The organism is Ancylobacter sp. FA202, from assembly GCF_000380205.1.
Taxonomy (GTDB): domain Bacteria; phylum Pseudomonadota; class Alphaproteobacteria; order Rhizobiales; family Xanthobacteraceae; genus Ancylobacter.
The window spans coordinates 57,263-114,180 of sequence record NZ_KB904819.1 but is presented as its reverse complement, the minus strand read 5'-3'; the positions used below and the strand labels follow the sequence as shown (position 1 = coordinate 114,180).

Here is a 56,918-nt window from a genome sequence, read left to right as displayed (position 1 = left end):
CTCGCGATTCTGGCGTTCCTCGATCTCGGCCCCTACCTCGCCGGCCTGGCTGGACTGCCGCTGCTCGGCCTTTTCCGGAGGCGCGCATGAGTCCTGTCCTGCGCCCGCGCCTGGTTCTCGTCGCCGTGGCCGGGCTCGCCTGCGTCCTCATTGCCGGCCCCGCCGCCTGGGGACGCCTTCTGTTGCAGAGCGGGGCGCCCGGCGCGGCCGCGCGGCTGCTGGACGACGCGGCGGCCCGGGGGCTCGCCCTGTACCGCGCGGGCGATTACGCCGCTGCCGACGCCGCCTTCGCCGAGGCGGGGCGCAGCCAGACCTTCAACCGCGCTCTGACGCTAGCCTCAGTTGGCAGGTACGCCCTCTCGGTCGCCTATTTCGACGCCGTGCTCTTCGCCAGCCCCTCGGACGAGGAGGCGCGCCGGCTGCGCGATCTGGTCGATGCCATGGTGCCAAAGACGACCGGCGCAACCACGGTACCGGGGCGGCTGCCCGGCGAAGGCGGTCTCGGCCCCTCGGCGCGGGCGGAGGGTCCTACCATGGCGGGCACGCCCGACCCCGCCTGGAAGAAGCCGATCGAGGCGCGCGGGTTCGCCGCCTCCGATGCATGGCTGGAAACGCTCGCCGACGATCCCGGCGAATTCCTGCGCCTGCGCTTGCGCAAGGAATATGAACGGCGCGCGGGCCTCGGCCTGCTGCGGCCGGTAGAGGGCGAGAAATGGTGAGATGGATCGGCCTGTTTCTTCTCCTGATCGCGAGTAACGCACGTGCCGACAGCCTGCGGCTGCTGCTGCCGGACGGCGCGCGTCCGGTGGCCGGTGAAATGATCCCGGTAACGCTGAGGGGCGAATATACCAGCCGGATCGCACTCGAGACGCTGAGCTTCCCCGGCTCGCAGGATTACGACTGGATGCAACTCGCGCGCGATCAGTGGCGGGACGAGGAGATCGACGGACGCACAGTCCGGGTGCTCGAGCGGCGCCTCGCCGTCTTCCCTCGACGAGCCGGGACCTTATCCCTCGGCCCGGTGACGCATCACCTCACCGTGGTCAACGAGAAGAACCTGCGCGCCCCGCTCGACGTGACGGCGCCGCCGGTCAGCTTTGCCGTTGCTCCCTATCCCGGCGAGGGCACGCCGCTTTCTGCCAGAAGCCTCACGGTCGAGGACACGCTGTCAGCCGCGCCGGGCGCGCTGCGCGACGGCGACACGCTGGTGCGCCGTGTCACGCTGAAGGCGGAGGGCACGCTGCCGCACATGCTGCCGGCGCGCCCGGCCATGCGGGAGCCCTGGCTCATCAGCTTCTCCGCCCCGGAACAGCGCGAGATGCTCCCCACGCCTGCCGGCCCGGTGACGACGCTGGTGTGGGAATGGCATCTGCGTCCCAAGACCGGAGAACCCGGCGTGCTGCCGCCTGTTTCCATCGCGTGGTTCGACACAGTGGCCCGCGCGATGCGGACAGCCGAAATCCCTGCCCTTCCCTTCGGCTACGCCAGCTTCAACGACAATCGCAGCGGCACCGGCCGGCTGTCGGCCGGGCACGTGGGGGCAGGTTTGGCAGCCCTGATCGTGGGGACATTGACCGGGCTCAGCCTGTGCATCACCGGGCTGACGCCGCGCCGTAGGGCGCATCTTCTGCGCACCCTAAGGCGGCTCTCACCTGTCGATCCGACGCGCCGTCGGCTAAAGCGCGCGGCCCGCTCCGGCGACCTTTTCGCGCTCCGCCGCGCGGCGGACGCCTACCTTCGCCGAAGGCGTCAACTGGGCCTGCCGGTGGGCGGAGGTGAAACCGCCGAACTCGACGCAGTCCTCTATGACCGGTCCGTTGAGGCAGGTAAAATCGACTTGGAAGCCAGCGTCAGGGCCATTTTTAGGCACCCGCCGCCCCCGTTGCGCGCCAGGCAGAAACACGCCCTCGGGGGCTCATGACACTCCGGCGTCGTGCCGCCCGCCGAGCGTCGCGGTGCCGGTCCGGCGGGAGCGGGCATTTCCAAGCCTGATGTCGCCCCCCTGCCTCCGGAAAAGGCGGACAGCCGTTTGCTGCAGCGTCAGGACGCGCCTCACCGCCGGCCGGTTCACGTTTTCAAGCCAGACCGCGTCTCAGCACGGCTGACCTAATCCGCCTTCGTTACCACCCCAACAGGGCGAAATGCGGCGTCCACGATGAAGAAGGCATGGACACGGTCGAAGAGGCTGATGGCGAGCGTGTCGAGCGCGGCGGCGGTGGCCGGGGTCATCGCTTCTGCCAGCAAAGCGCCGGAAGCTGCAGGTTCCCGAAGCCTGATCGCCCAGTCATTTGAGATCACCGTCGTCGTCCATCCCGATCCACTCGAGCGGTGCCTCTAGACGGTGATCGGAGCAAACGTGCTTCAGCTCGAGTGACCCGACGCGTAGCGGTCTCCATCACTTACTTTCGACAAGGTTAGGCGCAATAGTTCATTTTAGCTGAGCTATGCAGCAGGATCTCACCCCTATACGAACATCGACGAGCCGCCCGGACACGCGCGATCGAGGTGCGCAGAGACGGAGCATCGGATGTCGACGGCAGGTGACCCCATTCTCGCAACCATCGATGCACGAAGCTGGGCGCGTCGGCTTGGGAGCTACCGCCAGCCCGATCCGCGTCGCAGCGTGGTCGAGCTTGTCATCACCGCCGTTCCCTTTGCCCTTGCCTGGGCGGCGATGCTGACGGCTTTGAAACTGGATCAGTTCTGGCTGTACGCGCTCCTCGTCCTCCCGGCGGCGGGGCTGCTGGTGCGGCTGTTCATGATCCAGCACGATTGCGGACACGGTTCGTTCTTCAGTAACCGGACCGGCAATGACTGGACCGGCCGGGTGATCGGCGTGCTGACGATGACGCCCTATGATCATTGGCGGCGCGCCCATGCGATCCACCACGCCAGCGCCGGCAATCTCGACCGCCGCGGCATTGGCGACATCGACACGCTGACGGTGGACGAATATCTGGCGCGCTCGCGCTGGGGGCGGCTGCGCTATCGTCTGTACCGGCACCCTCTGGTGATGTTCGGCCTCGGTCCTATTTATGTCTTCCTGCTGGAAAGCCGCCTGCCCATCGGCTTCGCCCGCAAGGGCTGGACGCCGTGGGTCAGCACGATGACGACCAATCTGGGCATCGCCGTCGCTGCGGGGCTGCTGATGTGGGCCGTCGGCATCGGGCCGTTCCTGCTGGTCCACCTGCCGATCGTTATTCTGGGCGCGGCCGCGGGGGTCTGGCTGTTCTATGTCCAGCACCAGTTCGAGGGCACGCACTGGGACGACAATGAGAGCTGGGAATTCCACGAGGCGGCGCTGCACGGCTCGTCGCATTACGACCTGCCGGCCGTTCTGCGCTGGTTCAGCGCCAATATCGGCATGCACCATGTGCATCACCTGTGCGCCCGCATTCCCTATTACCGCCTGCCGGAAGTGCTGCGCGACCATCCGGAACTGCGCGATGTCGGGCGGCTGACGCTCTGGGAGAGTTTCGGCTGCGTGCGGCTGACGCTGTGGGACGACCGGCAGCGACGGCTGATCTCCTTCCGGGAAATGCGCGCGCTCTACCGATAACCCCGCCCCTACGGGGCCTTCGCCAGCGAAAGCCGCACGCAGCGGAAAGGCTGTATGCGCGACCTGCGGCCGATCGCAGGCGCCGTCGTCTTCGGCCAGGGTCAACTACGGCTGTCGACGAGAGGAGTACCAGCAGGCGCGCGCATGATCCCACCGGCAAGGCTCGCCGCTTACAAAGTCACGCTCGGCAAAGTCACAGACCTCTCGCGGGACTGCGATCCCGATCTCTGGGCGGCAGAGTGCCGCCATACGGGAGCCCCGCCGATCAGGTGATCACGGCAGGGTTGCGCAGCCTGCTTCTTCCCTCGCTCCGTCATGCCGACGGCACCAATCGGGTGATCTTTCCGGCCAATCTGCTCGCCGACGACAAAGACAAGGTTCACGACCCGAACCACCGGTTGCCGCGTGGTCCGTCCTCGTGGGCGTAGGCCACGCATGAAGAGAGGCCGGCCGCTCAGATCTCGTCGTCACTGGCGATGTCCGCTTCCAGCTCCTCGACTTCCCCGCCCCCTTCCATCATCCCCAGCGGAAACTCCCCCGCCAGCAGCCTGTCCTTGCTGAGCAGGCCGGCGTCCTCGAGCGCCTCCATGTCAGGGAGATCGCGCAGGGTATCGAAGCCGAAATGACCGAGGAATTCCCGTGTCGTCACATAAGTGTGGGGCGCGCCGGGCTGGGGGCTGCGCGGGCCGGCGGCGATAAAGCCCAGGGATCGCAGGTGGCCGATGACGTCGCGGCTGATCTCCTTGCCGAAAAACTGGCCGAGTTCGCCACGGGTGATCGGCTGGAAGTAGCCGATGCACAGCAGCACCAGCGCCTCGGATTGGGAGAGTGGTTTGGGATCCATGGCGCCAAGCCCGGTCGCCAGCTGGATCGCCTCGGCGAAGCTCTTGCGGGTGCGGTGCTGCCAGCCGCCTGCAACCGCCGCCAGCTCATAGGGCCGGCCCCGCAGTTCCGCGCGGATGTCGTCGATGATGAGGTCGAGATTGCAGTCGCGGCCGACCACGCGAGCCAGCACCTCGCGGGTCACCGGTGTAGGGGAGGCGAAGATCACCGCCTCGACCCGTCCCATCCATTCGCGCCAGCGAAGCTCAGGCGGAAGACGTGCCAGCTCGGCATCGAAGCTCACCGGGGTTTTTGCGCGGCGGGCCATGTCAAAGCCCGTACAGCTTGAAACTGGAACGGCCGGTGAGTTCGCGCGCCCCCCCCAGCGCTTCCAGCCGCTCAAACAGGCGCCGCGCGCCCCAGCGCGAGAGGGTCGGTGTCGTCAGCGTGCCCGGCACCGCGTCGTCGTCGAGCAGAAGGGCGATCGCCTCCCCTGCCCCCTTGGCGCGCAGCTTGGGCATTACCGCCTGCAGTCGGGCCGCGCGAGGGGCAATCTCGGCCGCACAGCGCAGGGCCCGCGCCGCTCCCTGCGCCACGGCGAGGCACAGGGCCGTGTCGAAGCCTTCCTGCGCCGGGCGCAACCGCCCTCCCCTGCCGGCCCGGCGAAACGCGGCGCCCTGCGCTTCCGCCATCAGCAGCGGCACCGGCAGTGGCCAGCGCAGGCGCAGCGCCAGGACCTGGTCGGCCAGCCACCAGCCGAGCAACTCGCCGTCCGGCGCGGCTGTGTCGACGGCGCGCAGGATCGCGGCAGCGGCGAAGGGCGCGGGCGTCCCCGCGCGGGTCAGGACATCGACCCGATCCGACAGCGTCGCCAATGCCTCGCTCCAGCGAATCCCCAGCTGCCCGGTGACCAAGCGCAGCGTCTCCACATCGACACTCGGGGAGCGCTCAGCGAGGCGGCGCCAGGCGGCGAGAACACGGCCGGCCGGGCCCGGATCGTCGCCCGGCGGACGCAGGTGCCACGCATCGCGCAGGCCCGCCTCGTCCTCGGCGCGGCCGACGACGGACATGGCGGCAGCGGCGCCTGTCAGGGCGAGGCGCTGGCGCCAGGCTCCAGCCCAGGGTGGATTTGATCGCACCAGATTATCAAGGGAATTCAATGCCGCACCGGCGAGAAAAGCAGCCTCGGCGGAATCCGTTACCGAGCCGCGCGGCAGCGCCCAGCCAGGCACAGTCGGCACCGGGAAGGGCGCGAGGGGGTGGGGAATCAGCGCGACATTCATGGCCGAAGCCTAGCGGGCATGTGCGCTTTAGTCCATCAAAGGCGCAATTAACCGCACGCCCTGTCGAAGAATAATAATATCCGATAATGTTGCATTATCGGTCGTTCTGCTCTTTATATATAGAGAGTGGTGAGCCATCGGTCCGAAGTCTGACCTGAGACCCTGATCCTCGTCCAGATTTAGGTAGCGTCCGTCACTCATGGAGACGGACGATGCGAGCCTCACGGTCCATAGAGGAACAGATCATTGGGATGCTGAAGGAGCAGGAGGCAGGCGCGAAGACCGCTGACGTCGGCCGCAAGCACGGCATCTCCTCGGCGACCCTCTACAAGTTCAAGGCCAAGTACGGCGGCATGGATGTGTCCGATGCCCGCCGGCTGAAGGCGCTTGAGGATGAGAACGCCCGCCTGAAGAAGCTGCTGGCCGAGCAGATGCTCGACAACGCGATCCTGAAGGATGTCAGCGCAAGGTGACGCCCGATGCAAGGCGTAAAGCTGTGTCTCATGCCTGTGCCGCGCACGGGGTGATCCAGCGTCGGGCGTGCCAGTCGCTGGGCGTTGATCGCACCAGCGTGCGCTACCGAAGTGTGCGTCCCGACGATGCCCCCTGAGGGAAGCCATGCCGGCCGTGGCCGCCGAGCGCCGCCGGTTCGGCTATCCCTTGGCCGGCAGGCAATTGCTCGCAATTGCCGTGAGGCGGCGCGTCCGCGTCATGCTGAGGCGCCAGGACATCGTCATGAACCACAAGAAGCTGCGCCGGTTCTACCGGGAGGAGAAGCTCCAGGTGCGCCGGCGTGGGGGACGCAAGCGGGCGCTCGGCACACGGCGGCCCATGCTGGTACCGGATCGGATCAATGTCCGCTGGATGCTCGACTTCGTGTCGGATGCCTTCACGGATGGCCGCCGCTTCCGGGTGCTGGCCGTGGTCGACGACTTCAGTCGGGAGTGCCTGGCGCTGGTCGCCGACACCTCGCTCTCGGGCCAAGCATGTGGTCGCGACCCTGGAAAGGGTCTGCGCCAAGGTGTGCTATCCACGGACGATCCGTGTCGACCAGGGGTCGGAGTTCATCTCCCGTGACCTCGATCTGTGGGCTTATGCGAAGGGGGTGACGCTGGATTTCTCCGGCCCGGCAAGCCCACCGACAATGCCTTCATCAAGGCGTTCAACGGCCGCTTCCGGAGTGAGTGCCTGAACACGCACGGGTTCCTGACGCTTGCGGACGCGACCGAAAAGATCGAGGCTTGGATCAGATACTACCTTGGGTCAGATGCTACAATGAGGACCGGCCGCACGGGGCCATCGGCCACACGCCCCCCGATCTCGCTGCAGAACCCCGGCGGCGTAGCCAGCCTGCCGCCGTGAAGCAGGCCGGAAACTCCAGCTTCCGGCGGTCCAGAAGAGGGTCTCGGATCATCAACCCTCGGCTCTCTCCTAAGCCGGAGGAGAAAAGGCTCCCAGGTCACATGTACTAATGCAGAAGTGCCCACGGAGCCCCAAGGAGAAGCGGCTGGCAGGGGAGTGTCCGTTGGCGCTCAGGCAAGACGAGGGGCAAGTCGAGGAGCAGGACGCGGATATCGTCAGTGACGACGAGATCTGAGCGGCCGAACTTTCATGATGAGCGGCCTACGCCCAAGAGGACGGATCACGCGGCAATCGGTGGTCCGGGTCGTGAACCTCGACTTTGTCATCGGCGAGCATAGTGGCCGGAAAGATCACCCGGTTGGTGCCGCCGGGATGACGAAGCGAGGGAAACAGCAAGGCGCGCGAGCCGGCGGTGATCGCCTGATCGGCGAGCCTCGCCCGGCCGGTTGAACCGGCCGGTCCTCCCCTAGGGAGCAATCGCCGCCATGGTTGCGGCTCTGGGCCGCCTTCCGCGTGCCCCCCGCGCCGGCGACGCGACGCCGCACTAGTTATCGATCTGACACGGAGCGGCGCTAACAGGGCCCGATAGCTTGGTGCAACGAGGGATCCTTCCATGCGCATTCTAGCGGCGGTCCTTGCCGCCACCACCTGCCTCATCGGCGTGGCCAACGCGGCGAACGTCTATCCGATCGACCGCGCCACGATCCTTGCCGGCTCGGCTTTCGACTTCAAGGTCGAGTTCGCCGGTGTCGTGAAGGCGGAAGACGTGTCGATAACCATCAATGGCGAGCCCGCCGCCAAGATCCTCGGCAAGGATGTGGCGTTCATCGCGAAAGAAGAGGGCGTCGACGCCTCGGCGGTGCTGCTGCGCGCGGCCAAAGTGATCACGCCCGGGCTGTACACGGTGGAAGTCAAGGCCGGCAACGACACCCGGACGGTGCATTGGGACGTTTACGGCACCCCGGACACCCCGAAGGCCAAGAACATCATCTTCTTCCTCGGCGACGGCATGTCGGTGGCGCACCGCACCGGCGCCCGCCTGCTGTCCAAGGGCATGACCGAGGGCAAGGCCAATGGCCGCCTCGCCATGGACGATCTCGACCACATGGCCTTCATCGGCACCTCGTCCACCAACGCCATCGCCACCGACAGCGCCAACACCATGTCGGCGCACATGACCGGCCATAAGACGGCGGTGAACGCGCTCGGCGTCTATGCCGACCGCACCAAGGACCCGCTGGACGATCCGCGGGTTGAGAACATCACCGAGGCGCTTGCCCGCACTGGCCGCAAGTCGGTGGGCATCGTCACCACCGCCGAGGTCGAGGACGCGACCCCGGCGGCCGTGGTCGCCCATACCCGCCTGCGCGATCGCAAGGCCGAGATCGTCGAGATGATGTTCGCGCTGAAGCCGGAGGTCGTGCTCGGCGGCGGCTCGGCCTATTTCCTGCCGAAGTCCACCCCCGGCTCGAAGCGCAAGGACGACCAGGACTTCATCAAGGCCTTCACCGAGGCCGGCTACACCCTCGCCACCGACGCCGACGCGCTGCAGGCGGTGGGGCAGGCGAATGCCGGCAAGATCCTCGGCCTGTTCCACACCGGAAACATGGACTCGGTGCTCGACCGCAAGTTCCTGAAGAAGGGCACGGTGGACAAGTTCCCCGACCAGCCCGGCCTGGTGGACATGACCAAGGTGGCGCTGGCCCAGCTCGCCAAAAATCCGGACGGCTTCTTCCTGATGGTGGAAGGCGCCACCATCGACAAGATGTCGCATCCGATGGACTGGGACCGCGCTCTCTACGACACCATCGAGTTCGACCAGGCCCTGCGGGTGGCGATGGACTTCGCCAAGGAACATCCCGACACGCTGGTGGTGGCGACTCCGGACCACACCCATGGCGTCTCCATCATCGGCACCATCGATGACGACAAGCCGGGCGAGGAAATGCGCGAGAAGGTGGGCGTCTACGCCGCCGCCGGCTTCCCCAACTACACCGACGCCGATGGCGACGGCTATCCCGACAAGGTGGACGTGTCGCGCCGCCTCGCCGTGTTCGCCAACAATTTCCCCGACTATTACGAGACCTGGCGGCCGAAGATGAACGGCCCGTTCGACCCGGCGATCAAGAACGAGAAGGGCGAGTACGTGGCCAACGCTGCCTATAAGGACGCGCCGGGCGCGGTGCTGCGCATCGGTAACATTCCGCGCTCCACCGACACCGCTGTACATGCGGTGGATGACGGCATCCTGCAGGCTTCCGGCCCCGGCTCCGAGGCGTTCAAGGGCTACCTGGAAGAGAGCGACGTGTACCGCGTCCTGGTTGAGGTGTTTGCCCTCGCCCCGGCGCAGAAGTGATCCTGAGCCATCCTTCCCGCAACCGACCTGCGGCGGACCCCGCCGGGCCCGCCGCGCCGGCCCGCCGCGCCTTCGTCGTCCATGGCACGCGGCTGCTCCTCGGCGCCGGCTGCGCCGGGCTGGTCGGTTCCCCAGCGACGGCTGCGGCACGGCTCGACTTCGACGAACTCTACGCCAAGGTCACCGTCCTCGGCCTGACCTTCTCGGACAAGGTGAAAAGCCTCGACGGCCAGATCGTGACCATGCGCGGCTTCATGGCGCCGCCGCTGAAGGCCGAGGCCAATTTTTTTGTGCTGACCGAGATTCCCATGTCGATCTGCCCGTTCTGCTCCTCGGATAGCGACTGGCCGGACAACATCGTGGTGATCCATCTCGACCGCGCCCAGACCTTCGTGCAGGCCAACGCGCCGATCGATGCGACCGGGCGGCTGGAAGTCGGCTCCTGGACCGATCCGGCGACCGGCTTCGTCAGCCTGCTGCGCCTTGTCGGTGCCTCCTTCAGTAAGGTCTGATCATGCCGAATTTGGACATCAGGGATCTGGTCGTCCGCTTCACGGGGTTGGAGCGGCCGGCGCTCAACATCCCCGAGCTCGTTCTCCCCGCCGGCGCCCATGTGGCGCTCACCGGCCCGTCCGGCTCCGGCAAGACCACCTTCATCAATATCGTGACCGGTCTCGAACGCACGCCCGCCGGTCGCGTCGCCTGGGGCGGAACGGACATAGGCCGCCTGGGGGAGAGCGCTCGCGACCGCTGGCGCGCGACCCATGTGGGGCTGGTCATGCAGGAGTTTCACCTGTTCCCGGGCTTGTCGGCCCTGGAGAATGTGCTGCTGCCTCAGCGCCTGGCCCGGTTTCGCCTGCCGCCACGGCTGCGGGCCGAGGCGGGCCGGCTGCTGGAGCGGGTAGGGATAGAACGACCCGGCCAGAAGATCGAAACCCTCTCCCGCGGTCAGATGCAGCGCGTCGCGGTGGCGCGTGCTCTCGTCGCCCGCCCTGACATCATCGTGGCCGACGAGCCAACCGCCAGCCTCGACGTCGAAGCGGGCGCGGCGGTGGCGGAACTGCTCCGTGCGCTTGCCGGCGAGGTGGGGGCGACGCTGCTGGTGGCAACGCACGACGCCCGCCTCAGCGCCGGCATGGAGCGCGTGCTGCATCTCGAAGCGGGGCGGTTGGTGCTTGCCACTTCTATGCCGACGGCATGCGCGCCGGGTTCCGCCGCTCCCGCCCCCACCGTCTAGGAAGCGCAGATGTTCCGGTTCATCGCCGCAGATCTCGTTCGGCATCGCTGGGGTGCGCTGGCGGTGGCCGTGCTCATTGCACTTGCGACTGCGCTCGGGGTTGTGGTCACGCTTGAGGAGCGAGCCCTGCGGCTCGGCAGCGCGCGCGCCGCCGCGGCCTTCGATCTGGTGGTGGGCGCCCCAGGCAGTGAGACGCAATTGGTGCTTTCTGCCGTATTCCTGCAGCCGGCGCCGCTCACTTTGCTCCCCGGCAGCGTTCTGGCCGAGCTTTTGGCCGATCCGCGCGTCGCCTATGCGGCGCCGGTCGGCTTCGGCGATTTCTCGGATGACCGCCCCGTGGTGGGCACCACCCAACCGCTCGTTGACGGTTTGGGCGGGATTGCGGAGGGTCATACGTTCATGCGGCTCGGCGAGGCCGTCATTGGCGCCGCCGTTCCCCGCGCCCTCGGTGAGACCTTCCATCCCATGCATGGAATGGCTGAAGCCCATGGCGGCGTTCACACGGCCATAACCTACCGGATCGTCGGGAGGCTGGCGCCGACCGGCACGATGTGGGACCGGGCCATACTGGTGCCGATCGAGGCGGTCTGGCACACCCACGCGCCGGATGATTACGGGCATGAAGGCCATGGCCACGAGCAGGCAGCCGATGCTGGCGCCCACGACGTGGCTGCCACTAGCGCCGCCGCCGCCGAGGCTTCCCCTGACAGGGTGCAGCCGCGGACCATCGCCGACGCCTACAAGCGCCGCCAGGAGAGCGAGGCCGCCGGCTTCGACGCACCGATCATGCCGTCAGCCGTGGCCGATCCCGCAGCGCCAGGCGTGCCTGCCATCGTGGTGAAGCCGCGGACCATCGCCGACGCCTACAGGCTCCGGCAAGCCTATCGAACCGATCACACCCTTGCTGTCTTTCCCGGCGAGGTGCTGACCCGCCTCTATGGCACCCTCGGCGACGCCCGGCAGATCCTCGCCTTCGTGGCGCTGAACGCCCAGATCCTGGTGGCGGCGGCGGTGTTGCTGGTGGTGCTGATCCATGTGCTGGCCCGCCGCCGCCAGATCGGCGCGCTCAGGGCCTTCGGGGCGCCGCGGGCGGTGGTGTTTGCCATGGTCTGGCTGGAGGCGGTGCTGGTGGTGGGCGCGGGGCTCGTGACCGGCTTCCTGCTGGGCTATGGGGTCGCGCTGCTGCTGGCGCGACAGATTTCCGTCCAGACCGGGGTTGTGCTGCCGGTGGGCTTCATTGCAGAGGACGGTGGAGCCTTCCTCCTTCTGTTCGCTGCCTGCGGGCTGGCAGCCCTGCTGCCGGCCGCCCTTGCCTATCGCCAGTCTCCGGCAGCGGCGCTCCGCGATTGAAAGACTGCCCGCACCACATGCGGTGCACTACCGGCCGCCTCGCTTCATATAGATTCGGGCGAGCGCATCGGATCGCCATCGCCCCGCTTCGATGGGCATTTGCGGCGTTGACCGTCGTGAACAGCCCCTATAAAGCTAGACAGCCTAGCTAGGAACGCGCGCCGATGGAATGGCCCCTGCAGGATGCCAAGAACCAGTTCTCCCGCGTGGTGCAGAAAGCACGCTCCGAGGGACCGCAGATCGTCACCCTGCGCGGCGAGCGCGCTGCAGTGGTGCTCTCCGCCGCCGATTATGACGCGCTGCGTGCCGGCCGACCGAGCCTGGTCGATGATCTTCTCTCCGGCCCAGCCTGGGACGCTGACCTCGCCGAGGCCGTTGAGCGGCGCGCCAGCGCTCCGAGCCGCGACGTCGCGCTCTGATGTATCTGGTCGATACCAACGTCATCTCCGAGGCCCGGCGCGGCTCATGGCCGGCGATAGCCTGGCTGCGCGGCGTCGATCCGCTCAGCGTCCATCTCAGCACGCTCACCCTCGGCGAGATCATGCGCGGCATCGCGCTGAAGCAGATGACCGATCCCCGGACGGCCGGGCATCTCGCCGAATGGCTGCGCAAGCTCCGCCACGATCATGCTGACCGCATTCTCCCCGTCACCAATGCGATTTCGGTCGAGTGGGGGCGGATCGCCGCCATTCGGCCACGCGGCGACATTGACGGGCTGATCGCGGCGACCGCCATTGTCCACGATCTCATTCTCGTCACCCGCAATGTGAAGGATGTCGAAGATACCGGCGCCTCCTTCATTAACCCGTGGGACGCCGATTGATGAGCGAAGCTGAGGGACCGTTCACGGAGGCGAAGGATCAGTTGCCCGACCGGCCCCTCCCCTCGCCTGTTGTGCAGCCGTCATCGGCCCTGCCCGCCCATCTCGAACGACTTACCGATCGTGCGCGGGACTATGTCGAGGCGGCGAGCTCGGCAAACACGCGCCGCGCCTATGCCAGCGACTGGGCGCATTTTTCCGGCTGGTGCCGGCGGCAGGGCCTCGACCCACTGCCCCCCTCCCCCCAGATCGTCGGCCTCTACATCACCGCCTGCGCCTCGGGCACGGCGCTCCCCGGCGGCAAGGCCAATTCCGTCGCAACCATCGAGCGGCGGCTCTCGGCCATTGGCTGGAACTACGCCCAGCGCGGCACGCCACTCGACCGCAAGGACCGGCACATCGCCACCGTGCTTGCCGGCATCCGCAACACCCACGCCGCCCCGCCCCGTCAAAAGGAAGCGGTGCTTCCCGAGGACCTGCGCGCCATGCTGGAAACGCTGAACCGCGGGTCCCTCCGCGGCCTGCGCGACCGGGCCATGCTGCTCATCGGTTTCGCCGGCGGCCTGCGCCGCTCGGAAATCGTCGGTCTTGATCTGGGGCGCGAGCAGACGTCGGACGGGCGCGGCTGGGTGGAAGTCCTCGACAAGGGGATGGTCGTCACGCTGCGCGGAAAAACCGGCTGGCGCGAGGTGGAGATCGGGCGCGGCTCCTCGGATGCCACCTGCCCGGTCAGCGCGCTGCAGACCTGGTTGCAGCTGGCGCGGATCGGCCATGGCCCGCTGTTCCGGCGCGTGACGGGAGGTGGCACGACTGTCGGCGCCGAGCGCCTGAACGACCGGGAGGTTGCCCGCCTTGTCAAGCGCGCTGCACTGGCCGCCGGGGTGCGCGGCGATCTCAGCGAGGGCGAGCGGGAGATAAAATTCTCCGGCCATTCGCTGCGCGCGGGCCTCGCCTCATCGGCCGAGGTGGACGAGCGCTATGTGCAAAAGCAGCTCGGCCACGCCTCCGCCGAGATGACCCGCCGCTATCAGCGCCGGCGCGACCGTTTTCGGGTGAACCTGACCAAGGCGGCGGGGCTGTAACGCGAAAGCCCTCCCCTGCCGTATCAGGGCAAGGATGGCAGCTCCTGGAAGGGATCGGCGACGCGAACGCCCAAGGGCCCGAAGTGCCGCACGTTCCGCGTCAGCACCGTAAATCCATGAACCTGAGCCGTGGCGGCGATGGCGATATCCTCAAAGCCCGGCTGGTATGCCCGCGCCCGATCGAGGATAAGCCCGGCCGCGCGTGCGCATCTCAGGTCGAACGGCAGCAGCTTTTCAGCATAGAGGTACTCAAGGCTCTGCCACCACTCCTCCAGCACTCGCGCCTTTGTCGTGGCGCCCTCCCGTTCCGCCTTAGCGATCCCGCTGCCCACCTCGGCAGCCGAGATGACGGACATGAACAGATGTGGACTGGCCTCCTCCAGCCACGCGACGATCTCCGGGACGGCGCCGCGCTTTGAGGGCGCCAACGCGGAGATGACGTTGGTGTCGACCAAAAACATCAGAAGTCGATGACAGAACGGGCAGGCTTTGAGCTTCGCTGCGGGATATCCGCCTCGTCGCCCGGAAAAGAGGCAAGAAGCCTGCCGAAACTCGGAACATTCGCCAGCTTTTCATAGTCCTCGAACGAGAGAACGACGGCCTGCTTGCGGCCGTGCCGCGTAATGACGGCGGGATGGCCCTGTATGGCTTGGTCAATGACTGCAGAAAGGCTCGCCTTCGCGTCCTTGAGCTGGATCTCTCTCATTGCCGCCTCTCAATATGACTACAGTAGTCATATAGCAAGGCCCGCCTCGGGCGACAAGGTACTGGCCGTGATGAAACCCGTCGCCGGGATCGATTCCTGATCCTCCGCAGTGCCTTCCCTAATCCCCCGCTTCCGGCGAGATCAGCGACAGCGAGGGAAAATAGCGCCCATAGCGGCCACTATCGCGCGTGAGCAACGGCAGCTCGCTCACCGCCGCATGCGCGCCGATGAAGAAATCCGGCAGCACACCGGTGCGCGTGCCACCCGCCCTGCGGTACGAGGCAAAGACCTTGCCCGCCAGAAACAGCGAAGCGCGCGGCATAGGCGCAACGGCTATCCCCGTTTCACTCAGAACCGCCTCGATAGCCTCGATCCGTTCATAACGAACCGAAAGTTCGGCATAGACGACATCGTTGATGAGCAACGGACCGCGCAGAGATGCCGCCTCCAGCTGATCGATCGACCATTGCGCCCAATGCGGATCGTCGGTGACAAGATCCAGCAGGACATTGGTATCGATCAGCGTCACGTATCACCGCGCGTCAAGGCCATGATCGCATCCGTCGTCAGCCCCTTACCGGCATGCCCCCGCAGTTTGGCGAAACGACTGGGCGCGCGCTTTTCGTCCGCCCGCGTCAGGACCACACTGCCATCCGGCGCGCGCCGAAAATCGACGCGGCTGCCCGCCACAATACCCAGCAGGTCGCGCACCGACTTGGGAATCGTCACCTGCCCCTTGGACGTCACGGTCGTACTCATCATGCCAATCCCGGTAAGGACACTTGAAGGAGAAGTATTACACGCTGCGCGGCCCTTCAACCCGCGCAGCCCCCTGTCAGGCCCGTCTCTTCTCGCCTTTCCGCTTGCCGATCAGCGCCATGAGCATGGGTCCGATGGAAAAGGCGCCCGCTTCCGCCTTTCGCGTCAGATCGCGGATATAGCCGCCGGCATTGTTGATCGCCGTGCCGCGCTGGAGAATGGCGGCAACGACCACGTCCGCCTGCACCTCGCCCATCGCCGCTTGCGCCTCCTCCCAGGCGCTAGGGCTGATTCCCAACATCGGCCGGACAATGGCGACGGTTGCCATGAAGTCCCGCCAGTTGGAAATTCCACCCCGGGCATAGTCGACGATGTCGGGGCAGGCATCGAGGATCATTCCGAGGGGGTAGGCGCCTTCTGGCTGGCGCGGCAGTTCCGTCTTCAGTTCGGCCCCCGCCCCCCTGCTTTCTCGAAAGCGAGGTTCAAGATCAATAGGGGAGTCTGGATTTGAATTCTGTTTGTGGCGCTCAGTTTGAGACTCATTGGCGCTTGAAACTGACGTTTTCACGTGTGCTTCCAGCAGGGTAAGGATCTCGTCGGCGAGCAGCGCCAGGTCCTCGGCGATCGGCTCCAGTGCCAGTCGGATAGCGTTGCGCGGAATCCGCTCGACAATGGACCGGAAAAGGCCGTGGATCTCCATCCAGTCGGCCGGCCCCTGCCCGCGCCCGCGTGTGGGGACGCCCTCCGCAATGCCTGTGGCGATCATCTTGGCGATGTCCCGCCGGCACAGGGTGATGCGCTCGCGCACCAGCTTGAGCGCCCGCTCTTCCGCCCTCACCTCTTCGGCCCAGGCCTCGAACTCATCGGCGCGCGCCACCAGCGGCGACAGATCGAAGCCGAAGGCCAGCTCGATCTCGCCACCCCGGTCCTTGCGGGCATAGCGCTTGCCGTTGGGGCTGTCGCGCCGCACGATCAGCCCGGCATCCACCAGCACCGCGAGATGCCGGCGCAGCGTTGCCGGCGCCATGCCATGGGCGCGCAGCGACAATTGCTGGTTGGACGGGAATACGATGAGGTCCTCACCGGTCAGCGCGGTCTCCGGGTGGAAGGACAGCAGCGCATCGAGCACCGCCAGGGCCCGCTCGGAGACACCGATACGCGCTTTCGCGGTGCAGATCGCCCGGAACACGTTCCATTTGTGCACCGCCTTGTCGAGCGGGCGCGCCTTTGCCACTGCCTGACTTGCCACATGGGCAAGCGAAAGCGACCGCCGCCCAAAGGGCGTCGTCGTGATATGCGTCTGCATTTTCCTTCACCTTGATCTGGGCAAGGAAAAACGCTCGCCGAAACGGCGCTAAGGCCTCACGAGAGGCTTGACGGTGATTCTAGGAAGTGCGATTCTCAAACTCGCCAAAGATCGAGAAGGGCTTCCGGAATTCGTTTCGGGGGCCTTTTTCTTTGCGGCTACAGCCTGTGGGCCTTTACCGGCTAATCGTCATTCATCAACGCTCCTTTCCTGCGTGTAGAGTTCGTAGAGATCGGGCAGCTTGTGCAGCACAAAGTCAGCGAAAGCCTCGTTCCGCTCCCGATCAATCTGTAGGCGCACGATCCTTTTCGATCGCACCAATGTTGCGAGTTCGGTTCCATCCCGGCTGCGCACCGTCTGTTCCTGCGTTGCGGGCGCCCGCGGAGCCGGCGCCTTGCGCAGGCCGTAGATCGTATCAAACCGTTCGCCGGTCGATTGCGTCCGAAAATCCGGCTGCGCGATAAGCCCCCGCGCCTCTTTCACCAGCGCCGCGTCCTGAAGAAGCTCTGCCAGCGACTGCCAGCGGCCGCGGCCGACCTTGGGTGCCCGCCCGATTGCTGCGACCAGATCGGCCGGGATCGCTTTCGCCACGGCGATGAGCTTGGAGGCTTCGGCCCGATCGATCGTCAAGGCGGACTGCACCACCGTCCGCTGGAAACCGGCATCTTCCAGCTTGAGCGCAAACAGCGCCCGCTCGATGAAGCTGAGATCTTCGCGCGCCGAGTTCTCGATGCCCTGCGAGACGACCAGGTCCTCATCGGTCAGTGGCCGGACATAGGCTTTGACCTGGCCTCCGAGATCGCGAACGGCGCGCACCCGGCGATGCCCATAGGCGCTCTGGTAGCGTCCCGGTGACGAGGGATGGGAGCGAACCAGAATGGGGATTTCCTGCCCGCGCTCGGCGATGGAACGCTTCAGCTCCTCGAAGGACGATTCGTCCTGATCATGGATGCGATCGGCAAAAGGCGAGGGGTCCACGAGAGTGGGGTCGAGATCCACCACGATCGCGCCATTCGACAGCTGCTCGCGCAATGCCTGGTAGTCGCGCTCGACATCGGTGAAGGTTTCCTTCAGCGAACGGACCGCCCCGGCGGTCACGCGGGGTAGGGAGGGCTTGTTGTCAGCTGACAACTCACCATCGCCGCGCCCGGCGAACATCGAGCGAATGGATTGGGTGCGCTTGCTCATCTCGCCTCTCTCGTCGCCACGTGCCCCGACTGCCGGCATATTCTTCGCAACCAATCAGGCCGCATAAGCACTCGATTGCATACGAAGCCCCGGTTGTCCGCAGACAACAAAGGCAGACGAAAAAGCGGTCCGGTCGAGGGCAGGGGAACTCGCTCCGTCACGGCACCCGCCCCCAGACACGCGCAATCTGCTCGATGACCTCTCTGTTCACCGCGTTGACCGATTCCATCGCCCGGTCATAGACCGAGCGTCCCACCGACCCGCGCGACAGCTCGTAAAGCGACTGCTTGGTCAATCCGGCATTGGCGATGGCCGTCGACTTCCAGGCCGTCGCCGCCAGCACGTCGGCACCGAAAATATCGCGCAGCAGCCCGACAATCTCCTGTTCCGGCACATCCCTCGGATCATGCCGAGTGATCAGAAACTTCATGAAGTCGAACTCGAGCGCCCCACCCGCCTCCTCGATGACCGTCAGCAGATCCGAGGTCATGAGCAGGAACTGGCTCATGGACGCGACATCGACCATCTGCGGGTGAACCGTGACGATCATTCCAGTCGCCGCATTCAAAGCACCCATAGTGAGGAAACCGAGCTGGGGAGGGCAGTCGATCACCACCACGTCGAAATCCGCCTCGACCTGCTCAATCGCCGCCGCCACCCGGCGGAAGAACAGATCCTCCGCGGCGCCGCGATTATTCAACATGTGGCGCGGCGTCTGGTGTTCGAACTCCATGAGCTCAAGATTGCCCGGCACAATGCTGATTCCGGAAAAATAGGACTGGCGCACCACGTCCTTCATCGGCACGCGCCGCTCGTCGTAGCGGATCGCGCCATAAAGCGTCGCGTTTTCCGGTATGTCGAATTCGGGCTGATAGCCGAACATTGAGGAGAGGGAGGCCTGCGGATCAAGATCAATCGCCAGCACCCGAAAGCCCTGCAGGGCGAGCCCCTGGGCAAGATAAAGCGAGGTTGTTGTCTTGGCCGAACCGCCCTTGAAATTTGCGACCGTGAGCACTTGAAGCTTGTCACCGGGTCGCCGACGCGGCCAGAATTTCAGGCTCTCTTTCGGTCGGCTAGAGGCCAGAAAGGCCCGAAGTTCATTGATTTGAGTCAGCGTGTAGGAACGCCGACCACTGGCGCCAATATCGGGAGTAGGCCCGAGGCCGTCCAGCGACAATTGTCGGAGATAGCCATCCGACACGCCGACAATCTCCGCCACCTCTCCCGAGGTAAAAGAGCGTAACGACTTCTGCGCTGACGGCGGAAAGGCAAGCTCCCCAACCGCACGCAGACGGGCCGACAAAGCCTCCGCGCGCTGGGAAATCCAGGCCGCGGTAGACCCATTCTGAAACCCGAGCCTTACAGGAGTAGCCATATCTTCGTGCTCAAGACGGTTTTAGAGCGTCAGACGCGCTCTTTCCGTCTGAAGATAGCGCATGATTCTGACGCTTCGGCAAGGAGATATGGGTTAATGACCGGTTAATAGTGGCAACCCGAACGCACGCGCAACGTGCCCACAACCAGCGTTATTCTGCTTTATTTATAGTCGCTTGCCGGCACCGATGAGAGGTGCCGCTTGGTTTCTTCACCCCGTTGATAAACCGTGGTCGCCACCGAGCCATCGCCTTTCCCGATCCGTCCTTCTGCCGCAGCGCGCAGGCGCGACTCACCCTGGGGAGCCGACGTCTCCTGGAGCCGGCAGCGAGAGGGAAGCGGAGGGACGCGGAGGGAGGGGAGGGGAGGGGCTTGCTTCTGCACATTCGGACCTTCCGAACGGCGGACAGCGCGCCACCTGTTCGCCCAGCCGGTTTGGCGCCTTGTTCAGCGCATCCTAGAGCGGCAATCGATCGTCTCCAACTGTCGAACGGCGCGCAATGTTCTGTACGCCGCAATACAAACGGCGCGAGGGCGCTGCTTCCGACGCGGTGCGCTCGGTCGTCTGGCCCGACGATCGCGATCGCGCATTCTTCTGGGTCGACGTGCCGGCCACGCGCCAGACACTCCCATTGGATCCGCGCTCAGCGAAGAAGAGCTCATCGCCATCAGTGCGTAAGCCTATCTACCGTTCGGGAGCGAGGAACATCCAAGGGGGGAGCCTGGACGCGCGGTTTATCGTTCGAGATCGGTCGGGTGACTGAGCCAGACGTTCCGTGCGGTCACTTCCGCGCCAAATGCCGCGCGCCAGCCCCCTGTCGCTACCATGATTAAGGTTGGGGGCGGTCCTCCTTCCCACGTCGGAATTGCACCAACAAGTGACGTAGCCGACCACCGACTAGCTCACGTTCCGCTTCGCTGAACGCTTGGGGCATGGCCACAATACACCGCAGTTGGGGCCAGAGCCCCGTTCACTTCGCTGTGGGACCGACAGCCTCCCGACAGGTTCGGGCCGCTAGTGGAATGACGGGCAGACAGGGAGGCCCGGATGCCACATCGTGTTGAGACGCGCGCACAGGATGAGCGCTTGAACGACCTCGTTCCATCGATTCGCCGGGTGCGCGCGTGCCAGCCCCCGCTCGGCCTCGTCACTGGCGAAGGGATGGCAAGTATTACCGTCCCGACGCTGGACACGGGAGGCGCCATCCCCCCGGTCCTCGGCGCGGTTGCCGCGGCGGCGCCCGGGCCCGGGCCTGCCGATTTCCCCGGCCGCGCCGTCGGCGATCGGCTGCCGCCCCGGCCGCGCCGGGCGCCGGGCCTGCCGGATCTGTCCGTCGTCATCCCCGCGCGCGACGAGGCCGGCGCCATCGGCCCGCTGCTGGCCGAGATCGCCCTCGCATTGGCCGGTATTTGCCACGAGATCATCGTCGTCAATGACGGCTCGACCGATGCGACGGCGCGGGTGGTGGCGGAGGCCGCGCGCGAGCATCATCAGCTGGCGCTTCTCACCCATGCCCGCTCGCATGGCCAGAGCGCCGCCATACGCTCCGGCGTCGACGCCGCGCTGGGGCGGATCATCGTCACGCTCGATGCGGACGGGCAGAACGACCCGGCGGACATTCCCCGGCTTCTGGCGCTCTACCGCACGGCCGGGCAGGGCAGGGACGTGCGGATGGTCGCCGGCCAGCGGCGCCGGCGCCATGACAGTCTGGTCAAGCGCCTCTCCTCGCGCCTCGCCAACCGGGTGCGCGGCGCGCTGCTCGGCGACGGCGTGACCGATACGGGCTGCGGCCTGAAAGTGTTCGACCGCGCGACCTATCAGCGGCTCCCCTATTTCGACCACATGCACCGCTTCCTGCCGGCGCTGATCCAGCGGGAAGGCGGCGTCGTGCTGACCCATCCGGTCAACCATCGGCCGCGCTCGGCCGGCCACTCCAAATACGGCACCTGGAACCGGCTCTGGGTTGGCATCGTCGATCTCGCCGGGGTGATGTGGCTGGGCGCGCGCATGAGTCGTCCAGAGGTTTTGCCCGAGATTTTGCCCGAAATGGTGCCCGGGACCCGCGCCGATGCCCGGCGGGAGGCCCGCTCGTGAGCGCCGGCCTCTGGCTCGCCGTCGGCCTGCTCGGGCAGGGCATGTTCTCCGCCCGCTTCCTCGTCCAGTGGTGGGCGAGCGAGCGCGAGGGGCGCAGCATCATCCCGCACAGCTTCTGGTATCTGAGCATCGCCGGCTCGTTGAGCCTCGCCGCCTATGCGGTCTACCAGCGCGACCCGGTCTTCATCATCGGCCAGGGCGCGGGCCTCGCCATCTATCTGCGCAATATCCGCCTGATCCGGCGACAGAGCGCCGCGCCGGAGGCATGGCGTGACGGCGCTGTCTGAGGCCGAGGCCGCTATCGCCACCACTCCGTCCCTCAGCCGCGCGGGTGCCGGACCGCTGGTGCTGGCTCTCGCCTTGTCCTTTGCCACACTGGCGCTGACCCTGCTGCTGCGCGGGCCGTTTCCGGTCGATGAGACACGCTATCTCACGGTCGCCTGGGAGATGTGGACCTCCGGCGACACGATCCTGCTGCACCTCAATGGTGCGCCCTACAGCCACAAGCCGCCGCTGCTATTCTGGCTGGTTAACCTCGCCTGGAGCGTGACCGGCCCGCAGGAATGGAGCGCCCGGCTGATACCCGCGCTGTTCTTTCCCCTGAGCGTGCTCGCGACCTATCGGCTCGGCCGGGATCTTGCCGGTCCGGCGCTCGGGGGCCGCGCCGCTGTGGTGCTCGCGGGCTTCACCGCCTATGCCGCACTCGCCACCTCGGTCATGTTCGACGCCATGCTGACCACGGCGAGCGTCACCGCGCTCATCGGCCTGCTGCGGGCCGGGCGCGGGCAGGCGGGCGGCTGGGCGATCTTTTGTCTTTCGGTGGCCTTCGGGTTGCTGGCCAAGGGGCCGGTGATGCTGGTGCAGGTGCTGCCCGCCGCCCTGCTGGCCCCGCTCTGGGCGGAGAGGCCGGCACATTGGCGGCGCTGGTATCTCGCTTTGGCGGGCGCCCTAGCTCTCGCCACGCTTCCTGTGTTCGTCTGGGCGGTCGCCGCCGCCGGGGCCGCAGGCGAGGCTTTTGCCGGTATGCTGCTGTGGCGGCAGACGGCGGGACGGATGGTGGAGGCCTTCGCCCATCGCAGGCCCTTCTGGTTCTACCTGCCGCTTCTGCCGGCGCTGCTCTTCCCCTGGTGGTGCCTCTCCGGCTTCTGGAACGGGGCCGCAGTGGCAGCACTCTGGCGTGAGCGGGCGTGGCGGCTGCCGGTGATCACGGCTGCCGGAACGCTCATCATCATGTCGGCCATTTCCAGCAAGCAGCTTCATTACCTGCTGCCAGCGCTGCCGGCCGCAGCGCTCCTTCTCGCTCGCCTGATCGGCGCCGCGCCGTCCCGCGCCGAGATGGGTCCCGCACTAGCCGTGCTGATCGCGGGCATTGCAATGGTCGGCAGCGCGCGGCTGGCGCCAAACTTCCCGGAGTTCCTGCCGCCGCTCGCGGTGTGGCCCGGCCTGCTGCTCATCGCCCTCGGCGTGCCGGTCTGGGCGCTGCGGCGCCACGCATTGAGCGCCGGCGCGGCAGTGACGGGTGCGCTGCTGCTGGCGGGCTTGCTGCAAGCGGGACTCGGACGGCTGCCGGCCTTCGATCTCGCCCCGCTGCTCGTTCGCATCGACGCCACCCGGCCCATCGCGGTGGTCGGGCTCTACGAGGGAGAGATCGGCTATCTCGCCCGCCTCACCCGGCCAATGGACCTGCTGCGCGACGACGAGCTGAAGGCCTGGCGGACAGCCCATCCCGACGGACAGATCCTCGCCCGCTTCCATGCCGGCGAAGCGCCTCTGGCGTCATCCCCGGCCTGGGAGCAGCCCTTCATGAAGCAGCGCCTCGGCCTGTGGCCGGCGAGCCCGGCGCACTGAGGGCTCACCTCACGGCGGGATCGGAGGCGGGAAAGAGAATGCGGGCCAATGTGCCGCCCGACGGGCCCGGGCCGATCTCGAACCGCGCGCCGTGCAGTTCGCAGATGCGTCGAACGATCTCCAGCCCGATGCCGAGCCCCCCGGCCCGCTTGTAGAAGCCTGGCGCGTCTTCGCGCGGCACGCCGCCGAAGCCGATTCCGTCATCGGCGACCTCGATCGTACCATCCGGCTGCGAGGCGACGCGGATGGTGACGCCCGTGCCGCCATGGCGCACCGCATTTTCGATGAGATTGCGTACCGCGTCACGAAGCAGCGGCGCATAGCCGGCAACCACGGGATCGGAGGAGGGCTCGAAGCCGATGGAGGCGCCGGCGCCATAGACGAAGGCCGCGATGGAGCCGATCAGTTCTTCCAGCATGCCGTCGAGAGCGACGGGCGCGAAGCCGCGCGTATCCGCCGCTTCCAGCCGGGCGAGGGCGACAATCTGCTCGAGGAAGCGCGAGAGTTCATCCACCTCATGGATCGCCTGCCGCGCGCGCGGATGATCGATCCGCTCCAGCTCCAGCCGCACCACGGCGAGCGGCGTGCGGATTTCGTGCGCGATGGCCGAGGTGAACAGCTTCTGCCCGGCGACCAGCGCCCGCACCCGTTCATAGGAACGGTTCACCGCCCCGGCGAGCTGGGCGATCTCGCGTGGCATGGCCTGCGTCGGCAGGCCACTCTGCGGCTTCATCGGGTCGAATTGCTCGGCGGCGAGCGCGGCCTCGCGCACCGGCTTCAGCGCCGCGTGGATGGAGTAGAGGCTGGCACCGAGCACGAAGATGAGCGTCATGCTCATCGGCACCAGCATGTGCTCGGTCACCTCATCGGCGAACACGCGCCAGAGCGCACCCTGCGGATCGCCATCAATGGCCACCTCGATAAAGGCGTGGCGCCCGCCAACATCCACCGTATGGCCCCCGGCAAAGGTGAGCGGGTAGCCCTCGGTGAGGATGCGCAGCCAGAAGCTCGGCGGGTTGAGATCAAGCGGGAGGAAATGCTCGGTGCAAGAGGCGTCGCAATGCGAGAACAGGATCACGCCGGAAGGGGTTCGCACGCGGGCCACATAGCCCGAACCCTTGACATCGTAGCGCCCGCGCAGACCGGCGGGCAGTGCGTAGCGCAGCCCGGTACCGGTGAGCGTGAAGCCCTCGGCCAGAGTCTGCGTCTCGCGCTCCAGCAGCAGCCGGGAGAGATTGTCAGGGTCGCCCGCATATTCGGCAACCACGGCAATAAGCTGCGCGACCATGGCCAGCAGCGTGAAAAGTATGATGCGCCGCGCCACGAGAACGCCGAGCGCGCGCCCCTTTCTGCGGTCCCTCCGCGTGGCCGCAGGCAGTGGGGCGGCGCTCATGTCTCGGTCTCTCGTAGAAGATAGCCGACGCCGCGCACCGTCTCGATGGCGATGCCAGCGTCATGGGCCGCGATTTTCTTGCGCAGACGCGAAAGATGCAGGTCGATGGCATTGGCGGAAATGTCCTCGTCGAAATCGGAGAGCTTGTGCTCCAAGACGCGCTTGGGCATCACTTTGCCGAAGTCGCGCATGAGGATTTCCAGCACGGCGCGCTCGCGCGGCGTGAGAGGCAGGATATCCTCGCCGCAGCTCACTTCCAGCCGCGAGAGGTCGAAGCGCAGCCTCCCGGCCTCCAGCACCGGCGCCATTGTGGGGGCCCGGCGCAGCAAGGCGCGCGAGCGGGCCAACAGCTCGCCATTGTTGAATGGCTTGGTGAGGTAGTCGTCGGCGCCGGCATCCAGCCCGGCGATGCGCTCGTCGATCGCCCCTCGGGCGGTCAGCACAAGGACGGGCGTGGTGCTGCGCTTGCGGCGCAGGGCCCGCAGGAAGTCGAGCCCGTCGCCATCGGGCAGGCCGAGATCGAGCAGCACGAGGTCATAGGCGTTGGTGTCGACGGCGAACTGCGCCTCCTCCAGCGAGCCCACCGTGTCGATCCGCCAGCCGGCCTGCCGGATCGTCTCGCTGACTAGCTCGCGCAGGCGCACACTGTCTTCCACCAGGAGGAGCCTCATGATCGGCTCCCCCTGGCTGGGGTCAGGCGCGGCGCTTGCGGCCGGTGATCATCGCCAGCACGAGGTTCTCGCGATGACGCCGGCTCTCGATCAGGGCCGCCGCCGCGTGCAGGAGCGCCATCACCAGGATGGAATTGGCGAGCCATTCGTGCGTCTCCTCCAGCCAGTCCGCGCCCCAGAAGGCGTCGAGGCCCATCATCCAGCCGCTGACGCAGGTGGCGGCCAGCAGCGCCATCAGCGCGAGCATCATCACCGCGCCGGCGGGGTTGTGCCCCAACATGCGCGGCTCGCGGCCCTTGGCAAGCGCCGATAGATACTGCGCAAGCCGGCGCGGGCCGGGAACGAACGCGGCGAAGCGGGCATAGGGCGTGCCGATGAAGCCCCAGATGACCCGCACCACCAGAACCGCAGCCACGACATAGCCGATGATCTCGTGCAGCGCCTCGCCGTCCTCGACGACGAAAAGGTTGAGCAGGCACCCGGCAACGACGGTCCAGTGGAAAATCCGGACCACCGGATCCCACACCATGACCTCCGGCGCGGGCAACGCCTCCCGGGGGGAATGGGCCGGGCCGCCTGAGGCGGCACCGACGGAGGGGAGGGTGCCGCTCATCAGTCGATCTCGGACTTCACGACCGCGCCGGAGACCGGGTTGAAATAGACCTCGGCCTTCTTGCCGTCCTTGGTGTAGCCGTAGATCTCGTAGCAGCTGCCGGAGACCTTGAAGGTCTTGATCTTCTGATAGCCCATCTCAGCGACCTTCGCCTTCATGGCGTCTTCGGTCATCCATTTGTCCTTCGCCTCGGTTGTGCAGGCCGGGCCGGCATAGGCGGCGATCGGGGCGGCGATCGGGGCGATCAGGAAGGCGGCGGCGAGACCGGTGGCGATCATACGCATCTGGTGAAATCCTCTGGCACATCGGCGGGCTGCCGACACGAGAGAGATCGCCGCGTCAACCTGTCGACTTACTGTCGCTTGTCGCAAGTTCAGCCCTGAAAGCCGTCGCCCGCCCTGGACAGCATCCCGACTGGCAACCCGCGCCATACAGGCGCCTGACGTCGCATGGGGATTGGGATACGGCTGGATTGTCAACGCATCGGTCCGCGCTGAGCTCAATCTCATCGGCCCCAGAAAGGCTGGAGAATGCTTGCCCTTCCGGGGTGTTTACCAAAATACTTGCTGTGAGAGAAAAATATAAGGCATGGTATTATGTGGTATAATGAGCGTGTAGGCAGAGACGAATACGAATTTAAATTACTCAAATCGATCTCATTTACCCAAAGATCATTGCCCCGATCCATTTGCGACAGCATGATCCCGAAGCTTCGCAGTGCCAGGGCGTCGTGATCCGCGTTCTCATCCATCGTCGCCGCTGCGAGAGATGCCTTGGCCAGCTCGATCGTCGGCCAGAGCGGCCGGGTGGCCGAGGTCAGATGGCCCCAGGCGTCGATGGAATTCGGGATGGTTTGGTCTGGTGCCGCCGAAGGAATGCCCGCTGCCTTGAGGCCAAAGTGGAAAAGGCGCCAGGCCAGTTGGAGCGCAGGTTTCGAGCCGGTTCTCGTGGCATAGACGAAGAGAAGCCACGCCCATTCGAAATGATGGCCAATCTCCCTCTGCCGCTTTTCGGGCGCGAGGGCGTCCCATCGGGGACCATACCACTCATCGATAGCGCCATGCTCGTCCACGAGGCGCACCGCCAGATCGACGATCCGTTCAGCACGCTCAAGCCATCCGCCGCCCGGATCGACGGCGGCGAGCATTTGACAGGCTTCGAAGAGGTGCATTTGCGGGTATTGCAGGCGGAGAAGACCTGCCCCCGCCGGATCGCGATACCCTCCCAAGGGATCGAGCCAGTCGCTGTCGAGGTGCGCAGCGATCTCCTGGGCGACGGCCAGCCCTGCCGTCCTGCCGGTCGCCGCGCTATAGCCGCCAAGCGCCAGAAGGACAAAGGCGATATCGTAGAGATCGCCGCGCGGATCGAGGACCTGCCCGTCGCGGCCCACACGATGCGCGAAATGCCCTGATGACAGGCGGCAGCTGTCGAGGAGAAAAGCCAGGCCATGCTCGGCGCCGCGTAGCGTCTGCGGCGACCCGTCGAACTGATAGGCCATGCTGAAGGTGTAAACGAGACGTCCCGTCACCATGGTGGTGTGTTCGCTCGGCAGGGGCTGTCCGTGCGCCGTCGCGGGGATCTCCTCCACATAGCCGCGAAGGCCCGGCTGGCAGGTGCGCTCGACCCAGCGCGGAATGAACCGATCTTTCAGCCATGCCGAAAGATCCGCGGGGGGCGCAGGCGCGACAAGGTTGGTCATCGGGCGGCTTTGACTCTGGCCCGGCTCACATCACCGCGCCGATCTGCCAGGGCACGAACTCGGCGTCGCCATAGCCGAGCCGCTCCGACCTGGTGCGCTCGCCCGATGCCACGCGCAGAAGGGCATCGAAGATCTCGCGGCCCTTTGCCTCAAGCGACACGCCCTCGAGGATCTCACCGCAGTTGATATCCATGTCGTCAGTCATGCGGTGGTATATCTCGCTGTTGGTGGCAAGCTTCAGCGATGGCACCGGCTTGCAGCCAAATGCCGAGCCCCGTCCCGTCGTGAAGCAGATGAGGTTGGCTCCGCCGGCGACCTGACCGGTGGCCGAAACCGGATCGAAGCCGGGCGTGTCCATGAACACGAGGCCGTGCGTGCGCACCGGCTCGGCATATTCATAGACGGCCTGCAAAGCGGCCTGGCCGCTCTTCGCGACGGCGCCGAGCGACTTCTCCAACAGGGTGGTGAGCCCGCCAGCCTTGTTGCCGGGAGACGGGTTGTTGTTCATCTCGGCGCCGTTACGCGCGGCGTAGTCCTCCCACCAGCGCAGCCGCTTCATCAATCGGTCTCCGACGCCCGGGGACGCGCGGCGCACCAGAAGATGCTCGGCACCGTAAATCTCCGGGGTCGCGGAGAGGATTGACGTGCCCCCATCGCGTACCAGCAGGTCCGAGGCGAAGCCAAGCGCGGGATTGGCGGTGAGGGCGGAATAGCCGTCGCAGCCGCCGCATTGCAGGCCGAGCATGAGTTCGCTGGCCGGGCGCGTCTCGCGCCGCGCGGACGCCGCGCGCGGCAGCATCTCGCGGATGGTGCCCACGATCTGCTCGACGGTGCGGCGGGTTCCGCCGGCCTCCTGGAGGGTCAGCGTCCGGAAGCCGTCGCTCTCCTCGACCCCGCATTCCTGCTTCATCCGGGCGATCTGCAGCACCTCGCCGCCGAGGCCGACCATCACCACGGCGGCGAAATTGGGATGGCAGGCATAGCCCCACTGCGTCCGGCGGAGGACCTCGTAGCCTTCGCTCCGCTCGGCGAGGCCGCAGCCTGTGCCGTGAATGATCGGCACCACGCCGTCTATGTTCGGGTAGGCGTCCAGCACCCCCAAGCGGAGGAGCGTGTCGGCGGCAAACCGGGCGACGCAGGCGGCGCCGTTCACCGAGGTGAGAATGCCGATGTAGTTTCGCGTGCCGGTACGCCCGTCGCGGCGGCGATAGCCCTGAAAGGTCGACGGCACTCCGAAGGCAGGCTGGTCGGCCGCGTATGTGCCCGTGCCAAAGTCGGCATGCGGCAGAGCGGTCAAACTCACATTGTGGACATGCACCCATTCGCCGGGGGCGATGTCGGCGCACGCCAGACCGATCGGCTGTCCGAATTTTATGACCGGCTCGCCGATACCGATCCGGCGCAGCGCCATTTTGTGCCCGCGCGGAATCTTGTCGCGGGCCAAGACCCCGCTGGCGCGGTCGCCGGGCAGGATAGCGTCCACCGCGACGACGAGATTGTCGGCTCCGTCGAGCCGAAGGATGCGCGGCTCTGCCCGAAACGAGGATAGGTATAGGTCGCTCATCGCCTACCGTTCAGTTTGCCTTCTCTGATATGCTAATATATTAGTGTGGACATGCCAACCATGAAGTGCCCGGAGCCGCGGCTCTCCTCGTCCCCCCTTCAAGGAACCCCGATGCGGGCCATCCCGGCCTCCGCGCGCATTTATGAATTGCTGCGCGAGCGCATCGTCGGCGGTGAGATGCCGCCGGGCGCCTCGGTGTCGGAGAAGGAGCTGGCCGAGCGCTATGGCGTCAGCCGCACGCCGGTGCGCGAGGCGCTGCTGCGCCTTGCCGACGAGCGGCTGATCGACATCTTCCCCCAGCGCGGCACCTTCGTGTCGCATATCAGCGTCGAGGCGCTGCGGGACGGCATGGTGATCCGCGAGGCGCTGGAGCGGGTGGCGGTCCGCTACGCCGCCTCGAAGGTGACGGATGCCGACATCGCGGAGCTGCGCCTCATCCTCGACCGGCAGCAGGCCAGCGAGCAGGCCAGCGACTGGGCCGGCTTCCACACGGAAGACGAGGAGTTCCACCGGCGCATCGCCATCCTGTCCGGACATCCCAATCTCTGGCGGGTGGCGCGGCAGGAGAAAGTTCAGATCGATCGCTGTCGCGTGCTTCATCTGCCCATCTCCGGTCGCCGCGAAATGGTGATGGCCGAGCACCGCGCGATCCTCGCCGGCCTCGCCGCGCGCGATCCCGAAACCGCGGACCGGGCGATGGCGGAGCACCTCGGCAATGTGCTGCCGGGCCTCGACGAATTGCTGCGCGCGCGTCCCGACTATTTCGACGCCGATGCGCGTACCACGTCCGAGGGCGAGCCGGCCGCCGTGCCGCTTCGTGCCGTGCGGCGCAAGGACCGGTCCACGCGATGAGTTCGCTGCCAACACCCTTCGCGCTACGGCTCTCGACGGCGTCGCTGGGGCGGCTCCCATCGGGCGCCGCGCGTCCGGCCTATGATCGCGCCAGCCAGCGCGTCGGCATCGTCCATCTGGGGATCGGGGCGTTCCACCGGGCGCATCAGGCCGCCTTCGTCGACGACCGCATGAGGGCCGGCGAGCGCGATTGGGCCATTCTCGGCGCGAGCCTGCGATCGCCGGAAACGCGGGACGCCCTGGCACCGCAGGACGGTCTCTACACGCTGGTCGAGCGCGACGAGGAAGGCGATCACGCGCGGATCATCGGCTCGGTATCGCGCCTGCTGGTCGCGCCGGAAGCGCCGGCCGCGCTGCTCGACGCGATGAGCGCCCCGCAGGTGCGGATCGTGTCATTGACGGTGACGGAGAAGGGCTATTGCCATGATCCCGCAACCGGCGATTTGCGCGAGGACCATCCCGATATCCTGCATGACCTCGCCATGCCCGGCCTGCCGCGCAGCGCGCCCGGATTCCTGGTCGAGGCGCTGGCACGCCGTCGCGCGGCGGGCATCCCGCCCTTCACCGTGCTGTGCTGCGACAATCTCCCGGCCAACGGCAGGCTCGTCCGGCGCATCGCCAGCCGGCTGGCCGGTCTTCGCGACCCGGGTCTCGGTCACTTCGTAGAGAACGAGGTGGCGTTCCCCTGCACAATGGTCGACCGGATCGTCCCGGCGACGACGCCTGCCGACCGCGACACCGTCGAGGCACGGCTTGGAGTGACCGATGCGTGGCCGGTCGTGACCGAGCCTTTCCGGCAGTGGGTGATAGAGGACGACTTCCCCGGCGGCCGTCCGCGCCTTGAGGAGGCGGGTGCCGAACTTGTCGCCGATGCCGCTCCCTATGAGACGATGAAGCTGCGCCTGCTGAACGGCTCCCACTCTTCGCTGGCCTATCTCGGCTATCTCGCCGGCCACGAGACCGTAGCGGAGGCGATTGCCGCGCCAGGCTTCGCCGCCTTCATTCGCGGGCTCATGGACATTGAGGTCACCCCGACGCTGGATGTACCCGCACACGCCGATCTCGCCGCCTACAAATCCGCGCTGCTCCGCCGCTTCGCCAATCCCGCGCTGCATCATCGGACGTGGCAGATCGCCATGGATGGCTCGCAGAAGATTCCCCAGCGCCTGCTTGCGACCATCCGCGCCCGCCTCGCCGATGGCGCGCCTATCTCGCGTCTCGCGTTGGCGCTCGCAGCGTGGATGCGCTTCGTGAGCGGCGTCGACGAGCAGGGCCGGGCGATCGATGTGCGCGACCCATTCGCCGGGCGCCTGCGCGCGCTCGCCGATGCGGCGGGGCCGTCGCCGGCGGCGTTGGTTCCGAGCCTGCTCGGCGTGCGCGAGATCTTCGACCCCGGCCTCGCGGCCGATCCGCGCCTCGTCCGCGCGGTCCGCGAGGCGCTGTCGACCCTTTACCGGATCGGCGCCGGACGCGCCGTGGCGCAATTCGTAGACACGCAGGAGGCAGGACGATGAGACAGGGCTGGCGCTGGTTTGGCCCGAGTGATCCCGTGACGCTCGACCATGCCCGGCAAGCGGGGGCGACCGACATCGTGTCCGCGCTACATGAGGTGCCACCGGGCGTCGCCTGGACCCGCGAGAAGGTCGAGGAGCGGCGCGCCGTCATCGAGGACGGGCCCGGCAACCGGACGCACCTGCGCTGGTCCGTGGTCGAGAGCATCCCCGTCGCCGACGCCATCAAGCGCGAGGGGCGGGACGCGCGCGCCGCCATCGATGCCTGGATCGCCAGCCTGGAGGCTGTGGCGGCGGTAGGGCCGCATGTGGTCTGCTACAATTTTATGCCCGTGCTGGACTGGACGCGCACCGACCTCGACTGGCCGCTGGCAACCGGCGCGACGGCCCTGCGTTTCGACCAGAACCGTTTCGCCGCCTTCGACCTTTACGTGCTGAAGCGGCCGGGCGCCGCTGCGGACTATGACGACGCGCAGCAGGCGGCAGCGCGGAAAGTTGCCGAGACACTCAGCGATGACGACGTCGCCAGCCTGATCCGCACCGTGCTGGCCGGCCTTCCCGGAGGCACCACCAAGGGGCTGAGCCTCGACGAGTTCGGTGAGTATCTCGCGGCTTACGCCGCGATCGATGCCACGCGACTGCGGGCCAATCTGATCGCCTTCCTGGAGATCGTCGCCCCGGTCGCGCAAACGCTCGGGGTGAAGCTGACGATTCACCCCGACGATCCGCCGCGCCCGCTGTTCGGCCTTCCGCGCGTCGCCTCGACGGCCGCCGACTTCGCCGCGCTGTTCGCCGCCGTGCCCTCACCCGCCAATGGCCTGTGCTTCTGCACCGGCAGTCTCGGCGTGCGCGCCGACAACGACCTGCCGGCAATCGCAGAGCGGTTCGCCGAACGCATCCACTTCACCCATCTGCGCGCCACACGCCGCGACACGGACCAACTCGGCTTCCAGGAGGCCGACCATCTCGAGGGCGATGTCGACATGCCGGCCGTTCTCGCCGTGCTGATGGCGGAGAACCGGCGGCGGGGCGAAGACGAGACGATCGTGCTGCGCCCCGACCATGGGCACCGCATGCTGGGCGACCTCGCCACCGACGAGGTGCGCAATCCCGGCTACACCGCCGCCGGGCGGATGAAGGGGCTGGCGGAGCTGCGCGGCATCATGCGCGTGCTGGACCGGCTGCCCGACGCGGCGCTCGCCGCCTTCCGCTGACGCACAAGCGCTTCAACAGCAAAGGCCGCGCTTCCGGATCGGCGGCGCGGCCTTTCTTTTCGCGGCCGTCGGCTCAGGCGGCGGACTTCTTTACTCGGGCGACGATCTGCGTCGGGTTGACGAAGCGCAGCGCCACGATCAGCCAGATCAGCGTGCTCAGCATGTAGATCACGGCCATGGCGTCGATCGACTGGCCCGCCCGCACGCCGGCGGCAAACACCGAATAATAGAGCGCCACGACCAGCGTTTGGCTCGACGGGCCGGCGGTCAGAAAGGTCAGTTCGAACATCGACACCGTCCGCACCATCGCCAGCAGCGTCGCGGCCAGAATGCCGGGCACCAGCAGCGGCACGAGGACGTGGATGAACAGCCGGCCCGTTCCCGCGCCGAACACCCGGGCGGCCGCCTCGACCTTGGGGTCGATCTGCTCGATGAACGGGATCATCAGGATGACGGTGAACGGCACGGTCGGCACCAGATTGGCGACGATGACGCCCCACATCGTACCGGCCAAGCCGACCTTGTAGAGCACCGTCGCCAGTGGAATGCCGAAGGTGATGGGCGGCACCAGCAGCGGCAGCAGGAACAGCACGATCACCAGCGGCTTGCCCGGGAACTCCCGGCGCGCCAGCGCATAGGCCGCCGGCACACCGATCAGTGCCGAGAGCAGCACCACCGCCCCAGCGATCTGGAAGGTCACCAGCAGCACGTCGCCGAGCTGGAATTCCTTCCAGGCGGAGGCATACCAGCGCAGGGTGAAGGCCGCCGGCAGCCAGGAACTGAGCCAGCGCGTGCCGAAGGAATTGATGACGACGGTCGCGATCATCGCGAGGACATTGATCACGAAGAAGATGACGAAGGCCCAGACGAGCGTCCGCCATAGCCGTTCCAGCGCGCTTTCCATGGCCTCACCCTTTCCCGCCGCCGACCGGGCCCTTGTAGAAGAGCCCTCGCGCCGTCAGCACCAAACCGACGAAGCCGAACTGCACCACCGCCATGATCATCGCGATGGCGGAGGCGTAGGAGTAATCATACTGCTCGAACGCCGCCTGCGCCGCCGCGAACGAGATCACCCGCGTCTCGCCGGCGGGGGCGCCCAGCATCACCGCCGAGGGGAACACCGAAAAGGCGTCGACAAAGGCGAGGCAGAACGTCACCGCCAGCCCCGGCACGATCAGCGGCAGCACGATGTGACGAAACCGGCTCCGGGCGCGGGCGCCAAGCGTGGCGGCGGCCTGTTCCAGTGCTGGGTCGATGCCTGAGATCATCGACAGGGTGAGCAGGAAGGTGAAGGGGAAGCCGGTGATGACGAGCGAGATAAACACGCCCCAGTAATTGTGCACCAGGCGGATGGGGCGGTCGATCAGGCCGATGAGGATGAGCGTGCGGTTGAGCCAGCCCTGCGGGCCGAGATAGTTCAGCAACCCTTCCGCCACCAGCACCGTGCCGAGCGTGATCGGCAGCACGAGAATGGTGGTGAGCAGGCGCTGGCGCTTCATGTGCCGCACCTGCATCGCCACCGGCACCGAGAGCGCGATATTGAGCAGCGTCACCGGCAGCGCGAGGCGCAGCGTCAGCCAGATCGTGCCGTACATGTAGGGGTCGGCGAAGAACTTGGTGTAGTTGCCGAGCCAGCCCCCTTCCTTCGGCGCGAAGGACAGCAGCAACCCGTAGATGAAGGGGTAGACGAACAGCAGCACCACGAACAGTGCGGCGGGAAGGACAAGCAACGTCACCCCGTCAAGGCCACGGTCGGCAAGGGTGCGCCGGCGCGGGCGGCGGACAGCGCTCATCCCACGCCCCCCGCCGCATAGACCAGCGTCCGCTCGGCCGGCGCGCCAAGCCGCACCGCCGCGCCGACACCAAGCGGCTCATCGGTGCGGAAATAGAGTTCCGCGCCGCCCGGCCCGGTTGCCGTGCCATAATAGGCCTCGCCGCGATATTCGAGCCCGGTCACCTCGGCCTGGATCGGCCCGTGCGCCATCGGCACGAGATCGGCCGGCCGGATGGCGACGAGAACCCGCTCGCCCGCGACATCCACCGCCTGGCCACGCACCGCGCCGGCGAAGCCGCAATCGACCTCGACCTCCTCGCCCTCGCGGCGCACCAGCCGGCCGGGCAGGGCGTTACGGAAGCCCATGAACTCGGCGACATCGGCATGCAGCGGCCGCCGGTAGAGGTCCTGCGGCGTTCCGATCTGCCGCACCTCGCCATCGCGCAGCACGACGATGCGGTCGGCGAGCGAGAGCGCCTCGTCCTGGTCATGGGTGACATAGATCGTCGCCGAGCCGAGCAGGCGGTGGATGCGGCGGATTTCCGCGCGCATTTCCAACCGCAGCTTGGCATCGAGATTGGAGAGCGGCTCGTCCATCAAGACGAGGGGCGGCTCCACCGCGATGGCGCGGGCGATGGCGACGCGCTGCTGCTGCCCGCCGGAGAGCTGGCCGGGAAGCTTGGCGCCCTGGGAGGTGAGACGCACCACGTTCAGCGCCTCGTCCACCCGCCGCTCGATCTCGGCCTTCGGCACGCCGCTCATCTGCAGGCCGAAGCCGACATTGCGGCGCACGCTCATATGGGGAAACAGCGCGTAGTTCTGGAACACCATGCCGAAGCCGCGCTCCTCCGGCTTCAGCGTGTCGATGCGCTTCTCGTCGAGCCAGATGGCGCCGTCGCTGAGCGACAGGAGCCCGGCGAGGCAGTTCAGCGCCGTGGACTTGCCGCAGCCCGAAGGGCCGAGCAGGGCGATGAACTCGCCGCGCTGGACGGTAAGGCTGATCTCCTTCAGCGCGTTGTGCGCGCCGAAGTTCCGGCTCATGCCGTCGAGCCGGAGCTCGCGAAAGCCGGCGGATGCTATCGCCATCGCGCTTCAATCCTGCTGGTAAAAACGAGGGTCAGAGCCTTCCGGCGGGCCGCGCGGACGCGGCCCGCCGGACGCGCGTCACTTCTTCATCTTCGCCGCGCCGATCTCGCGGTCCCACTTGTCGAACATCGCCACGAGGGGCTTGGCATCCAGCGGGGCTTCGGTCGGGTTGTCGGCGATCAGCGCCGCATATTCGGGCCGGCCGAACTTGGCGATGGTTTCCTGGCTCTCCTTCGGCGCCATGTCGAGCGTCACGCCCTTGATGGCCGGGCCGGGATACATGTAGCCATGGTCATACATGTAGGCCTGCTGCGCCGGCTTGAGCAGGAACGCCATCAGTTCCAGCACGACCTTGAGCTTCTCCTCGGAAATTCCCTTGGGGATCGCCATGTAATTGGCATCGCCCACCCAGGTGAAATTCTTGAAGGCGCCGATCTTATACTCTTCCGGCACGATGCCGAGATAGCGCGGGTTGATGTCCCAGCCGGTGGTGGTGGCGATGATGTCGCGCGTGCCGTTGGCCAGTTCCTTCATCGAGGCGGTGGTGCCGGCGGTGTAGTATTCGATGCAGGTGTCGAGTTCCTTCAAGTAGGCCCAGGTCTTGTCCCAGCCCTTGATCGGGTCCTGCGGGTCCTTGTCGCCGAGCAGATAGGGCAGGCCCATCACGAAGGTGCGGCCGGGGCCGGAATTGGCCGGGCGGGCATACATGAACTTGCCCGGATTGGCCTTGCAATAGGCCAGCAGCGCCGCCGGCGTGTCGGGCAGCTCCTTCACCCGGTCGGGGGCGTATTCGAGCAGCGGGCCGGAGGGATACCAGTCGATGACGAAGGCTTCGCCCCGGGCCATCTCCTGCATCAGATAGGCGCCGGGAATGTAGAGTTCCTTCAGATTGGGGAACTTGTCGGCGTATTTCGGCAGGATCTGCAGCCACAGCCCCTGTTCCATGCCGGCGGCGAGCGCGTCATTGCCGGTGAGCACGAAGTCGATATCGACCCGGCCGGCTTCCTGCTGTGCCTTCAGCTTGCCGGCAAGCTCCGGCGCCGTCGCCTGGGTAAAGATGAACTTCGAGACCAGCTCGGGATGCTCGGCCTGGAACTTTTCGAGCGCCGGCTGGCTGACCTGGAGGTCGCCGGCGACATCGATCACGCTGATCACCACGGGCTCGGCCATGGCACCGAAGCTGGTCGCGACGAGCAGGGCGCCCGCGGTCAGCAGGCTGGATTTCCAACGCATAAGGGACATTCGTTCTCTCCACTCTGGTTGTTGTCGGCGATCGGCACTGCAAGGTGCGGACTCAGGCGTTCGCGGCTGCGGTCTTCTTGCTGAGACGGCTTGCGGCGGCGCTATCGAGGAAGGCGTGGCAGGCGGGGTGCTGCTGGAGGATGGAGGCCGGCCACATATTGGTGACGGGACCTTCCAGCACATGCTGCACCGCCTCGGCCTTGCGCTCGTCCGGGACGGTGAGGACGATGAGGCGGCTGGAGGCGATGCGCTGCACCGTCATCGAGATCGCCTCAAGCGGCACGTCCTCAAGGGTGGGGAACCAGCCTTCGCCAAATTGCTGGCGACGGCAGCGTTCTTCCAGCTCGACCACCTTATAGGCGACGGTCGAGGTGAAATCGGCGGGGGGATCGTTGAAGGCGAGATGGCCGTTCTCACCGATCCCGGCGAACATGACGTCGATCGGGTGCGCGTCGAGCTCGGCATTGATGCGGGCCAGCTCGGCGTCGAGATCCGGCGCGTCGCCAGCGATGAAATGGAAGGCGCCCAGCGTCGGCAGCCGGCCGGTGAAGCGCTCCTTCAGATATTTGCGGAAGCTGGCCGGGTGGGTCTCCGGCATGCCGATATACTCGTCGAGATGGAAGGCCGTGACCTTCGACCAGTCGATGCCGGGCGCGGCGACCAGCGCCTCAAGCATCTCGAACTGGCTCGCGCCGGTGGCGATGACGACATTGGCCCGGCCGCGCGCGGCGATGGCTTCGCGCAGGGCGGCCGCGCCGAAATCGGCCGCCCCCAGGCCGTTCGCCGTCTTGGTTTCAAAGAGGTGGATGTCGATCATGGTCACTTCCTGCTGGACGGATCGGGCTCGGCCGGCGCCCTGGCCTTGGCCGAGGGCCGGCGCGACGCACGGATCGTTTGGGCCGGCGCGTGGGCGTGAGCCGGCGGTTGCGCGGGGGCCGGGCCGGTGGAACTGCGAATGACGAGCTCGCCTGTTATGACGTGGCGGTCGGTTGGCGGCGCGGGATTGGCGAAGCCGTTGAGCAGCAGGTCGACGGCGTTGGCGCCGGCGATGGCGCAGCGCGCGTTGACGCTGGTGAGCGGGGGGTAGGTGGTGGCGGCGATGATGTCGTCGCAGCCGACCACGCTGAAATCGCCGGGCACCGACAGGCCGCGCTCGGCGAGCCCGGCCATGATGCCCTGCGCCACCACATCGTCGACCGCCAGCGCGGCGGTGACGCCGGCGTCCAGCAGGCCGGACACGCAGTCGCGCCCCGCCTCATGGCTCGGCCTTCCGGCGTCGATCTGCACCACGCTGAGCCCATGGGCGGCGCCGGCGGCCGCGACGGCACGCGCGCGCTGCTGGCTCGACCATGACGAGCGCGGCGCCCCAACATAGGCGATCGCCCGGTGGCCGAGCCCGGCCAGAAGCGCGACGGCGGCGGTGAAGCCCGGGCCGGTGTCGACCAGCACGCGGCTGATCCCCTCAAGGTCGCGATTGATCACCACCACCGGCTTGCGCGCGGCATGCTTGCGGATGAGCGGCTCGTCGAGGCGGGGGGAGGCGAGCACGAAGCCATCCACCTGCGCGGCGAGCTTGCCGAGCAGCACGTCCTCCAGATGCGCGGTTTCGTCGGAATCGCCGAGGAAGGTGGCGTAGCCGCGCTTATAGGCCTGCGCCTGCGCGCCGCGCATCAGCGCGGAGAAGAACGGATTGGCCACATCGGGCAGGATCAGCGCGATGTTGCCCGCGCGCCCGGTCGAGAGCGCCCGCGCCACCTGATTGGGCACATAGCCGAGGCGCCGGGCCGTGCCGAGCACCTTCTCCACCGTCGCCGGCGTCAGCAGTTCCGGCTGGGAAAAGGCCCGCGACACCGTCGCCTGCGACACGCCGGCTTCACGCGCGACGAGGCGGATGGTGGGAGCAGGCCGATGTGCGGGCGTGTTGGTCACGTTTTCTCACTGATGAAACCGGTTTCATGGTGAGAATGAAACCGGTTTCATTCGGTGTCAATGGCGTTTTGACGCGCGGAGGGGGGCACCGTTGCCGGCACCCCCCTCACACGCACTCGGACTCACCAGGAGAAGCGGATGCCGCCCCAGAGCTGATGGTTGTCGCTGCCGCTGCCGAGTTCCGCGTCATAGCTGGCGAACAGCGTGGCGTTCTCCATGATCTGCGCCTGCGCCCCGATGCCGATGAGGGCGCTGTCGCGCGACTCCGGCGCTCCGTACACGGTGAACGACGCCCAGGGCGCGGCGGAGAAGGCGGCGGTGAACGGGCGGGTGGCGTCGCCGAACTCGTGCACCCAGCCGAACCGCGCGCGCAGCTCCGTCGCGATGCCACCGATATCCAGCCGGGTGCTGAAATCGGCGCCCAGCGTGGTGCGTACCGAGGTCAGCGTCTGCCCGCTCGCGGTCAGGTTGAAATCGCTGAAGCCGGTTTCGCTGAAGCCGCCCTGGTTGACGCTCACCACCTGCAGCCGGCCGAACGGCGTGATCGCGCTGGTGGAGCTGGCGTCGATCGGGAAGCGGTAGCCGGTTTCGATCTGGCCGAGGAACTGGTTGGAGGAGGAGGCGCCATTGGCGATGCCGAACACGCCGGGCACCGCGATCTTGCGCTCCAGCTCATTGCTGGCATAGGCGTAGCCAAGCAAACCGTCGACATAGAGCGGGCCCTCCGCGAAGGAGCCATGCAGGGCGACGCTGCCCGCCTGCGTATCGCCATCGCCCATGAAGCCGTCGACCGACTGCGAGCCGCCGACATAGGCGCCGGCGATGCCGATCTGCACGCGCGGATCGACCCGGTAGCCGATGCCGAAGGCGGTGCCGCCCAGCGCATAGGAGAGATCGGCGGCGTTGCCATTGCCGTCGACGCTGCCGGTGGTGCCGATGCCGCTGACCCAGCCGCTGAAGCGGGACTGCCCGTCGAGGCCGGGCGCATCGAGGGCGACGCTCTGCACGCCGCCAAAGGCCGCGCCGCGATCATTCGCCATCTGGCGGCCCACCGTGTTCATGAACAGCTGGCTGGCCCGCATGTTCACCGTGGCGAAGTCGGCATAGGGCTGACCGCTCAGCTGCTGCAGCGCGGCGGCGCCGGAGCCGACAGGCACATTGGCGAGCGCATTGATGAGGCCGGCAGCGGTGCCGCTGGCCGCCACCAGATCGAGCACGCTGCCCACCGCCTGCTGGTTGGCCGTAACACCGGCGGAGCGGAAGGCGTCGGCTGCGAAATCGAGGGTGAGGTAGAGGTTCTGCGGATCCGAAAACAATTCGGGGGAAAGGAAGGCGGTGCCGCCGGTGATCGAGTCGAAATGCGCCGTGCCGCCGCCCTCGGCGGTGACGATGGTATAGATGGTGCCGGGCGTGTAGTCGCCGGGCTCCATTATGACGCTGAGGGTGCCGGCCTTGATGGTTGCCGTATGGCCGGCACCGATGACGATGACGCGGTCGCTCTCGCCTTCGGCATTCACCTCCACCACCATCTCGCCATCGTCGAATTCGAAATCGCCGTTGATAGTGATGTGGCCGATGGAGTTGCCGGGATTTATCTTGCCACCATTGTTGGTGACCTTGCCGTTGATTCGGCTGCTTCCCTCAAGCGTGCCACCCTTGTTGACGACCACGTCGCCGTTCAGCGTGCCATTCACAGAGAGGAGGCCGTCATATTCGATATTGGTGCCGTTGCCGGCGCTGTTCAGGATGCCCTTCAGGGCAAGGGTGCCATAGATAGTGGTGCCGTCGCCGGCCGTGTTAAGCGTTCCGTTCAAGACGAGGGTACCGGTATTGACCGTGGTGCCGCCAAGGGCGCTGTTGGTGCCATTGAGGGTCAACGTCCCCTTGCCGTTCTTGGCGAGCTCTCCGTCGCCTTCAAGGCCGCCGGCATAGGTCCCATCGACAGTCTCCTTGAAGGTCAGCATCGCCCCTTCGGCGATATGGATCTTGCCGACGAGGTTCTTGCTTGAACCCTCAAGAGTACCTTGCTGCACATCGAAGGCGTAGCCGTCAGCCAGCCCGGCAAACTTGGTCTCGCCGGTCAGGACGAGGTTGCCCACGCCTGTCTTTACGACGGTGCCATAGCCCGTTTCGGTGCCGAGGCCGGTGATGTTGCCCGCGAAGGTACTTTCGCCGACGCTTGCCTGGTTGAAGACGATCGAGCGGGCATTGGTATTGTTCGCGTTGTAGTCGAAGATGATGTTGCCCTTCAGCGTGTCGGTGTTGCCTATGATGGTGCCGCCGCTGTTGGTGATGCCGGCATAGGTGCTGGTGCCGTTGAGCACGAGCGTGCCGGTGCCCAGCAGGCTGAGGATGGTGCCGCTGATCGGGCCGGTGAGGGTAAGCGTGGTGCCGCTGTCGAGCTGGAAGCCGCCGCCCGGAACACCGCCAAGTTTGATCGCCCGGGCGATGGTGAAGCTCTCGGTCGCCCAGAGATGCCCATTCTCGGAAAGCTCCAGCCCCGCACCCGCCGCACCCAGCTTGGCGTCGGAGGCGACCTGCAGCGTGCCGGCGCGCACAGCCGTGCCGCCCGTGGCGTTGTTGGTGCCGGTGAGGTTCACGATACCGCCGCCGGACTTGATGAAGGTGCCGTTGCCGCTGATGGTGCCGGCATAGACCAGCGGATGGAGCGCGGAGGAGAGCCCGCCCGAGCCGACGATGTTGAGGTTGCGGGTCATCGTCAGGTTGGGCGCGGCATCGGCCGTTGTGCCGACGACGCCGCCACTCTGCAGCGTGATGGCCTGTCCAGCCGTGCCGAGATTGGCGTCGGTGGTGAAGAGCGCCTGGGCGTTGCTGCCGATGACGCGCAGGCCGCCGGTGAAGGTGTTGTTCGCCGCCAGAACGACGGTGTTGCTGTTGACGTCCAGCTGGCCGGAGCCACTGATGACGCCGCTCATCGTCGCGACAGCGTTGTTCGGGGTGGTGCCGCCCGTTGCCGCGAGCCCGCCACTGCCGGTGATCGTGATCGCCTTGTTGAACGCCGTCGCCCCCGTGCCAAGCATCAGCGTGCCGCCGTTAAGACCGAGGGTCGACGAGGGGCCAAAATTGCTGGCGGTGGTGGTGACGAGGGTGCCGCCGCCCGTGACCGTGGTGGCGCCCGCAATGGTGCTGGTTGCGCTCAAAGCGAGCTTGCCGCCGCCACTGACGGCGACAGAGCCGGTGCCGGTGATCGCGCCCGTATAGGTGCCGTCGAAGGACTGATTGAAGATCAGCGCCGCATTGTTCTCGATATTGCCCGCGAGGCTCTTGCTGTTGCCCTGCAAGGTGCCTTGCTGCACCAAGAATTCCGCCGTGCCCGCAACCTGGGACGTGAAGTTGCTATCGCCCATCAGGGTGAGCGTGCCGGCGCCGGTTTTGACGACATTGCCAAGCCCCGGGGTCGAGCCGGTGCCGCCGATAGTGCCGGTGAACGTGCCGTCCGTGGCTTGATCGAAAACCACCTGGCGGGACGTCGTGTTCGCGGCGTCGCTGTCGAACCGGATGCCGCGCCCGAGCGAGGAGGAATTGCCCTGCAGGGTGCCGCCATAATTCGCGAAGCCGGCGTGGGAGTTCGCGCCGGTGACGACGAGCGTGCCCTGGCCTGTCTGGTTGACAGTGCCGCCGGTGATCGTGCCGCTCAGGCCGAGGGTCGTTCCCGCCCCGAGGTCGAAGCCGCCCCCGCCCGTCCCCACATTGATGGCCCGCCCGGTGGTGAAGGACTGCGAGGCCAGCAGGCGGCCATTGTTGGACAATGCCAGCGTGCCGGCGGCATCGCCGAGCCGTGCGTCGGAGTCCACCTTCAGGGCGCCGCCCTGGATCGAGGTTCCGCCGGAATAGGTGTTGGTGCCGCTGAGTTCGACGACATTGGCACCGCTGACGACCAGCGTCCCGGTGCCGCCGATGGCGCCGGACCAGTTCACGGCATGCTGCGCGCCAGTAATGCCGCCGGTGCCGGTGACGGTCAGGTCGCGGTTGGTGGTGAAATTGGCCGCCGCATTCGCCGCCGCGCCGATCAGGCCGCCCTCTGTCACGGTGACGGCCCCACCGGCGGCGCCGAGATTGGCATCGGCGGTGAACAGCGCCGTCGCGCCGCCGGTTACGTTCAGGCCGCCGCTGAAGGTGTTGCTGCCGGCCAGAGCGACCGTGCCGGCATTGACGTCCAGCGCGCCGGCGCCGCTGATGATGCCGCTGAGCGTCGCGATGCCGCCGCTGGAACCCACGCTGCCCCGGTTCGTGAGCGTGATCGCATTGGCGAGACCGACCCCGCTGCCAAGCAGCAGCGCGCCATTATTGAGAGCGACAGTGCTCGCCGCGGCGATGTTGTTGGCGGCGGTGACTTCGACCGTTCCGTTGCCGGTCACCGAGGTGAGGCCGGTATAGGTGCTGGCGCCGGTGAGCGTCAGCTTGCCCCCGGTGACCGTCATCGCGCCGGTGCCGGACATGCTGCCGGCATAGGTCCCGGCGGCCGTCTGATCGAACACCACGCTGGCATTGTTGACGATGCCGCCCTTGAGGCTCGTTGCGTTGCCGCGCAGCACGCCGCCGCTCACCGTGGTGCCGCCGGTGTAGCTGTTGGCGCCGGTGAGGGTGAGGGTGCCGGCGCCGGTCTTCACCAGTCCCCAGCTGCCGGCATTGGCGCCGGTGCCGCCAAGACCTGTCTGATCGGTGATGGCGTCGGCAATGGTCTGCGTTTCGCCCGCTGCCGGGGCCAGATTGAGCGTGCCGTTTCCGGCGAGGAACAGGCCGGCGCCGGCGGCGCCGCCATTGCCACCGGCGCCGCCGCTCCCGCTAGCGCCCGGTGTACTGATGCCGCCCGTCCCCCCCGCGACCGTGTTGTCCGCAATCGTCAGCGTGCCGGTGACGGACAGCTGGCCGCCATCCTGAACGAAGATGGCGCCGCCCATTCCGGCGCCGCCGCCGCCGCCGCCATTGTACCAGTTGACGCTGGTGCCCCCGGCGGCCCTGCCGCCGCCGCCGTTTCCGCCGAGAAATCCGCCGGTGCCAATATTATTGTCCAGGGAGCCGCCGCCGCCGCCGCCAAAGCCGCCATTGCCGCCTTTTGCGAATCCGACACTGCCACTGCCGCCGCCGCCGGCGCCCCACTGGCCGTTCCCGCCATTGCCGTCACCGCCGCCGATGGGGCCGCCATGCCCAACGGCGCCGCCCGTGGAGGTCTGTCCGCCGCCCGCGTTGGGGCCGCTGCCGCCGCCTCCGCCGCCCTGGGAGTTGGTGTGTCGATAATCCGTGACACCAACGCCGCCATTGCCGCCGACGGCACTGTTGTTCTTCAGGATCACGTTGCTGAGGGTCACATTCGCGGCCGCGCCGACAAAAAGTCCGGCGCCCGTGCCCGCCCCGCCACCGCCGCCACCGCCGCCGTTACCGCCGCTTGTCCCCTTGGTGGTCAGGTTGGACAGATCGAGATTCTGGATCGTCACCGTGCCGGACTGGACATAAAGCCCGTTGGCGTTCGCCCCTTCCTTGCCCAGCAGTTTGTGGCCATTGCCGTTGATGGTGACATTGGTCTTGATGACGCCGGCCTTGCCCTTGCCGCTCAGCTCGATATCGGCGGTGAAGGTGATCGTGTCGCCATTGGCCGCGCGGGTAACGGCGTCGGCGAGCTGGGCCTCGTTGGCGACATTGAAATTGGCCGCCTGCGCCGGCGTCGCGGCAAGGCCGAGCCCCAGGGCCATCAGCAGCGCGGGCAGCGTGCGCGCTGCGCCCGAGGAGAGGCCCGTCTGGCCGAGCCAGGCCTGCGCGCGCAGGGGGTGGCGACGGACGGGGGCAACAGGAACGAACATCGGCATATTCCCATGAAACGGTGAAAGACGAGGCCCGGCGCTTCCTGTTGCGGAAGCGGCAGGGCGCGGGTCTGCTGTCGCGGCGCGGGCCAGCGCCCCGCGGTCGAAGGGATGGAGAGGGTGAGGAGCTGCGGCGCCGCCACCGATCCGGCCGGACGCCTCAGACCGATCTCGCGATCAAAGCCGGCGCGCGAGCGTCCGCGAGCGGCTACACCGGATGCGCCGCGGTCGGGGCCGGGACCAGAGCCGGACATGCACGCGGCGTGTTCGCGCTGCCCTGTGCGTGATGCCGCCCGCTTGCGGCGACGGCCACGACCACCCAAGGTCGCCTTCCGCTTTTCGCGATCATGCCCCGCTCCCGCCCTTGATGGCCCTTCAAACCGAGGGCCGATGATCCGCATTCACAATCAGAAGAGGTAATTTGAAACCGTGTAAAACGGGCTAGCGTTACTCGTGTCGTGCCATCCCCTCCGTATCCGCCTGACACAGGCCATGTCGAAACTCGTCGGTTGCTGCACGTTTATTCGGAGCTGACGGCGCGACTACCGTCAGGTCAGCAATAGCAGGCGATTGTTTGCAGATTATTTGAAAATATGAGCAAATGTAGCGTCCAGACGGGCGAACAAATTGGCGGGGGTATTATATGCCCGTCCGGGCCGTCTGGAGCGCGAGACCTCGGGCGTTGCGGGAACGCCGGAGGGTAGGCCATGGAGCTGTTGCTTTGCCGGCACATCGGGATGATCGCTTGCATGCATCCGGCATTTGTTTGCCTGCTAATGGCAGACGGCCTATTACCTTTCGTTAGGTCCGATGCCCGTCGCGACCGTCGAGCGGAGCGGCGTACGTATTCCTCGTGCCGGGTCGGGCGCACCGACTGGGAAGGCGGGGGCGAGTTCAGGGGGACGCGGCATGCGGCAGACAGAAGGCCTGGTATTCGGCGACGTCATACTGGATCACAGCTGCCTGTTTGCTCATCGCGACGGCAAGCAGATACGCTTCACCCGCAGCGAGCGATCGCTGCTTCTGGCCCTGTCCCGCAACCCGCATCGCCTGATGCGGCGCAGCCAATTGCTCGACGTCGTCGCGTCGGCGGATTCCGACACCTCGGACCGCAACGTCGATTTTCTCATCAATCGGCTGCGGTCAAAGCTGGGCGACAGCGCGAAAGCCCCTAAATACATCGCCACGCAGTATGGCGAGGGCTATGTCTGGATCGCCACCCAAGCGCCGCCGGCGACGGCCAGGACGGGTCTCGCACCGGCCCTCAGCCTTCTGGCCGTCGTCCCTGTCGTTCCCCGGCGCGACCAGGGACTGGGCACTCCCGCCGAGCTCATCGCCGGACAATTGCGCGACGCGATTGCAGCCAAGGTCGGCGCGGGCCAGACGGTGATCGTCGCCGGGAGCGAAGAGGGCGCGGGAGCGCGCTACGTGCTGCAGATCAGCCTTCAGGAGAGCGGCGGCCGCCTGGACTGCACCGCCTCTCTCCGGGAGATGTCCTCACGGCGCATCATCCGGGCGTCTCGTCTGGAATTGGGCGACGCCGGCGCGACGTTGCTCCCGCCTGAGATCGAGCGCGCGTCGACACGCATCAGCGAGGCGCTGCAGAGAAGCTTGGCCGAGGCCTCCGAAGGGCTGGGCACGCCCACCGACCAACCGCTCGACATCCGCTTTCGCAAGGCAACGACCCTGTTGTCGGCCTCAAATCCGAAATGGCTGGAGAAGGGCCTGCAACTACGCACGGCGCGGGAGCAGAACCCGGCCAGTGCCGACATCGCGCTGCAATGGGGCCTGCATCTGTTCGCACGCCTCGTGCTCACCAATCCCTTCACCGGCATCAGCCGTGGCGAGCGCGACGATCTGGAGAGCGAGATCGAGGCGACCGCCCTTGAGTGCCTGCCGCTTGTCGAGAGCAATCCCCTGCTGATGCTGGCCGCCGCCAAGCTGCTCTATTTCGTCGATCGCGGCCATCTGGAACTGGCGGAGGACCTTGCCGAGCGCGCCTTTGCCCGCACGTCCGACTCTGCCGCCGCCTTGCCGCTGCTCGGGCAACTGCGGCAGGCGCGCGGCGAGTTCGTCGCGGCGGTGGCCTTCTTCGATCGCGGCATCGGGATGGCGGACCCCGATTCCGAGTTCGAACTGCACATGCGCGTTCTGAAGTGCATCGCGTTGCTGGCGGCCGGCGACGGCGAGGCGCTGAAGGGGGCGGCGGCGTTCGCCTGCGACAGCCCGCATTCGCCGCCGGATCTCGCCGTGATGGTCGCCGCGCTGGTCACGCCGGCCGGCCAGCAACTGCCGGCGGTCGTCACCGATGTGCTGATCGCGGCCGGTCGCGAGGGGGCTCGCAACGCGATCGACTACACCTACATGACCTCGGTGCGCCATCTCACCTCGTCGCAGGCGCGCGCCAACATCCTGCGCGAGCTTGTCGGCCGTGTGAGCGCGCTGCACGGCAGGGATGTCGTGCCACCCTTTGTGCGGATGGCAACGGGCCTGGCGGCGACGAGTTGAGCGCGCTGTCGCCGCAGTGCTTTTCGATGCGCCTTTCAAATAGTGCGCAAACAATTGCCTGCTAGCGGTGACGTGAGCGCCCGCCGCGCCTGAGTGAGACGATGCCACGGCATTTACCGCCTGGCCGGCGGCCTCACCCGCTGGCGTGACCGCCCCACTTGCAGGCGACTACATTCCTGGAGACTGATGTCATGGCCATTCTCGTCTCGTTTGCCTGCCGGAGGGCATTGAAGCTCGCCGCCGCCTTCTTGCTGTGTTCAACGGTGGTGCCGCTGCAGGCGCAGACCGTCCCGCCGGGGCAGACTGCCCCCCTGACGCAGACTGTCCCGCTGACGCAGACCGTCCCCCTGACGCTTGGGGCGTTCCCGCCGGAAGACGTCGTCCCCCTCGCCGAGGGCGGAACGGAGCGGGCGCTGGCGGATCTGCCCGCCGCGATCGACAGCGTGCTGAAGCGCAGCGGTCTCCCGGGGGCGGCCATCGCGGTGGTGCAGGGCGACAAGACGGTGTTCGCGCGCGGCTTCGGCGTTCGCGAACTGGGCAAGCCGGCCGTGATCGACACGGACACCGTCTTCCAGCTGGCGTCGCTGTCCAAGCCGATCGCCGCCACCGTCGTCGCCGCACAGGTGACGGCCGGCGTGGTGAGATGGGACGACAAGATCGCGCGGCTCATGCCCGGTTTCGCGCTTAACGACGCCTATGTGAGCGCCAATGTGACCGTGGGCGACCTGTTTTCCCATCGCTCCGGCCTGCCGCATGCGGGCGGGGACACGCTCGAAGATATCGGCTTCGACCGCGCCGCTATCCTGGAGCGCCTGCGCCTGCTGCCGCTGGCGCCGTTCCGCATCTCCTACGCCTATTCCAATTTCAGCCTCACCACCGGTGCCGAGGCGGTGGCGCGCGCCTCGGGCCAGTCATGGGAAGACCTGTCCCAAAAGGCGCTCTACGGGCCGCTGGGCATGACGGCAACAAGCTCGCGCTATCAGGACCTGCTGAAGCATGAGAACAGGGCGGTGCTGCATTCGCTGGAGGACGGGCGCTTCACGCCGCTCTACACCCGCGACCCGGACCCGCAGTCGCCGGCCGGCGGCGTGTCCTCCAGCGTGACCGACATCGCCAAATGGATGAAGCTGGTGCTCGCCAATGGCCGTCACAACGGGCGGGAATTGATCGCGCCCGCCGCGCTGCTGCCGGCGCTGCGGGCGCAGGCGTTCAGCTCGCCGGCCCCGACCATCGGCGCCCGCTCCAGCTTCTATGGTTTCGGCTTCAACGTCTCGGTGGATGCCGATGGCCGACCGAACCTGTCGCACTCCGGCGCCTTTGGCACGGGGGCGGGCACATTTGTGCGCTTCCTACCCTCCGCGGACATCGCCATCGTGGTGCTGACCAATGGCGCCCCGGTGGGGGCAGCGGAGGCGATCGCCAGCCATTTCATGGACATCGTCCAGTATGGCGCGCCGACCCGTGACTGGTACGCGTTGTTCCATCCGCGGCTGATGGAATATAACGACCCGGCCGGCGATCTGGCGGGCCAGACGGCGCCGGCGGCGCCGACGGCGGCCCGCCCGCTGGCCGATTATGTCGGCACCTATGAGAATGCCTATTTCGGCCCGGCGCGGATCACGCAGGGCCATGGCGGCCTGGTGCTGGCGCTCGGTCCCGGCGCGCTGTCGATGAAGCTGACCCACTGGGACGGGGACAGCTTTGCGGTCGCCCCGCGCAGCGAGAATGCGCCCTATGGCTCGCTGTCTTCCGTGCGCTTCGTGGTGAAGGCCGGCAAGGCCGTCGAACTGAGGATCGACTATCTCGACGCGGAGGGCCTCGCCACATGGACGCGGTGAGCGCGCCAGGGTTGGAGCCCGCGAAGGGATGCGGGCACCCGCCGGCGCGCTGGCCCGGTCACGCCGACGGCGGCGTCAGCGTGGCCTCATAGAGCGCCTTCTCGGCCAGCCAGAGATCGGCATAATCGACATGCTGCCAGTTCTCGAACCACGGCCCGCCATTGGTATAATGGATCACGTTCGGCGTCTGTGCCGGCTTCGGGTATTCGCCTTCGAGGAAGTTCCAGGTGAGCGGCAGCGCGCCGATATCCTTGTCCTCGACCCATTGCAGCCGGTGCAGGAAGGCCGGGGTCTGGGTGTTGACGACCTGCGGGGTCAGCGCCTTCACCGCCGGGTGCGCGCCGTTGAACAGAATGAAGGACGACCAGTTCTTGCGGGGGTAGGTGGCCTGCGCCTTGCCATCCATCTTGATCGCCTGCGCCGGCACATAGTCGTGCTGAACGACATGTACGGCCTTCGATCGGTCGAGCCCCTCGAATAGCTTGTGGATGTCGTCGGTAAAAAGGAAATCGCAATCGCAGAAGATCGACCACCCGTCATGGTCCGCCAGATACGGAGTGAGAAACCGTGTAAGTGAGAACTCCGTCGCGGCAGTTGCGTCAAGTGGTCGACTATAGAGGCCAAGCTCACGTAAAGTGTTCTGCTTAAGCGGAAATACACTTACGTCGGCCGAGGCATGCCGAAGAAGAGAGTGACGGGCGACCTGCCACGCGATATCCTCGCGACTGTCGTATCCGACATAAACCTTAATCAAATCAGCCATGACTTACCGCCAAACTCATCTCTTGACGTGGTTTTTTGAAGCAAAATGAACATTTTAACGTTCACTCGACGTTTACAATAGATCATACGATGCGTATAGGTGTCACCTTAGGAAAGTGCCAATTCGGAATAGCGGGCGGCGGATGCTGGAGAGGAATGAGGCGGCACGCAAGCCCTCGGCTGACTTCGGGAGTGACGGGCCTCGATCCCTGGCAGGCGCGCGATGACGCGAATTACCCTACCGGGCCGTTTCGGGCAGCTCCTGCGTGCGTGCGTCAAGCAGCTCGGCGCGGTCCCGCGCAAGTGGCGGGAACAACGGGCGGAGGAGCGGGCGCTCGCCCTCATCCGCAAGAGCGAGTTGTTCGACGCCGCTTGGTATCTGGCGCAAAATCCCGACGTTGCCGCCGCCGGCCTCGATCCGGCCCGCCACTATCTGCGCTCAGGCTGGCGCGAGGGTCGCAAGCCCAGCAGTAAGTTCATCGGTCTGGCGAGCCATGGCGACCTTGCCGGCGTGGCTCCATTGCTGGAGCACATCCGGCGCGGCCAACCAGCCAAGGCGGCCCGCCCCCCGAAGGTGCCCAGCGAGCCGGCGGATCGCCCGGTTCTGTTGAACGCCGCCTTCAAGGCCGAGGACCTTCCGGCAAGCTGGCGCGGCCAGCCGCCATCAGATGCCGGCGAGGGGCAAGCGCTGTTCGCCCTCGGTCCCGTCACGCTGGGATATGGCCGGCCCGGCGGCGACGCCCTGCGGGAATTACGCCGCCAGGTCGACGCCTTGCTGCGGTTGAGCCAGCAGGACCTGCCCCTTCGGCAGATCGATGCGCACGGCACGGAAGATGAGTGGCCGGCGGCGGAGCCGGCTCGTACGGCCCCGGCATCCGGGATTCTGCGCTTTTCTGGTGCCGGTGCACCGGAGATAGCCGATGGCTGGTTTGTCGGCGCGCGCGTGCTCCGCCTGCGGTTCGACAATGATGCGCCCGACGCTGAGGGCGGCATCGTCACGGCGCTGCAATGTGCGCCCGATGGCGATCCGGTGCTTTCCGAAACGCCCATCAGCGGCAGCGGGCCGGATTTCCTTGATGTGCAACTGGCCAATGCCCTGCTGCCGATCCTGCTCGTGCTGACGAGTTCGTCCGGCGAGGTGCGCGCTTCCACCCTGTTGCCGTTTCCCTCGCTTTGCCGTGGCGGGATACATGACGGCGAGGCGCTTGCGGTTACCAATGGGCTCGCAGGGCTCGACGCCGTGCGCGGGGCCTGCGCCGATCTGTTGGCCTGCTGGAACGATGGGGCGGGAACGGGCGCGCTTCCCGACTGGATCGAGGTTGATCTCGCGGGCGCGACAGGTGCTGAGCGGCTGTTCTCGCCGGATCTGCGCGCATGGCTCGCCCGCGTGCCGGGCGTCGGCATCCGTGCGCGTGCCGAGGAGGCGGAGACCCGCGCCGCCGGCGCCGTGTGGCTGCGCGAGGCCGTCTTTCTCGCCGCACCGCGCACGAGCGACACGCCGCGCCTTCTGCGGGTGATGGCGGACTCCGTGCCGACCCTCCATGCGCTGTTCGGCCGCTGCCAGCCAGGGCCGGCGCCCTTTATCCTGTGCCACGGCGCCGAGGCCACGCCGGCATGGCTGGTGTCCCCGCCCGACACTGGTTTTCCGCTTGAGGCGAGCCAGCCGGGAGGATCGGGTCCGTTCCCTTGCTTCATCGGGCCGGAGGGCACGGCGCCGCACTCTCAGGCCGGCACGGCGCCGGCGACGCTGCGCCAGGCCGGGCCGACGCCCACCCCTATGGCGGCTCTCCTCGCCCCGTTCGCACCCTTGCAGCCGATCGGCGGAGCGCCTGCCGGCGAGGCCTCGCGCCTCACGGCAGTGCTGCGCTATCCCGACGACCCTCTGGCCGCCGCCGCGCTGCTGGAGGCGCTGGCGGTGCAGGACCGGACGATCTGGTCCGATGTCATCGTCGTCGCCGAACTGGCCAACTCGGACGCTGCACGCGAAGTCCTTCGGCAGACTTTTCCCGAGATCGGCCATGTCGTGGTCCGTGAAGAGAACGAGACCATCGCCGCCAGCCTCAACCAGGCTGCCGGTCAGGCGAGGGGAGAGCTGCTGCTGGTGCTCGGCAGTCCCGTGCTGCTGCATGATCGCCGCACGCTCGCCCATCTGGCCCATCTGTTGGCGCCCCGGGAGGTCGCGTCGACCGCCTGCACGCTGATTACCTCCGCCCCCAGCCCCAAAGCGAACGCGCTGCGGCTGGTCGGAACCGGCTGCTACACCTCGCAGGGCCTGCCATTGTCGGCACATTCCTCACGACGCCATCTGCAGGACAGCCTGGCGGCGCTGCCGCCCGCGAGCTGGCCCGTGCCTGCCAACAGCCCCGCGCTGTTTCTCGTGCGCCGCGACGACTGGGCCGCGCTTGGTGGCTTCGCAGCCGGCGGGGATGCCGGCACATTGACAACTGGGTTCTGGGAGGCGGCAGCGGGAGCCGGGCGCCTGCATCTGGCGACGACGGCGCTGACGGCGACGCTGGTCGCGCCCTCGTCCACACCCACCGCCGACATCCCGTCTGCGGCTGCCGTTTCGTCCTCGGCGGCTCACAGCGCAATGACGGCCTACAGGATAGTGGCGTGAGGATCTGCGTCGTCACCCCTTCCACCGACTATGAGCGGCGCGCCGGCGCACGCATCCGCTATGGCCGGATCCGCGAGCCGCTGCTCCGTCTCGGCGTCGAGCTGGTGCTGCGACCCGTGGCGAGCTTCGCCGACGCCGCGCCGCTCGACGGCGATGTCTACCTGCTCAGCAAATGCCATGAGCCGGCTGGCCTTGTCATCGGACAGGCGGCGCGCGAGGCGGGCCGGAAGGTCGGCGTCGACCTGTTCGACGACTATGTCAGCCAGGTTGAGGACAGCCGCTTCGGCCATCTGCGCGGCTGGCTGTCGGCGGCAACACGCCTTGCCGATTTCGCGCTCTGCTCGACCCCCGCCATGGTGAGGGCTGCCCGGCTCTATGCGCCGCAACTGCCGGTTCATGTGCTGAACGACCCGTTCGACCGCTTCGACGCGCCCGGGCTTGAAGGGCGTCTTGCCGCCAAGAGCGCGCGCCTTCAGTCTTCCGGCCTGCTGCAGATCGCCTGGTTCGGAATCGGCAGCAACCCGCATTTCCCGGTCGGCCTGCGCGACCTTGCCGCCTTCGGCGACGCGCTGGCGGACCTGCAGGGGCGGGGGCTTGAGGTGCGCCTGCGAATCCTGACCAACCGGAGCGCGGCGACAGCCGACGCGCTGGCCGAACTGCGGCGGCTGCCGCTCCCTTTCACGCTGCATGAATGGGGCGAGGCCGAGGAGCGCGCCCTGCTGGAGGAAAGCTACGCGGCCTTCCTGCCCGTCAACGCGCAGCCTTTCAGTATCGCCAAGTCGCTCAACCGCGCCGTCACCGCGCTGTGCGCCGGCGCGCAGGTGCTCTCCGCCGGATATCCGCTCTACGAATCGCTGGCGCCGTTCGTCTATCGCGATGCGGGCCAGCTGGCGGACGACGGGCTGGCGGGCACCGCACGGCTGAACGTCGCGAGCATCGACGACCTTTCCGCACGGCTGCATGATCTCGCCGACCCCGTGCGTGAAGCGCAGACGCTCATCGACCATCTCGCCGCACTGCCGCCCCGCGCGCAGGGTATGTCGGCTGGAAAAGCCGGCGACAGGCGCCCCTCCGCCGCCCTCGTGCATGGACCCGAGGCGAATGCCCTTGGTCACGATCTCGCCCACCGCTACGGCATGTTGTCGGTCGGGACGCCGCTGTCGCCGCCTTTCGATTATGACCTGAAATTCCAGCTGAACGCCGCCGGCACCGGGCTTGATCTTCTCGTTCACAAGCGGATCGCCACTCTGGCGGAACCGCTCGTCGGCCCTCTCGTGAAGGCTGGCGCGCGGAACTATCTGAGCGCTGGGCGCGGCGACGCGGCTGCGGCGCTCGGAACCGCGCTCGCTGGCCTGCCGCTGCCGGCAGCGCAAGCCGCCGCGCATGGTTTGCTGATGCCCCGCATCGTCGCGGAGCTCGAGCGTCTGCTTCCGGGCATGCCGCTCATCCTCGCTGAAGAAGGGCTGCCACCTTCTCCCGCCATCCTCTCGCCCGGAGCCGCCTGATGGAGACACCCGAGGCGGTGTTCGTGCTGAATCTGCTGCAGGACGTGAACATCCTGCGGCCGCTGGTCTTCCTGGCCCGCCGGCTGGATCTGACGCCGCGCCTGCTGGTCTCGGGCGGCTTCCAGACACGCGATCGAAGCGGTTCGTGGCAAGCCGAGCTCGACGAGATCGCTGCGGTCTGCGATGCGCGGCTGCAATCCTTCGGCAATGTCGCCGAGGCGATCGATGCGTTGCGGGGCCGGGGTATCGTGTTCGCCGGCAGCGAATCCAATCTCGGCGGCCACGTCACCGCCCATGAGGTGATGCGTGCCGCCCCGCGCGCCTACATCACGGCGACCTTGCAGCACGGCTTTGAATGCGTCGGCTTCCTGCATTCGCGCGAGCATCGCCGCGCGCATGGCGACGAGGTCACCTTCGCCGCCGACGTGGTCTGCGGCTGGTCGGCGGCCGAGCGCCTTACCGCGCTAGCGCCTTCGCAGCGCGGCAAGCTGCTGGTGACGGGGCCGAGCGCGCTGCTCCAGCCACCGGAACGAGGGCCGGCGAGCGGGCGCGGAATCGTCTGCGAGAATCTCCATTCCGTGCGTTTCTCCGGCTCACAGATGCGGGAGGATTTCGTCACCGTGTTCACCGCCTTCTGCGCGGCGCAGGCGGCGGAGAAGGCATCGGTCGTGCTGCGCCCGCATCCGGGCGGCCAGTACACCTTGCGGCAGAACGTGCCGCTGCCGCCGAACGTGGTGTTGAACAACAACCCGATCTACAAGGTGGACCTGTCGAAATATGCCTATGGCATCTCGGCGCCGTCTTCCGTCCTCATCGACATGCTGCTCAGCGGAATTCCCACCGCCGTGTGGAGCGACCGTGGCGGCGGCGTCGACATGGACCACTATGCCGGGCTGACGCGCGTCGCCACGCTGGACGAATGGCTCGCCTTCGCGCGCGCCGCCACCGCCGACCCGGCGCCTTTCCTGGAAAAGCAGGAGCGTTTTCTGGCGGGGAGCGGGCTGCAGCGCGATCCTCTCACGACGTACCGCGCCTTTGCGGGGCTGATGACGGGCGCGGCGCGGCGCGGCCCGGCGGTGACGGCGCGGAGCGGGGCGGCTTCCGGCCGGCGGGTGCTGCTGATCGCCAACGGCCCTCTTCCGACGCTGCAGATCTGCTTTCGCAGCCCCCTCGCGCCCGATCTCGCCTCCGGCGCCATCGAGATGGAGCTGCTCTCCGAGGACGAGCTGAGCCGGCGCTTCGGCGCGAACATCGACGGCGCGGAGGCGCGGAACTGGGCGCTCGGCCGGCTTGACGATTTCGCGGCCGATCTCATCGTGTTCTGCCGCTACAGCGGCCCGCACGCCGAGGCGCTGGTGAACTGGGCGCGCGAGAAGGCCGTGCCCACCCTGTTTCATATCGACGACGATCTTCTCGCCGTGCCGCCCGCACTGGGCGAAGGCAAGTTCCGCCATCACAATGCGCCGCAGCGGACCGAAACCATCCGCCACCTCGTGGCGAAGGCCGACCTGCTCTACTGCGTCAATCCCGTGTTGGGCGAGCGCCTGGCGCCGCTGCGCGGGGGGCGCCCGACCTATGTCGGGCGCATCGCCGGTGCCAGCACGGTGCTCCGGCCGCCGGCCGACGGCGCCTGTACCCGGATCGGCTATATGGGCATGTCGCATGCCCACGACCTCGAACCGCTGGTGCCGGTCATCGCCGACGTGCTGCGCCGGCGGCCAGGCCTTGAGTTCCATCTGTTTGGCAGCACGCCGAAGCCGGCGGCCTGGGAGGAGTTCGGTGCGAGGATCGTGGTGACGCCGCCGGTGCGCGATCTCGCCACGTTCGGCGAGACCTTCGCGGCGATGGGCTGGGGCATCGGCATCGCGCCCTTGCTCGACATCCCGTTCAACCGTGGCAAGACCAATCTGAAATGGATCGACTACACCGCCGCCGGGGTCGCCGTCGTGGCCAGCCGTGGCACTCTCTATGATGAGTGCTGCGCCGATGGGAGCGGCCGGCTCGCCGGCTCTCCCGAGGAATGGCAGGCGGCGATAGAGCATCTGCTGGACCACCCGGAGGAGCGCGTCGCCCAAGTGCGGCGCGCCCAGCAGAGGCTGGCGGCGGAGTACGCGCCCGGGGCGCTGCGCCGGCAGGTGCTGGAGGCTTTTGACCGGGCTGCGGCCGCGGCAGGCGAGAAGGAAACGGGTGCGTGACGCGGCCAGTCCTCATCCTCGGCGACAGCCATGCCGACGCCCTCAAGGGCGCCCTAGCGGCCGGCGGCAGCGCGATATGCGCCGGCGCCGAAGCGTTTCGCCTTGCCAAGATCAAAAACGGCAAGCCGTTCGGCGATCTCTCGCTCGACAAGGCGCTTGCGCGTGTCCGCGCGCTGCCGCGAGATGCGCTGGTGATCTGCGCCATTGGCGGCAACCAGCACCAGTCCTTCGGCCTCGTGCAGCACCAGCGACGCTTCGACTTCATGTTACCCGGCACCCCCTTGCTGGAGGGCGAGGGGGAGATCGTACCCTTCAACGCGCTGCGGGCGCTGTTCGAGCAGAGCCTGGGCAGGGATCTCAACATGGCGCAGGCGATCCGCGAGGCCGCGCCGGGCGACGTGCTGCAGCTGTCCGCACCGCCGCCCAAGGCCGATGAGGCGTTCATGCTTCGCCATCTCGACACCATGTTCCGCGACATGGGGGTCGACGAGATCGGCTTCAGCGCTCCGGCGCTGCGCCTCAAGCTGTGGCGGCTCCAGCTTCTCGTGTCCCGCGAGCTGTACGGCAAGATCGGCGTCGAGCTGCTGCCCAACCCACCCGCCACCCTGACGGCGGACGGCTTCCTGGCACCGGACTTCTATGGCGCCGACGCAACGCATGCCAACGCCGCCTATGGGCGCGAGGTGCTGGCCCAGATCGAGGTCCGCCGCCAGCAAGCGCCCACGGTTGCCACGCAGGCAAGAAGGAACTGAAGCGTGTCGACCCACCCCTACAAGAACCTGCCTGATACCGCCTATTGGCGGCGCTCGGTTGCCGCGCCCGCAGCGGATAAGGTCGATCCTGTCGTCGGGTTCGACTTGCGCCTGACGCGGGAGAGCCGCGTGGCGACGGCCGGGAGCTGCTTCGCGCAGCACATTGCGCGCCATCTCCAGCAGGCCGGGTTCAACCACTACATCGTCGAGGATGGACACCCGGTCCT

49 protein-coding genes and 1 pseudogene (2 of these 50 running past the window's edge) are annotated in these 56,918 nt (G+C 67.1%); 25 read left to right on the top strand and 25 right to left on the bottom strand.

Going from position 1 to position 56,918, the window contains the following annotated elements; all coding sequences use genetic code 11:
• The 3 genes in view from A3M1_RS0124020 to A3M1_RS0124010 are tightly spaced (each overlapping or abutting the next) and all read left to right on the top strand, a layout consistent with a single transcriptional unit that may run on beyond the window.
• On the top strand, positions 1-90 hold the end of the coding sequence (locus tag A3M1_RS0124020; protein ID WP_018391541.1) for a vWA domain-containing protein. Its footprint begins 795 nt before the window's first position; only the last 90 of its 885 coding nucleotides appear in the window; its start codon lies off the left edge, out of view; the stop codon is at positions 88-90.
• Entirely contained in the window at positions 87-719 is a 633-nt protein-coding gene (locus tag A3M1_RS0124015; RefSeq protein ID WP_018391540.1) for a hypothetical protein, read from the top strand. Before A3M1_RS0124020 ends, A3M1_RS0124015 begins: the two co-directional genes overlap by 4 nt.
• Positions 713-1,921: a BatD family protein gene (locus tag A3M1_RS0124010; protein ID WP_018391539.1), complete on the top strand. Its 1,209-nt coding sequence runs from the start codon at positions 713-715 to the stop codon at positions 1,919-1,921. Before A3M1_RS0124015 ends, A3M1_RS0124010 begins: the two co-directional genes overlap by 7 nt.
• Positions 1,922-2,106: 185 nt before the next feature.
• Here the strand turns inward: A3M1_RS0124010 and A3M1_RS27115 are convergent, their stop codons facing one another.
• Positions 2,107-2,229: a hypothetical protein gene (locus A3M1_RS27115; protein WP_018391538.1), complete on the bottom strand. Its 123-nt coding sequence runs from the start codon at positions 2,227-2,229 to the stop codon at positions 2,107-2,109.
• Positions 2,230-2,527: 298 nt separating this feature from the next.
• Between A3M1_RS27115 and A3M1_RS0124000 the strand changes: the two genes are divergently transcribed.
• The gene (locus A3M1_RS0124000; RefSeq protein ID WP_018391537.1) at positions 2,528-3,559 is read left to right on the top strand and encodes a fatty acid desaturase; all 1,032 of its coding nucleotides are present in this window, start codon (positions 2,528-2,530) and stop codon (positions 3,557-3,559) included.
• Between the two features lie 454 nt (positions 3,560-4,013).
• On the opposite strand, the gene A3M1_RS0123990 is transcribed toward A3M1_RS0124000, so the two are convergent.
• Positions 4,014-4,709, bottom strand: coding sequence for an SMC-Scp complex subunit ScpB (locus A3M1_RS0123990; protein ID WP_026221493.1), 696 nt, complete (start codon positions 4,707-4,709; stop codon positions 4,014-4,016).
• Between the two features lies 1 nt (position 4,710).
• Positions 4,711-5,664 carry a DUF1403 family protein gene (locus tag A3M1_RS0123985; RefSeq protein WP_018391534.1) on the bottom strand — a complete coding sequence of 318 codons (954 nt, stop codon included), beginning with the start codon at positions 5,662-5,664 and terminating at the stop codon, positions 4,711-4,713.
• A gap of 212 nt (positions 5,665-5,876) precedes the next feature.
• On the opposite strand from A3M1_RS0123985, the pseudogene A3M1_RS27020 reads away from it, so the two are divergent.
• Positions 5,877-7,136: pseudogene (locus tag A3M1_RS27020) on the top strand (IS3 family transposase).
• 151 nt (positions 7,137-7,287) lie between these two features.
• On the opposite strand, the gene A3M1_RS26610 reads toward A3M1_RS27020, so the two are convergent.
• The gene (locus A3M1_RS26610; protein WP_245261954.1) at positions 7,288-7,641 is read right to left on the bottom strand and encodes an RES family NAD+ phosphorylase; all 354 of its coding nucleotides are present in this window, start codon (positions 7,639-7,641) and stop codon (positions 7,288-7,290) included.
• Here A3M1_RS26610 and A3M1_RS0123965 point away from each other — a divergent pair.
• The 7 genes from A3M1_RS0123965 to A3M1_RS0123935 all read left to right on the top strand — a co-directional run bounded on the left by A3M1_RS0123965 (position 7,640) and on the right by A3M1_RS0123935 (position 13,871).
• Positions 7,640-9,382, top strand: a complete 1,743-nt coding sequence (locus A3M1_RS0123965; RefSeq protein ID WP_018391531.1) for an alkaline phosphatase — start codon at positions 7,640-7,642, stop codon at positions 9,380-9,382. The two genes, A3M1_RS26610 and A3M1_RS0123965, sit on opposite strands and share 2 nt — an antisense overlap.
• Before the next feature lie 2 nt (positions 9,383-9,384).
• A complete protein-coding gene (locus A3M1_RS0123960; protein WP_371258796.1) occupies positions 9,385-9,894 on the top strand; it encodes a hypothetical protein in 510 nt (169 codons plus the stop codon).
• A gap of 2 nt (positions 9,895-9,896) precedes the next feature.
• A complete protein-coding gene (locus tag A3M1_RS25375; protein WP_039784573.1) occupies positions 9,897-10,619 on the top strand; it encodes an ABC transporter ATP-binding protein in 723 nt (240 codons plus the stop codon).
• Between the two features lie 9 nt (positions 10,620-10,628).
• Positions 10,629-11,969, top strand: a complete 1,341-nt coding sequence (locus A3M1_RS0123950; protein WP_018391528.1) for an FtsX-like permease family protein — start codon at positions 10,629-10,631, stop codon at positions 11,967-11,969.
• Between the two features lie 164 nt (positions 11,970-12,133).
• Positions 12,134-12,388: a type II toxin-antitoxin system Phd/YefM family antitoxin gene (locus A3M1_RS0123945; protein WP_018391527.1), complete on the top strand. Its 255-nt coding sequence runs from the start codon at positions 12,134-12,136 to the stop codon at positions 12,386-12,388.
• Positions 12,388-12,792 carry a type II toxin-antitoxin system VapC family toxin gene (locus tag A3M1_RS0123940; RefSeq protein WP_018391526.1) on the top strand — a complete coding sequence of 135 codons (405 nt, stop codon included), beginning with the start codon at positions 12,388-12,390 and terminating at the stop codon, positions 12,790-12,792. Before A3M1_RS0123945 ends, A3M1_RS0123940 begins: the two co-directional genes overlap by 1 nt.
• On the top strand, positions 12,792-13,871 hold the full coding sequence (locus tag A3M1_RS0123935; protein ID WP_018391525.1) for a site-specific integrase: 1,080 nt from the start codon (positions 12,792-12,794) through the stop codon (positions 13,869-13,871). Before A3M1_RS0123940 ends, A3M1_RS0123935 begins: the two co-directional genes overlap by 1 nt.
• 23 nt (positions 13,872-13,894) lie before the next feature.
• On the opposite strand, the gene A3M1_RS0123930 is transcribed toward A3M1_RS0123935, so the two are convergent.
• The 7 genes from A3M1_RS0123930 to repA form a co-directional block, all read right to left on the bottom strand.
• Positions 13,895-14,332: a type II toxin-antitoxin system VapC family toxin gene (locus A3M1_RS0123930; protein WP_018391524.1), complete on the bottom strand. Its 438-nt coding sequence runs from the start codon at positions 14,330-14,332 to the stop codon at positions 13,895-13,897.
• Positions 14,332-14,577, bottom strand: a complete 246-nt coding sequence (locus A3M1_RS0123925; RefSeq protein ID WP_018391523.1) for a type II toxin-antitoxin system Phd/YefM family antitoxin — start codon at positions 14,575-14,577, stop codon at positions 14,332-14,334. Before A3M1_RS0123925 ends, A3M1_RS0123930 begins: the two co-directional genes overlap by 1 nt.
• 118 nt (positions 14,578-14,695) lie before the next feature.
• Positions 14,696-15,106: a type II toxin-antitoxin system VapC family toxin gene (locus tag A3M1_RS0123920; protein ID WP_018391522.1), complete on the bottom strand. Its 411-nt coding sequence runs from the start codon at positions 15,104-15,106 to the stop codon at positions 14,696-14,698.
• Complete coding sequence (locus A3M1_RS0123915; RefSeq protein WP_026221490.1) at positions 15,103-15,336, bottom strand: AbrB/MazE/SpoVT family DNA-binding domain-containing protein; 234 nt, start codon at positions 15,334-15,336, stop codon at positions 15,103-15,105. The genes A3M1_RS0123920 and A3M1_RS0123915 overlap by 4 nt, the downstream gene beginning before the upstream one ends.
• Before the next feature lie 76 nt (positions 15,337-15,412).
• The gene (repC, locus tag A3M1_RS0123910; RefSeq protein ID WP_018391520.1) at positions 15,413-16,642 is read right to left on the bottom strand and encodes a plasmid replication protein RepC; all 1,230 of its coding nucleotides are present in this window, start codon (positions 16,640-16,642) and stop codon (positions 15,413-15,415) included.
• Positions 16,643-16,831: 189 nt separating this feature from the next.
• The gene (gene repB / locus A3M1_RS0123905) at positions 16,832-17,830 is read right to left on the bottom strand and encodes a plasmid partitioning protein RepB (RefSeq protein ID WP_018391519.1); all 999 of its coding nucleotides are present in this window, start codon (positions 17,828-17,830) and stop codon (positions 16,832-16,834) included.
• A gap of 157 nt (positions 17,831-17,987) precedes the next feature.
• Positions 17,988-19,205: a plasmid partitioning protein RepA gene (gene repA, locus A3M1_RS0123900; protein ID WP_026221489.1), complete on the bottom strand. Its 1,218-nt coding sequence runs from the start codon at positions 19,203-19,205 to the stop codon at positions 17,988-17,990.
• 1,086 nt (positions 19,206-20,291) lie between these two features.
• On the opposite strand from repA, the gene A3M1_RS25370 reads away from it, so the two are divergent.
• The 3 genes from A3M1_RS25370 to A3M1_RS25365 are packed head-to-tail and all read left to right on the top strand — an operon-like array spanning position 20,292 to position 23,147.
• Positions 20,292-21,299, top strand: a complete 1,008-nt coding sequence (locus A3M1_RS25370) for a glycosyltransferase family 2 protein (protein WP_245261952.1) — start codon at positions 20,292-20,294, stop codon at positions 21,297-21,299.
• Positions 21,296-21,586 carry a lipid-A-disaccharide synthase N-terminal domain-containing protein gene (locus A3M1_RS0123890; protein ID WP_018391516.1) on the top strand — a complete coding sequence of 97 codons (291 nt, stop codon included), beginning with the start codon at positions 21,296-21,298 and terminating at the stop codon, positions 21,584-21,586. Before A3M1_RS25370 ends, A3M1_RS0123890 begins: the two co-directional genes overlap by 4 nt.
• Positions 21,570-23,147: a glycosyltransferase family 39 protein gene (locus A3M1_RS25365; protein WP_018391515.1), complete on the top strand. Its 1,578-nt coding sequence runs from the start codon at positions 21,570-21,572 to the stop codon at positions 23,145-23,147. Before A3M1_RS0123890 ends, A3M1_RS25365 begins: the two co-directional genes overlap by 17 nt.
• 4 nt (positions 23,148-23,151) lie before the next feature.
• Here the strand turns inward: A3M1_RS25365 and A3M1_RS0123880 are convergent, their stop codons facing one another.
• The 6 genes from A3M1_RS0123880 to A3M1_RS0123855 all read right to left on the bottom strand — a co-directional run bounded on the left by A3M1_RS0123880 (position 23,152) and on the right by A3M1_RS0123855 (position 29,087).
• A complete protein-coding gene (locus A3M1_RS0123880) occupies positions 23,152-24,540 on the bottom strand; it encodes a HAMP domain-containing sensor histidine kinase (RefSeq protein ID WP_018391514.1) in 1,389 nt (462 codons plus the stop codon).
• Complete coding sequence (locus tag A3M1_RS0123875) at positions 24,537-25,211, bottom strand: response regulator transcription factor (protein ID WP_018391513.1); 675 nt, start codon at positions 25,209-25,211, stop codon at positions 24,537-24,539. Before A3M1_RS0123875 ends, A3M1_RS0123880 begins: the two co-directional genes overlap by 4 nt.
• 22 nt (positions 25,212-25,233) lie before the next feature.
• Positions 25,234-25,824 (bottom strand): cytochrome b/b6 domain-containing protein, encoded by a 591-nt coding sequence (locus A3M1_RS0123870; protein ID WP_018391512.1) that lies wholly within the window; start codon positions 25,822-25,824, stop codon positions 25,234-25,236.
• Positions 25,824-26,108 (bottom strand): PepSY domain-containing protein, encoded by a 285-nt coding sequence (locus A3M1_RS0123865; RefSeq protein ID WP_018391511.1) that lies wholly within the window; start codon positions 26,106-26,108, stop codon positions 25,824-25,826. Before A3M1_RS0123865 ends, A3M1_RS0123870 begins: the two co-directional genes overlap by 1 nt.
• Positions 26,109-26,329: 221 nt before the next feature.
• A complete protein-coding gene (locus A3M1_RS0123860) occupies positions 26,330-27,523 on the bottom strand; it encodes an AGE family epimerase/isomerase (protein WP_018391510.1) in 1,194 nt (397 codons plus the stop codon).
• A gap of 25 nt (positions 27,524-27,548) precedes the next feature.
• Positions 27,549-29,087: a UxaA family hydrolase gene (locus A3M1_RS0123855; RefSeq protein ID WP_018391509.1), complete on the bottom strand. Its 1,539-nt coding sequence runs from the start codon at positions 29,085-29,087 to the stop codon at positions 27,549-27,551.
• 111 nt (positions 29,088-29,198) lie between these two features.
• Between A3M1_RS0123855 and A3M1_RS0123850 the strand changes: the two genes are divergently transcribed.
• Genes A3M1_RS0123850 through uxuA form a run of 3 tightly spaced genes read left to right on the top strand, consistent with a single transcriptional unit; the run spans position 29,199 to position 32,664 of the window.
• Positions 29,199-29,939, top strand: a complete 741-nt coding sequence (locus tag A3M1_RS0123850; RefSeq protein ID WP_018391508.1) for a GntR family transcriptional regulator — start codon at positions 29,199-29,201, stop codon at positions 29,937-29,939.
• The gene (locus A3M1_RS0123845; protein ID WP_018391507.1) at positions 29,936-31,453 is read left to right on the top strand and encodes a mannitol dehydrogenase family protein; all 1,518 of its coding nucleotides are present in this window, start codon (positions 29,936-29,938) and stop codon (positions 31,451-31,453) included. Before A3M1_RS0123850 ends, A3M1_RS0123845 begins: the two co-directional genes overlap by 4 nt.
• Positions 31,450-32,664: a mannonate dehydratase gene (uxuA, locus tag A3M1_RS0123840; RefSeq protein WP_026221487.1), complete on the top strand. Its 1,215-nt coding sequence runs from the start codon at positions 31,450-31,452 to the stop codon at positions 32,662-32,664. The genes A3M1_RS0123845 and uxuA overlap by 4 nt, the downstream gene beginning before the upstream one ends.
• 73 nt (positions 32,665-32,737) lie before the next feature.
• Here uxuA and A3M1_RS0123835 read toward each other — a convergent pair whose 3' ends face one another.
• From A3M1_RS0123835 to A3M1_RS0123805, 7 genes are all read right to left on the bottom strand, one after another.
• A complete protein-coding gene (locus A3M1_RS0123835; RefSeq protein WP_018391505.1) occupies positions 32,738-33,568 on the bottom strand; it encodes an ABC transporter permease in 831 nt (276 codons plus the stop codon).
• Positions 33,569-33,572: 4 nt separating this feature from the next.
• Positions 33,573-34,457, bottom strand: coding sequence for an ABC transporter permease (locus A3M1_RS0123830; RefSeq protein WP_018391504.1), 885 nt, complete (start codon positions 34,455-34,457; stop codon positions 33,573-33,575).
• Entirely contained in the window at positions 34,454-35,524 is a 1,071-nt protein-coding gene (locus tag A3M1_RS0123825) for an ABC transporter ATP-binding protein (RefSeq protein ID WP_018391503.1), read from the bottom strand. The genes A3M1_RS0123830 and A3M1_RS0123825 overlap by 4 nt, the downstream gene beginning before the upstream one ends.
• A 78-nt stretch (positions 35,525-35,602) precedes the next feature.
• Positions 35,603-36,766 (bottom strand): extracellular solute-binding protein, encoded by a 1,164-nt coding sequence (locus tag A3M1_RS0123820; protein ID WP_018391502.1) that lies wholly within the window; start codon positions 36,764-36,766, stop codon positions 35,603-35,605.
• Positions 36,767-36,818: 52 nt separating this feature from the next.
• Positions 36,819-37,583 carry a glucosamine-6-phosphate deaminase gene (locus A3M1_RS0123815; protein WP_018391501.1) on the bottom strand — a complete coding sequence of 255 codons (765 nt, stop codon included), beginning with the start codon at positions 37,581-37,583 and terminating at the stop codon, positions 36,819-36,821.
• A 2-nt stretch (positions 37,584-37,585) separates the two neighbouring features.
• A complete protein-coding gene (locus tag A3M1_RS0123810) occupies positions 37,586-38,695 on the bottom strand; it encodes a LacI family DNA-binding transcriptional regulator (RefSeq protein ID WP_018391500.1) in 1,110 nt (369 codons plus the stop codon).
• A 122-nt stretch (positions 38,696-38,817) separates the two neighbouring features.
• The gene (locus A3M1_RS0123805; protein ID WP_018391499.1) at positions 38,818-44,514 is read right to left on the bottom strand and encodes an autotransporter domain-containing protein; all 5,697 of its coding nucleotides are present in this window, start codon (positions 44,512-44,514) and stop codon (positions 38,818-38,820) included.
• A gap of 810 nt (positions 44,515-45,324) precedes the next feature.
• Between A3M1_RS0123805 and A3M1_RS25565 the strand changes: the two genes are divergently transcribed.
• Both A3M1_RS25565 and A3M1_RS0123795 read left to right on the top strand, forming a co-directional pair.
• Positions 45,325-47,022 carry a helix-turn-helix domain-containing protein gene (locus tag A3M1_RS25565; protein WP_081621869.1) on the top strand — a complete coding sequence of 566 codons (1,698 nt, stop codon included), beginning with the start codon at positions 45,325-45,327 and terminating at the stop codon, positions 47,020-47,022.
• A 191-nt stretch (positions 47,023-47,213) separates the two neighbouring features.
• Positions 47,214-48,860: a serine hydrolase gene (locus A3M1_RS0123795; protein ID WP_018391497.1), complete on the top strand. Its 1,647-nt coding sequence runs from the start codon at positions 47,214-47,216 to the stop codon at positions 48,858-48,860.
• 58 nt (positions 48,861-48,918) lie between these two features.
• On the opposite strand, the gene A3M1_RS25355 is transcribed toward A3M1_RS0123795, so the two are convergent.
• The gene (locus tag A3M1_RS25355; RefSeq protein ID WP_051087055.1) at positions 48,919-49,623 is read right to left on the bottom strand and encodes a hypothetical protein; all 705 of its coding nucleotides are present in this window, start codon (positions 49,621-49,623) and stop codon (positions 48,919-48,921) included.
• A 222-nt stretch (positions 49,624-49,845) separates the two neighbouring features.
• Between A3M1_RS25355 and A3M1_RS25560 the strand changes: the two genes are divergently transcribed.
• The 5 genes in view from A3M1_RS25560 to A3M1_RS26220 are tightly spaced (at most 3 nt apart) and all read left to right on the top strand, a layout consistent with a single transcriptional unit that may run on beyond the window.
• Positions 49,846-52,239, top strand: a complete 2,394-nt coding sequence (locus A3M1_RS25560; protein WP_018391495.1) for a glycosyltransferase family A protein — start codon at positions 49,846-49,848, stop codon at positions 52,237-52,239.
• Complete coding sequence (locus A3M1_RS0123770; RefSeq protein ID WP_018391494.1) at positions 52,236-53,744, top strand: hypothetical protein; 1,509 nt, start codon at positions 52,236-52,238, stop codon at positions 53,742-53,744. The genes A3M1_RS25560 and A3M1_RS0123770 overlap by 4 nt, the downstream gene beginning before the upstream one ends.
• A complete protein-coding gene (locus A3M1_RS0123765; protein WP_018391493.1) occupies positions 53,744-55,939 on the top strand; it encodes a glycosyltransferase in 2,196 nt (731 codons plus the stop codon). The genes A3M1_RS0123770 and A3M1_RS0123765 overlap by 1 nt, the downstream gene beginning before the upstream one ends.
• Positions 55,936-56,691 (top strand): hypothetical protein, encoded by a 756-nt coding sequence (locus A3M1_RS0123760; protein WP_018391492.1) that lies wholly within the window; start codon positions 55,936-55,938, stop codon positions 56,689-56,691. The genes A3M1_RS0123765 and A3M1_RS0123760 overlap by 4 nt, the downstream gene beginning before the upstream one ends.
• Positions 56,692-56,694: 3 nt before the next feature.
• On the top strand, positions 56,695-56,918 hold the 5' portion of the coding sequence (locus A3M1_RS26220) for a GSCFA domain-containing protein (protein WP_018391491.1). It continues 2,038 nt past the right edge of the window; the window shows 224 of its 2,262 coding nt (coding positions 1-224); the start codon lies at positions 56,695-56,697; its stop codon lies off the right edge, out of view.

Bases quoted from the DNA above. Each gene is read 5' to 3' on its own strand.
- A3M1_RS0124015 (WP_018391540.1), top strand. From the start codon at position 87: ATGAGTCCTGTCCTGCGCCCGCGCCTGGTTCTCGTCGCCGTGGCCGGG.
- A3M1_RS0124010 (WP_018391539.1), top strand. From the start codon at position 713: ATGGTGAGATGGATCGGCCTGTTTCTTCTCCTGATCGCGAGTAACGCA.
- A3M1_RS27115 (WP_018391538.1), bottom strand. From the start codon at position 2,229: ATGACCCCGGCCACCGCCGCCGCGCTCGACACGCTCGCCATCAGCCTC.
- A3M1_RS0124000 (WP_018391537.1), top strand. From the start codon at position 2,528: ATGTCGACGGCAGGTGACCCCATTCTCGCAACCATCGATGCACGAAGC.
- A3M1_RS0123990 (WP_026221493.1), bottom strand. From the start codon at position 4,709: ATGGCCCGCCGCGCAAAAACCCCGGTGAGCTTCGATGCCGAGCTGGCA.
- A3M1_RS0123985 (WP_018391534.1), bottom strand. From the start codon at position 5,664: ATGAATGTCGCGCTGATTCCCCACCCCCTCGCGCCCTTCCCGGTGCCG.
- A3M1_RS0123965 (WP_018391531.1), top strand. From the start codon at position 7,640: ATGCGCATTCTAGCGGCGGTCCTTGCCGCCACCACCTGCCTCATCGGC.
- A3M1_RS26610 (WP_245261954.1), bottom strand. From the start codon at position 7,641: ATGGAAGGATCCCTCGTTGCACCAAGCTATCGGGCCCTGTTAGCGCCG.
- A3M1_RS25375 (WP_039784573.1), top strand. From the start codon at position 9,897: ATGCCGAATTTGGACATCAGGGATCTGGTCGTCCGCTTCACGGGGTTG.
- A3M1_RS0123950 (WP_018391528.1), top strand. From the start codon at position 10,629: ATGTTCCGGTTCATCGCCGCAGATCTCGTTCGGCATCGCTGGGGTGCG.
- A3M1_RS0123945 (WP_018391527.1), top strand. From the start codon at position 12,134: ATGGAATGGCCCCTGCAGGATGCCAAGAACCAGTTCTCCCGCGTGGTG.
- A3M1_RS0123940 (WP_018391526.1), top strand. From the start codon at position 12,388: ATGTATCTGGTCGATACCAACGTCATCTCCGAGGCCCGGCGCGGCTCA.
- A3M1_RS0123935 (WP_018391525.1), top strand. From the start codon at position 12,792: ATGAGCGAAGCTGAGGGACCGTTCACGGAGGCGAAGGATCAGTTGCCC.
- A3M1_RS0123930 (WP_018391524.1), bottom strand. From the start codon at position 14,332: ATGTTTTTGGTCGACACCAACGTCATCTCCGCGTTGGCGCCCTCAAAG.
- A3M1_RS0123925 (WP_018391523.1), bottom strand. From the start codon at position 14,577: ATGAGAGAGATCCAGCTCAAGGACGCGAAGGCGAGCCTTTCTGCAGTC.
- A3M1_RS0123915 (WP_026221490.1), bottom strand. From the start codon at position 15,336: ATGAGTACGACCGTGACGTCCAAGGGGCAGGTGACGATTCCCAAGTCG.
- repC (WP_018391520.1), bottom strand. From the start codon at position 16,642: ATGCAGACGCATATCACGACGACGCCCTTTGGGCGGCGGTCGCTTTCG.
- repB (WP_018391519.1), bottom strand. From the start codon at position 17,830: ATGAGCAAGCGCACCCAATCCATTCGCTCGATGTTCGCCGGGCGCGGC.
- repA (WP_026221489.1), bottom strand. From the start codon at position 19,205: ATGGCTACTCCTGTAAGGCTCGGGTTTCAGAATGGGTCTACCGCGGCC.
- A3M1_RS0123880 (WP_018391514.1), bottom strand. From the start codon at position 24,540: ATGAGCGCCGCCCCACTGCCTGCGGCCACGCGGAGGGACCGCAGAAAG.
- A3M1_RS0123875 (WP_018391513.1), bottom strand. From the start codon at position 25,211: ATGAGGCTCCTCCTGGTGGAAGACAGTGTGCGCCTGCGCGAGCTAGTC.
- A3M1_RS0123870 (WP_018391512.1), bottom strand. From the start codon at position 25,824: ATGAGCGGCACCCTCCCCTCCGTCGGTGCCGCCTCAGGCGGCCCGGCC.
- A3M1_RS0123865 (WP_018391511.1), bottom strand. From the start codon at position 26,108: ATGCGTATGATCGCCACCGGTCTCGCCGCCGCCTTCCTGATCGCCCCG.
- A3M1_RS0123860 (WP_018391510.1), bottom strand. From the start codon at position 27,523: ATGACCAACCTTGTCGCGCCTGCGCCCCCCGCGGATCTTTCGGCATGG.
- A3M1_RS0123855 (WP_018391509.1), bottom strand. From the start codon at position 29,087: ATGAGCGACCTATACCTATCCTCGTTTCGGGCAGAGCCGCGCATCCTT.
- A3M1_RS0123850 (WP_018391508.1), top strand. From the start codon at position 29,199: ATGCGGGCCATCCCGGCCTCCGCGCGCATTTATGAATTGCTGCGCGAG.
- A3M1_RS0123845 (WP_018391507.1), top strand. From the start codon at position 29,936: ATGAGTTCGCTGCCAACACCCTTCGCGCTACGGCTCTCGACGGCGTCG.
- uxuA (WP_026221487.1), top strand. From the start codon at position 31,450: ATGAGACAGGGCTGGCGCTGGTTTGGCCCGAGTGATCCCGTGACGCTC.
- A3M1_RS0123835 (WP_018391505.1), bottom strand. From the start codon at position 33,568: ATGGAAAGCGCGCTGGAACGGCTATGGCGGACGCTCGTCTGGGCCTTC.
- A3M1_RS0123830 (WP_018391504.1), bottom strand. From the start codon at position 34,457: ATGAGCGCTGTCCGCCGCCCGCGCCGGCGCACCCTTGCCGACCGTGGC.
- A3M1_RS0123825 (WP_018391503.1), bottom strand. From the start codon at position 35,524: ATGGCGATAGCATCCGCCGGCTTTCGCGAGCTCCGGCTCGACGGCATG.
- A3M1_RS0123820 (WP_018391502.1), bottom strand. From the start codon at position 36,766: ATGTCCCTTATGCGTTGGAAATCCAGCCTGCTGACCGCGGGCGCCCTG.
- A3M1_RS0123815 (WP_018391501.1), bottom strand. From the start codon at position 37,583: ATGATCGACATCCACCTCTTTGAAACCAAGACGGCGAACGGCCTGGGG.
- A3M1_RS0123805 (WP_018391499.1), bottom strand. From the start codon at position 44,514: ATGTTCGTTCCTGTTGCCCCCGTCCGTCGCCACCCCCTGCGCGCGCAG.
- A3M1_RS25565 (WP_081621869.1), top strand. From the start codon at position 45,325: ATGCCCGTCGCGACCGTCGAGCGGAGCGGCGTACGTATTCCTCGTGCC.
- A3M1_RS0123795 (WP_018391497.1), top strand. From the start codon at position 47,214: ATGGCCATTCTCGTCTCGTTTGCCTGCCGGAGGGCATTGAAGCTCGCC.
- A3M1_RS25355 (WP_051087055.1), bottom strand. From the start codon at position 49,623: ATGGCTGATTTGATTAAGGTTTATGTCGGATACGACAGTCGCGAGGAT.
- A3M1_RS25560 (WP_018391495.1), top strand. From the start codon at position 49,846: ATGACGCGAATTACCCTACCGGGCCGTTTCGGGCAGCTCCTGCGTGCG.
- A3M1_RS0123765 (WP_018391493.1), top strand. From the start codon at position 53,744: ATGGAGACACCCGAGGCGGTGTTCGTGCTGAATCTGCTGCAGGACGTG.